56 protein-coding genes and 3 pseudogenes are annotated in these 51,737 nt (G+C 65.8%); 32 read left to right on the top strand and 27 right to left on the bottom strand.

Annotated elements, in window-relative coordinates:
• Together ON44_RS51955 and ON44_RS15520 are read left to right on the top strand one after the other, a co-directional pair.
• Positions 1-199 (top strand): hypothetical protein (locus ON44_RS51955; protein WP_218007575.1); only part of this gene is annotated, 199 nt, incomplete at its 5' end.
• Positions 200-249: 50 nt separating this feature from the next.
• Entirely contained in the window at positions 250-849 is a 600-nt protein-coding gene (locus tag ON44_RS15520; RefSeq protein ID WP_040690545.1) for an HAD family hydrolase, read from the top strand.
• Here ON44_RS15520 and ON44_RS15515 read toward each other — a convergent pair.
• Positions 846-1,493, bottom strand: coding sequence for a TetR/AcrR family transcriptional regulator (locus ON44_RS15515; protein WP_040690570.1), 648 nt, complete (start codon positions 1,491-1,493; stop codon positions 846-848). The two genes, ON44_RS15520 and ON44_RS15515, sit on opposite strands and share 4 nt — an antisense overlap.
• Before the next feature lie 129 nt (positions 1,494-1,622).
• On the opposite strand from ON44_RS15515, the gene ON44_RS15510 reads away from it, so the two are divergent.
• Both ON44_RS15510 and fabG read left to right on the top strand, forming a co-directional pair.
• Positions 1,623-2,771: an acyl-CoA dehydrogenase family protein gene (locus tag ON44_RS15510; protein ID WP_040690541.1), complete on the top strand. Its 1,149-nt coding sequence runs from the start codon at positions 1,623-1,625 to the stop codon at positions 2,769-2,771.
• Positions 2,772-2,806: 35 nt separating this feature from the next.
• The gene (gene fabG, locus ON44_RS15505; protein ID WP_040690540.1) at positions 2,807-3,559 is read left to right on the top strand and encodes a 3-oxoacyl-ACP reductase FabG; all 753 of its coding nucleotides are present in this window, start codon (positions 2,807-2,809) and stop codon (positions 3,557-3,559) included.
• Positions 3,560-3,610: 51 nt separating this feature from the next.
• Here the strand turns inward: fabG and ON44_RS15500 are convergent, their stop codons facing one another.
• Entirely contained in the window at positions 3,611-4,330 is a 720-nt protein-coding gene (locus ON44_RS15500; protein WP_040690539.1) for an SDR family oxidoreductase, read from the bottom strand.
• Positions 4,331-4,431: 101 nt separating this feature from the next.
• Between ON44_RS15500 and ON44_RS15495 the strand changes: the two genes are divergently transcribed.
• Complete coding sequence (locus ON44_RS15495; protein WP_040690538.1) at positions 4,432-5,280, top strand: helix-turn-helix transcriptional regulator; 849 nt, start codon at positions 4,432-4,434, stop codon at positions 5,278-5,280.
• Between the two features lie 502 nt (positions 5,281-5,782).
• Here ON44_RS15495 and ON44_RS15490 read toward each other — a convergent pair.
• Complete coding sequence (locus tag ON44_RS15490) at positions 5,783-6,673, bottom strand: class I SAM-dependent methyltransferase (protein WP_040690537.1); 891 nt, start codon at positions 6,671-6,673, stop codon at positions 5,783-5,785.
• Positions 6,674-6,765: 92 nt separating this feature from the next.
• Here ON44_RS15490 and ON44_RS15485 point away from each other — a divergent pair, with 92 nt between their 5' ends.
• Together ON44_RS15485 and ON44_RS15480 are read left to right on the top strand one after the other, a co-directional pair.
• Positions 6,766-7,026, top strand: coding sequence for a tyrosine-type recombinase/integrase (locus ON44_RS15485; protein WP_218007574.1), 261 nt, complete (start codon positions 6,766-6,768; stop codon positions 7,024-7,026).
• 176 nt (positions 7,027-7,202) lie between these two features.
• Positions 7,203-8,366: a hypothetical protein gene (locus tag ON44_RS15480; protein ID WP_040690534.1), complete on the top strand. Its 1,164-nt coding sequence runs from the start codon at positions 7,203-7,205 to the stop codon at positions 8,364-8,366.
• 232 nt (positions 8,367-8,598) lie between these two features.
• On the opposite strand, the gene ON44_RS15475 is transcribed toward ON44_RS15480, so the two are convergent.
• Positions 8,599-9,522 carry an NADP-dependent oxidoreductase gene (locus tag ON44_RS15475; protein WP_040690533.1) on the bottom strand — a complete coding sequence of 308 codons (924 nt, stop codon included), beginning with the start codon at positions 9,520-9,522 and terminating at the stop codon, positions 8,599-8,601.
• A gap of 73 nt (positions 9,523-9,595) precedes the next feature.
• Positions 9,596-10,330 (bottom strand): SDR family NAD(P)-dependent oxidoreductase, encoded by a 735-nt coding sequence (locus tag ON44_RS15470; protein WP_040690567.1) that lies wholly within the window; start codon positions 10,328-10,330, stop codon positions 9,596-9,598.
• A 48-nt stretch (positions 10,331-10,378) separates the two neighbouring features.
• On the opposite strand from ON44_RS15470, the gene ON44_RS15465 reads away from it, so the two are divergent.
• A complete protein-coding gene (locus ON44_RS15465) occupies positions 10,379-11,275 on the top strand; it encodes a LysR family transcriptional regulator (protein ID WP_281005175.1) in 897 nt (298 codons plus the stop codon).
• Between the two features lie 107 nt (positions 11,276-11,382).
• Here ON44_RS15465 and ON44_RS15460 read toward each other — a convergent pair whose 3' ends face one another.
• Positions 11,383-11,595, bottom strand: coding sequence for a hypothetical protein (locus ON44_RS15460; protein WP_040690531.1), 213 nt, complete (start codon positions 11,593-11,595; stop codon positions 11,383-11,385).
• 556 nt (positions 11,596-12,151) lie between these two features.
• On the opposite strand from ON44_RS15460, the gene ON44_RS15455 reads away from it, so the two are divergent.
• Positions 12,152-12,577 carry a DUF4870 domain-containing protein gene (locus tag ON44_RS15455; protein ID WP_245567166.1) on the top strand — a complete coding sequence of 142 codons (426 nt, stop codon included), beginning with the start codon at positions 12,152-12,154 and terminating at the stop codon, positions 12,575-12,577.
• Between the two features lie 31 nt (positions 12,578-12,608).
• On the opposite strand, the gene ON44_RS15450 is transcribed toward ON44_RS15455, so the two are convergent.
• The 3 genes from ON44_RS15450 to ON44_RS15440 form a co-directional block, all read right to left on the bottom strand.
• On the bottom strand, positions 12,609-12,818 hold the full coding sequence (locus ON44_RS15450) for a hypothetical protein (protein ID WP_157187166.1): 210 nt from the start codon (positions 12,816-12,818) through the stop codon (positions 12,609-12,611).
• 18 nt (positions 12,819-12,836) lie between these two features.
• Positions 12,837-13,493, bottom strand: a complete 657-nt coding sequence (locus ON44_RS15445; protein ID WP_040690528.1) for a hypothetical protein — start codon at positions 13,491-13,493, stop codon at positions 12,837-12,839.
• Between the two features lie 61 nt (positions 13,494-13,554).
• A complete protein-coding gene (locus ON44_RS15440) occupies positions 13,555-13,965 on the bottom strand; it encodes a winged helix-turn-helix transcriptional regulator (protein WP_040690526.1) in 411 nt (136 codons plus the stop codon).
• A gap of 81 nt (positions 13,966-14,046) precedes the next feature.
• Between ON44_RS15440 and ON44_RS15435 the strand changes: the two genes are divergently transcribed.
• Both ON44_RS15435 and ON44_RS15430 read left to right on the top strand, forming a co-directional pair.
• Entirely contained in the window at positions 14,047-14,955 is a 909-nt protein-coding gene (locus tag ON44_RS15435) for a Rossmann-fold NAD(P)-binding domain-containing protein (RefSeq protein WP_040690525.1), read from the top strand.
• A gap of 59 nt (positions 14,956-15,014) precedes the next feature.
• Positions 15,015-15,746, top strand: a complete 732-nt coding sequence (locus ON44_RS15430; RefSeq protein ID WP_051182057.1) for an arginase family protein — start codon at positions 15,015-15,017, stop codon at positions 15,744-15,746.
• A gap of 3 nt (positions 15,747-15,749) precedes the next feature.
• Here ON44_RS15430 and ON44_RS15425 read toward each other — a convergent pair whose 3' ends face one another.
• The 3 genes from ON44_RS15425 to ON44_RS50220 form a co-directional block, all read right to left on the bottom strand.
• On the bottom strand, positions 15,750-18,035 hold the full coding sequence (locus ON44_RS15425) for an ATP-binding cassette domain-containing protein (protein ID WP_040690561.1): 2,286 nt from the start codon (positions 18,033-18,035) through the stop codon (positions 15,750-15,752).
• 187 nt (positions 18,036-18,222) lie between these two features.
• Positions 18,223-18,459, bottom strand: a complete 237-nt coding sequence (locus ON44_RS15420; protein WP_040690524.1) for a hypothetical protein — start codon at positions 18,457-18,459, stop codon at positions 18,223-18,225.
• Positions 18,456-18,665, bottom strand: a complete 210-nt coding sequence (locus ON44_RS50220) for a hypothetical protein (protein WP_157187165.1) — start codon at positions 18,663-18,665, stop codon at positions 18,456-18,458. The genes ON44_RS15420 and ON44_RS50220 overlap by 4 nt, the downstream gene beginning before the upstream one ends.
• Before the next feature lie 291 nt (positions 18,666-18,956).
• Here ON44_RS50220 and ON44_RS15410 point away from each other — a divergent pair, with 291 nt between their 5' ends.
• Both ON44_RS15410 and ON44_RS48290 read left to right on the top strand, forming a co-directional pair.
• Positions 18,957-19,856 carry a helix-turn-helix domain-containing protein gene (locus ON44_RS15410; protein ID WP_040690560.1) on the top strand — a complete coding sequence of 300 codons (900 nt, stop codon included), beginning with the start codon at positions 18,957-18,959 and terminating at the stop codon, positions 19,854-19,856.
• Positions 19,853-20,059: a DUF397 domain-containing protein gene (locus ON44_RS48290; protein WP_083897897.1), complete on the top strand. Its 207-nt coding sequence runs from the start codon at positions 19,853-19,855 to the stop codon at positions 20,057-20,059. The genes ON44_RS15410 and ON44_RS48290 overlap by 4 nt, the downstream gene beginning before the upstream one ends.
• A gap of 77 nt (positions 20,060-20,136) precedes the next feature.
• Here the strand turns inward: ON44_RS48290 and ON44_RS15405 are convergent, their stop codons facing one another.
• From ON44_RS15405 to ON44_RS15390, 4 genes are all read right to left on the bottom strand, one after another.
• Complete coding sequence (locus ON44_RS15405) at positions 20,137-20,451, bottom strand: hypothetical protein (RefSeq protein ID WP_040690520.1); 315 nt, start codon at positions 20,449-20,451, stop codon at positions 20,137-20,139.
• A gap of 72 nt (positions 20,452-20,523) precedes the next feature.
• Entirely contained in the window at positions 20,524-21,666 is a 1,143-nt protein-coding gene (locus ON44_RS15400) for an alkaline phosphatase family protein (protein WP_051182056.1), read from the bottom strand.
• A 14-nt stretch (positions 21,667-21,680) separates the two neighbouring features.
• Positions 21,681-21,992 (bottom strand): nuclear transport factor 2-like protein, encoded by a 312-nt coding sequence (locus tag ON44_RS15395; RefSeq protein WP_040690557.1) that lies wholly within the window; start codon positions 21,990-21,992, stop codon positions 21,681-21,683.
• 84 nt (positions 21,993-22,076) lie between these two features.
• Positions 22,077-22,691, bottom strand: a complete 615-nt coding sequence (locus ON44_RS15390) for a TetR/AcrR family transcriptional regulator (RefSeq protein WP_040690519.1) — start codon at positions 22,689-22,691, stop codon at positions 22,077-22,079.
• A gap of 111 nt (positions 22,692-22,802) precedes the next feature.
• Here ON44_RS15390 and ON44_RS15385 point away from each other — a divergent pair, with 111 nt between their 5' ends.
• From ON44_RS15385 to ON44_RS15375, 3 genes are read left to right on the top strand one after another with little or no spacing between them, the layout of a single operon-like run.
• Complete coding sequence (locus ON44_RS15385; RefSeq protein WP_040690518.1) at positions 22,803-23,852, top strand: SDR family oxidoreductase; 1,050 nt, start codon at positions 22,803-22,805, stop codon at positions 23,850-23,852.
• Between the two features lie 10 nt (positions 23,853-23,862).
• Complete coding sequence (locus ON44_RS15380; protein WP_040690517.1) at positions 23,863-24,078, top strand: hypothetical protein; 216 nt, start codon at positions 23,863-23,865, stop codon at positions 24,076-24,078.
• Between the two features lie 26 nt (positions 24,079-24,104).
• Positions 24,105-24,992, top strand: a complete 888-nt coding sequence (locus tag ON44_RS15375) for a TIGR03621 family F420-dependent LLM class oxidoreductase (protein ID WP_040690516.1) — start codon at positions 24,105-24,107, stop codon at positions 24,990-24,992.
• Between the two features lie 23 nt (positions 24,993-25,015).
• On the opposite strand, the gene ON44_RS15370 is transcribed toward ON44_RS15375, so the two are convergent.
• On the bottom strand, positions 25,016-25,441 hold the full coding sequence (locus ON44_RS15370; RefSeq protein ID WP_040690515.1) for an MmcQ/YjbR family DNA-binding protein: 426 nt from the start codon (positions 25,439-25,441) through the stop codon (positions 25,016-25,018).
• Between the two features lie 147 nt (positions 25,442-25,588).
• Here ON44_RS15370 and ON44_RS15365 point away from each other — a divergent pair, with 147 nt between their 5' ends.
• The 3 genes from ON44_RS15365 to ON44_RS15355 all read left to right on the top strand — a co-directional run bounded on the left by ON44_RS15365 (position 25,589) and on the right by ON44_RS15355 (position 28,819).
• Positions 25,589-26,809: a sigma-54-dependent transcriptional regulator family protein gene (locus ON44_RS15365; RefSeq protein WP_040690514.1), complete on the top strand. Its 1,221-nt coding sequence runs from the start codon at positions 25,589-25,591 to the stop codon at positions 26,807-26,809.
• Positions 26,810-26,897: 88 nt separating this feature from the next.
• A complete protein-coding gene (exaC, locus tag ON44_RS15360) occupies positions 26,898-28,415 on the top strand; it encodes an acetaldehyde dehydrogenase ExaC (RefSeq protein WP_040690512.1) in 1,518 nt (505 codons plus the stop codon).
• Positions 28,415-28,819 carry a DUF779 domain-containing protein gene (locus ON44_RS15355; protein WP_040690510.1) on the top strand — a complete coding sequence of 135 codons (405 nt, stop codon included), beginning with the start codon at positions 28,415-28,417 and terminating at the stop codon, positions 28,817-28,819. Before exaC ends, ON44_RS15355 begins: the two co-directional genes overlap by 1 nt.
• A gap of 152 nt (positions 28,820-28,971) precedes the next feature.
• Here the strand turns inward: ON44_RS15355 and ON44_RS15350 are convergent, their stop codons facing one another.
• Positions 28,972-30,525 carry a succinic semialdehyde dehydrogenase gene (locus ON44_RS15350; RefSeq protein ID WP_040690508.1) on the bottom strand — a complete coding sequence of 518 codons (1,554 nt, stop codon included), beginning with the start codon at positions 30,523-30,525 and terminating at the stop codon, positions 28,972-28,974.
• Between the two features lie 174 nt (positions 30,526-30,699).
• On the opposite strand from ON44_RS15350, the gene ON44_RS15345 reads away from it, so the two are divergent.
• From ON44_RS15345 to ON44_RS15315, 7 genes are all read left to right on the top strand, one after another.
• Positions 30,700-31,068 (top strand): DoxX family protein, encoded by a 369-nt coding sequence (locus tag ON44_RS15345; RefSeq protein ID WP_040690507.1) that lies wholly within the window; start codon positions 30,700-30,702, stop codon positions 31,066-31,068.
• Positions 31,069-31,175: 107 nt separating this feature from the next.
• Positions 31,176-33,269, top strand: coding sequence for a sensor histidine kinase (locus tag ON44_RS15340; RefSeq protein WP_245567165.1), 2,094 nt, complete (start codon positions 31,176-31,178; stop codon positions 33,267-33,269).
• A 65-nt stretch (positions 33,270-33,334) separates the two neighbouring features.
• Entirely contained in the window at positions 33,335-33,562 is a 228-nt protein-coding gene (locus tag ON44_RS52555; RefSeq protein ID WP_040690505.1) for a hypothetical protein, read from the top strand.
• 116 nt (positions 33,563-33,678) lie between these two features.
• Complete coding sequence (locus tag ON44_RS15330; RefSeq protein WP_040690555.1) at positions 33,679-36,135, top strand: sensor histidine kinase; 2,457 nt, start codon at positions 33,679-33,681, stop codon at positions 36,133-36,135.
• Positions 36,113-36,508, top strand: a complete 396-nt coding sequence (locus tag ON44_RS15325; RefSeq protein ID WP_040690503.1) for a roadblock/LC7 domain-containing protein — start codon at positions 36,113-36,115, stop codon at positions 36,506-36,508. The genes ON44_RS15330 and ON44_RS15325 overlap by 23 nt, the downstream gene beginning before the upstream one ends.
• Entirely contained in the window at positions 36,505-36,879 is a 375-nt protein-coding gene (locus tag ON44_RS15320; protein WP_040690502.1) for a DUF742 domain-containing protein, read from the top strand. The genes ON44_RS15325 and ON44_RS15320 overlap by 4 nt, the downstream gene beginning before the upstream one ends.
• On the top strand, positions 36,860-37,471 hold the full coding sequence (locus ON44_RS15315) for a GTP-binding protein (protein ID WP_040690501.1): 612 nt from the start codon (positions 36,860-36,862) through the stop codon (positions 37,469-37,471). Before ON44_RS15320 ends, ON44_RS15315 begins: the two co-directional genes overlap by 20 nt.
• 143 nt (positions 37,472-37,614) lie before the next feature.
• On the opposite strand, the gene ON44_RS15310 is transcribed toward ON44_RS15315, so the two are convergent.
• Entirely contained in the window at positions 37,615-38,514 is a 900-nt protein-coding gene (locus ON44_RS15310; RefSeq protein WP_051182055.1) for a formylglycine-generating enzyme family protein, read from the bottom strand.
• 578 nt (positions 38,515-39,092) lie between these two features.
• Between ON44_RS15310 and ON44_RS15300 the strand changes: the two genes are divergently transcribed.
• The 4 genes and pseudogenes from ON44_RS15300 (at position 39,093) to ON44_RS15290 (ending at position 44,334) form a co-directional block, all read left to right on the top strand.
• A complete protein-coding gene (locus ON44_RS15300) occupies positions 39,093-41,450 on the top strand; it encodes an arylsulfatase (RefSeq protein ID WP_040690498.1) in 2,358 nt (785 codons plus the stop codon).
• Between the two features lie 260 nt (positions 41,451-41,710).
• A pseudogene (locus ON44_RS15295) lies at positions 41,711-42,435 on the top strand (haloacid dehalogenase-like hydrolase).
• Between the two features lie 50 nt (positions 42,436-42,485).
• The gene (locus ON44_RS53435) at positions 42,486-42,617 is read left to right on the top strand and encodes a hypothetical protein (RefSeq protein WP_281005171.1); all 132 of its coding nucleotides are present in this window, start codon (positions 42,486-42,488) and stop codon (positions 42,615-42,617) included.
• Positions 42,618-42,885: 268 nt separating this feature from the next.
• Complete coding sequence (locus tag ON44_RS15290; RefSeq protein ID WP_040690497.1) at positions 42,886-44,334, top strand: amidase; 1,449 nt, start codon at positions 42,886-42,888, stop codon at positions 44,332-44,334.
• Between the two features lie 469 nt (positions 44,335-44,803).
• Here the strand turns inward: ON44_RS15290 and ON44_RS15280 are convergent, their stop codons facing one another.
• Genes ON44_RS15280 through ON44_RS15270 form a run of 3 tightly spaced genes read right to left on the bottom strand, consistent with a single transcriptional unit; the run spans position 44,804 to position 46,274 of the window.
• The gene (locus ON44_RS15280; protein ID WP_040690492.1) at positions 44,804-45,301 is read right to left on the bottom strand and encodes a hypothetical protein; all 498 of its coding nucleotides are present in this window, start codon (positions 45,299-45,301) and stop codon (positions 44,804-44,806) included.
• Between the two features lie 39 nt (positions 45,302-45,340).
• A complete protein-coding gene (locus ON44_RS15275; RefSeq protein WP_083897896.1) occupies positions 45,341-45,757 on the bottom strand; it encodes an NUDIX hydrolase in 417 nt (138 codons plus the stop codon).
• 25 nt (positions 45,758-45,782) lie between these two features.
• Positions 45,783-46,274, bottom strand: a complete 492-nt coding sequence (locus ON44_RS15270) for a winged helix-turn-helix transcriptional regulator (RefSeq protein ID WP_040690490.1) — start codon at positions 46,272-46,274, stop codon at positions 45,783-45,785.
• Between the two features lie 54 nt (positions 46,275-46,328).
• Between ON44_RS15270 and ON44_RS15265 the strand changes: the two genes are divergently transcribed.
• Positions 46,329-47,132 carry an acyl-CoA thioesterase gene (locus ON44_RS15265; RefSeq protein WP_040690548.1) on the top strand — a complete coding sequence of 268 codons (804 nt, stop codon included), beginning with the start codon at positions 46,329-46,331 and terminating at the stop codon, positions 47,130-47,132.
• Between the two features lie 74 nt (positions 47,133-47,206).
• Here the strand turns inward: ON44_RS15265 and ON44_RS15260 are convergent, their stop codons facing one another.
• From ON44_RS15260 to ON44_RS53430, 4 genes and pseudogenes are all read right to left on the bottom strand, one after another.
• On the bottom strand, positions 47,207-48,319 hold the full coding sequence (locus ON44_RS15260) for a winged helix DNA-binding domain-containing protein (RefSeq protein WP_040690489.1): 1,113 nt from the start codon (positions 48,317-48,319) through the stop codon (positions 47,207-47,209).
• Between the two features lie 69 nt (positions 48,320-48,388).
• Positions 48,389-49,336 (bottom strand): M56 family metallopeptidase, encoded by a 948-nt coding sequence (locus tag ON44_RS15255; protein WP_040690486.1) that lies wholly within the window; start codon positions 49,334-49,336, stop codon positions 48,389-48,391.
• Positions 49,333-49,713 (bottom strand): BlaI/MecI/CopY family transcriptional regulator, encoded by a 381-nt coding sequence (locus ON44_RS15250; RefSeq protein WP_040690485.1) that lies wholly within the window; start codon positions 49,711-49,713, stop codon positions 49,333-49,335. Before ON44_RS15250 ends, ON44_RS15255 begins: the two co-directional genes overlap by 4 nt.
• Before the next feature lie 74 nt (positions 49,714-49,787).
• Positions 49,788-49,901 (bottom strand): annotated as a pseudogene (locus ON44_RS53430) (BBE domain-containing protein); the annotation flags it as partial.
• Between the two features lie 222 nt (positions 49,902-50,123).
• Here ON44_RS53430 and ON44_RS15245 point away from each other — a divergent pair.
• The gene (locus ON44_RS15245; RefSeq protein WP_306306485.1) at positions 50,124-51,314 is read left to right on the top strand and encodes a metallophosphoesterase; all 1,191 of its coding nucleotides are present in this window, start codon (positions 50,124-50,126) and stop codon (positions 51,312-51,314) included.
• A 73-nt stretch (positions 51,315-51,387) separates the two neighbouring features.
• Here the strand turns inward: ON44_RS15245 and ON44_RS15240 are convergent.
• Positions 51,388-51,737: pseudogene (locus ON44_RS15240) on the bottom strand (catalase/peroxidase HPI); the annotation flags it as partial.

Below are 51,737 nucleotides of genomic sequence, written 5' to 3'. Positions count from 1 at the left end.
GCCCGAGCAGCCGATCCAACCGGTAGTGCCCGAATATCGAGCCCACGGTCGGTGGCTGGCGCTGGCTCGTCATCTCGTCCTCCGCGATGCAGACCGGAGCCCTTCGCTGTCGGTCAACTGTAAGGTCGGCGACCTGCTTTTCGCGCCGCCTGCGGAAATGTTCCCCCTGATTGATCTTCGCCGCGCCCTGTTCGGTTAACCACAGGTGCTGTCGCGCGGCCGATCGAGTGCCGACGATAGAGTCATGGGATGACCTGGACCGTCGGTTTCGACCTCGATATGACGCTGATCGATTCCCGACCGGGTGTGTGCAAAGCGATCGAGCAGTTGGCCACCGAGTTCGACCTGCCGTTGCGTAGTGCCGAACTGGCCGACCGGCTCGGCCCGCCGCTGGCGATGCTGCTGGCAGACGCCGGTGCGCCCGAGGAGCTCATTCCGGCACTCGTGACCCGCTACCGCGAGATCTATCCGTCGATCGTGCCCTACATTCCGGCCATGCCCGGTGCCGATGCCGCATTGGATGCCGTCCGTGCGCGTGGCGGGCGGGTGCTCATCGTGACCGGTAAACACGAACCGCTGGCCCGGCTGCACGTCGCCGAACTCGGGTGGCGGATCGATGAGGTGGTCGGTGATCTGTGGTCCGACGGTAAGGCGGCGGCACTGCGCGAGCATGGCGCGGATCTGTTCGTCGGCGATCACGAGGGCGATATGCGCGGGGCGCGGGCGGCGGACGTCTTTGCGCTCGGGGTCGCGACCGGCCCCTGCGATGCCGACGAATTGCGCACGGCGGGAGCGGATTTCGTCCTGGGTGGGCTGACCGAATTCCCGGACTGGCTGGCCGCGCGCTAGCGCCCGCCCGCCGCACCCTCCAGCGTCTCGAACCGCAACGACAAGCCGTCCAGCAACGCGTGCAGCCCGGTCTCGAAGGCGGCGTCATCGATATCGCGCTGCCGTCCCGACAGCAGATGCGCCTCGTCCAGATGCGGATAATTTCCGCGATAGACCGCCGCGTCCTCCGGGAACCCGCCCGCGAACGACCCCAGCGTCGACCCGATGACGAAGAACCGCATGAGCGCACCCACCTGGGTGGCCTCGCGGCGCGGCCAGCCCGCCGCCACCAGACCACCGAAGACCGCATCGGCCTGCCGCAACGCATTCGGCCGTCGACCCATGCCCTGATTCAAGGCGGGCACCACCTTCGGATGCGCGGCCAGGGCCGCCCGATACGACCTGGCCCAATCACGCAGTGCCACACGCCAATCCGAGATATCGGTGAACATGGACAGATCGATCTTGCCGAGTACGGCATCGACCATCGCGTCCAGCAGATCGTCCTTGGTGGCCACATGGTTGTAGAGCGATGGGCCCTGCACCCCGAGTTCGGTGGCGAGTCGACGGATCGAAACCGCCTCCAGACCTTCGGCATCCACCAGATCCAGCGCGGCCGCCACGATACGGTCGCGACTGAGCAAGGGGCGGCGGGGCCTTCCCACGAAAACCTCCTGGTCGATCAATCCAGTATCGCACGGCGGACACCCGCAACATCAAACTTGCATCGTAAGTTTATCGATGGTTAGCATACGAGAAACTTCCGCTGTTAGTTTTCCTGCCCCGGAGTCGTGATGAACCTGGAACTGTCCGACGAACAGTCCGCCGCCAAGCGCTTGGCCGCCGAATTCGTCGACCGCGAGATCGCGCCGCATGCGACGGAATGGGACCGGACCGAATCCGTCGATACCGCGATCGTGTCCAAACTGGGCGAGGTCGGCTTCCTCGGCCTGACCATTCCCGAGGAGTACGGCGGCAGCGGTGGCGACCATCTCACCTACTGTCTGGTGCTCGAGGAACTCGGCCGCGGCGACTCCGCGGTGCGCGGAATCGTCTCGGTCTCTTTGGGTTTGGTCACCAAGTCGATCAACCACTACGGCACCGAGGAGCAGAAGCGCACCTGGCTGCCGCGCCTGACCTCGGGCGCCGCGCTCGGCTGCTTCGGCCTCACCGAACCCGGAACCGGTTCCGATGCGGCGCAATTGCGCACCCGCGCGGTCCGTGACGGTGACGACTGGGTGTTGTCCGGGACCAAGATGTTCATCACCAACGGCACTTGGGCGGACGTAGCCCTGGTCTTCGCACGCACCGGCGGCGAAGGACATCGTGGCATCACCGCATTCCTGGTGCCGACCGACTCCCCCGGCTTCACCGCCCGCACCATCCACGGCAAGCTGGGACTGCGCGGGCAGGCCACCGCCGAACTCGTATTCGACGGCGTCCGAGTCCCCGACAGCGCCCGATTGCACGACGAGGGTAAGGGTTTCACCGTCGCTATGGCCGCGCTGGCCAAGGGGCGGATGTCGGTGGCCGCCGGTTGTGTCGGTATCGCGCAGGCCTGCCTGGACGCCGCCGTCGGATATGCCACCGAGCGCGAACAATTCGGCAAGCCGATCGCCGGGCACCAGCTGGTGCAGGAGCTGCTCGCCGACATCGCCCTCGATGTGGATGCGGCCCGGCTGCTGGTGTGGCGGGTAGCCGATCTGATCGACCGCGGCGCCGAATTCGCCGTCGAGTCGTCGAAGGCCAAATTGTTCGCGAGCGAGGCCGCGGTGCGCGCCGCCGATCGGGCGCTGCAGGTCTTCGGCGGTTATGGCTATATCGACGAATTCCCGGTCGGTAAATATCTGCGTGACGCCAAGGTGATGACCTTGTACGAGGGCACGAGCCAGATCCAGAAGCTGCTGATCGGTCGTGCGCTGACCGGAGTCAGCGCATTCTGACGACCGCCGTATCAAACTCCCGAGGAGGACGTTCGATGACCAGATTCACCGACCGGGTCGCCGTTGTCACCGGCGCGGCACAGGGTATCGGCGCGGCCACCGCGCAGCTGCTCGCCGCCCAGGGCGCACAGGTCGCCGTACTCGACCGCACTGCACCCACGGACACCGCCGAGCAGATCGTCGCGGCGGGCGGCGCGGCCCACAGTTATGTCTGCGATGTCACCGACCGAGCCTCGGTGGAATCCGTATTCGCCGATATCGCAACGGATCTCGGCGGTCCGCACATTCTGGTCAACAATGCGGGCATCACCCGCGACGATCTGTTCTTCCGGCTCTCCGAGGACGACTGGAATGCGGTGCTCGCGGTCAATCTGACCGGCGTTTTCCACTGCACCCAGGCGGCCCAGGAGTACATGGTCGCCCAGCGCTACGGCAAGATCGTCTCGCTGTCCAGCCGCTCGGCGCTGGGCAACCGCGGTCAGGCGAATTATGCCGCCACGAAGGCCGGCATCCAGGGCCTGACCGCGACGCTGGCCATCGAACTCGGGCCGTACAACATCAATGTCAATGCCGTCGCGCCCGGCTACATCGCCACCGCGATGACGGCCGCGACCGCGAACCGAGTCGGGCTCACGGCCGAGGACCACCAGAAGGCTGTGGCCGAGCGGACTCCCCTGGGCCGCGTTGGACAACCCGAGGAGGTTGCCGCGGTGATCGCATTTCTGGCCAGTGATGAGGCGTCCTACGTCAGCGGCCAGACGTTGTACGTCAACGGCGGAGCACGCTGAATGCGCTGGTAGCGCCGTCCGGGACCGGCACAGGACTGCCAGGTCGGGTGCTCACCAGGGCACCCGGCCGAGGCGGTTGAAGAAGCCGCCGGTGGGGCCGTCGGCACCGATGGTCGCGAGATGCACGATGGCGTCGGTGCCCTCGGTGACCGTTTGATGCCCTGAGTTCCCGTTCAAATCCGTTGCGGTGTAACCGGGATCGGCGGCATTGACCCGCATCTGCGGCAATTCGCGGGAGTACTGCGTGGTGATCATGTTCAGCGCGGTCTTCGAGGAGGGGTAGACCAGCCCGAGGATCTGCGATTCGATCCGGCTCGGATCGGAGGTGATGGTAATCGAACCGATGCCGCTGGACACCATCACGATGCGCGGGTTGGTGGCCGCGCGCAGTAGCGGGAGAAAGGCGTGGGTCACCTGCACGGGGCCGAAAACGTTGGTCTCGAAGACATTTCGGAAATCGGCGGCCACGGTGTCGGCGGGAGTGGCGCGCGTACCGCCGATACCCGCATTGTTGATCAGAACATCCAGGTGGGGCGTCCGGCCCGCGATAGTCTCGGCGGCGGCCGCGATCGATTCGACGGACGTCACATCCAACTGGACGAACTCGACGTGCAAACCCTGTTCGGCGAGTTCGAACGCGGCTGCCTTACCTCGCTCCGCATCGCGGGCACCGAGGAATACCTGCCAGCCGAGCTCGGCCAGCCTGCGGACCGTTTCGCGGCCGATTCCCTTGTTCGCCCCGGTCACCAGGGCTGTTGTCGTGTTGCTCACGACTCGACCTTGGCCCGCCACCCGAATCTCGCTCCAGGGCCGATAACTCCTGGGACCGGCAGTACCACCCCGGCGCCCGCGCGCTGCGGCATCATCGAGGCATGGATCGCGCCGAACTCGCCACGCTGCTGCGGCAGGCCCGTGCCCGGGTGCGGCCGCGCGATGTCGGGCTGCCGAGCGGTTCGCGGCGCCAGGTGCCGGGGCTGCGGCGCGAGGAGGTCGCGCAACTGGCCGGTGTCAGTGTCGACTATGTGGTTCGGCTCGAACAGGGGCGTGGACCGCGACCGTCGGTGGCGGTGCTCGGCGCGCTCGCCCGCGCCCTCCGGCTCGCGGATCCCGAACGCGATCTGCTGTTCCGGCTCGCCGGTTCCGCGCCACCGCAGGAGGGTCGCATCAACATGGTGGTGCGACCGAGCGTGCTGCGACTGCTGGACCGGATGGCAGATCTGCCCGCACTGGTGATCTCCGCGAAAGCCGATGTGCTGGCCTGGAATTCGATGGCCGCCGCATTGCTCGGGGACTTCTCCGCGTGGTCGCCCGCCCGGCGCAACATCATCTGGCAGTCCTTCCTCGGGACCGAACCTTCCCGCGTGGTCTTCACGCCCACTGAGGCCGAGGCGGCCGCCGAATCCTGGGTCAGCTCGCTGCGCAGCGCGAAGGCGGCCTATCCCGACGATCCGGACCTGGCTCGTCTCGTCGCCGAACTACGTTCGCGCAGTACGCGATTCGACCGACTGTGGCGCGAAGGGAGCACCGGCAACTGGCGCAGCGCCACCAAGACCATCGATCATCCCGAGGTCGGGCGGTTGGTCCTGGATTGCGACGCCCTGTTCGTTCCCGACAGCGACCAGGCCGTGGTCGTGTACTCCGCGGCACCCGATACCCCCGCTGCCTCAGCGCTCGAACTGCTCCGGATCACCGGAACCCAGCAGCTGAGCGAACAGCGCTAGCACCGGAAACCCGATCGCGCGGTGTCGCACTGTGCGGTCGAGAAGCCTTAGCTCGCACAGCTTTTGAGCACCTCACCCAAGGTGTACTCTGCGCAGTAGCCATTGGATATGGGGTTCCGGTAGTAATCGCCGAAAAACAACGGATATGGCGTAGTCCCTGGTCAGGGATGGGTGCGGCGTTGAGGGTTCCGGCTGGCTACTGGTTGTCTGGACGCTGGAGGACTTGGGTCTGGAGGCCGTTTCCTCGGGTGTCAGTGGGTCGTCGGGGTGGCGGCTACTCGGTGCTGGACGCCGACCTCGAGCGCTTGTCGGCGTTCGTGCGCGCCCATATCGGCATCGACGGCACTACACCACCTGCCCGACCTCGGCGGGGTCCATAGACCGCTGCGCGACCCGGACACCGCCGACGACGAATAGCATGCGCGAACGACTCAGGGTCTCCGGAATCACCGGAGACCGGCCGCGGCTGGGCCTGCGCTGGCAAGGAACTTGCGGGGAATCCTCAGCGGCGCGCCCGTAGTATGCGGACAGGGCGCAGTGCCTGGGGTGGTTCGCCCTCGAATTCCGCGGATCCGTCGAGGTACCCAGCGATGACGTCCGTGGCGGAGTGGTCTTCGACGTCGGTGAAGCCGAGCGCGCGCAACTGTGCGGCGATGTCGTCAGGAGTGAAGTAGCTGAACCAGGGTTCGCCGACAGCTGCCGCTCGATTCGCGCGCACCTGCATCTGCGCACGATCCTCGTCGGTGTCTGCCGACTGCAGGTAGTCGAAGATCACCTCGACCCGCTCGGATTGACGAGCAATGTATTCGAGGGTAGCGCGGGCGGCGTCCGGGGTCAGATAGAAGACGACACCGAGCCACACGAATACGGCCGGATCGGTACGGCTGAATCCGGCGGCCTCCAATCGTGTTGCCAGTGTGTCGGTTTCGAAGTCGACCGGCACGAAAGTCAACCGCTCGGGCTGGTCGATACCGGATGCGGCGAGGCGTTGGTGTTTCCACGCTTGGGTAGCGGGATGGTCGACCTCGAATACACGCAGGCCAGGATGAGGGTTGCGGTAGGCGAAGGTATCCAGGCCCGCGCCGAGGATCACGACCTGTCGCACGCCGGCAGCGACGGCCTCGGCCACACGATCCTCGGCGAAACGGGCACGAGCAGCAAAGAACAGGCGGCGCGGCCGATCACTGACACCCAGCCGCAGGATTCCCGGACCGACATCGCTACCGGGACGATCCTCTGCGGGCCTGCCCAATTCGGTCAGCTCATCCACAGTGACACCCAGCAGACGTGCCGCCAGTGGATCGGTAAGAATCCTTGGCCGGTCAACAATTTGATGATAGGCACGGGCGTAAGCAGTCACGAGCGCTGTCCGGCTGGGTCCCTCATTGTCCATACTCGAGACGCTACTCACGAACACGACGCGAGCACCGTGAACTCAGCCACACAAGCTACTTCCCTGGCTGAGTCGGGCGTGGCATGCCCCCAGTGACCAGCGCGTGGATCGGCATTGCGCGACACGACGACTGCGCCGCCTGGCCCAGGACTCGGCTACCCCGGATGCACCCGCACATGTTGCGCTATCCATTCGTCACCACCATGCTCGATGCCGGAGTCGACCTACGAGACGTCCAGATCGCTGCCCGCCACGCCGACCCACGCACCACCATGCGCTACGACCGCGCCCGCACCAACCTCGATCGCCACCCGAATTACATCCTCGCCGCCGACATGGCCTCGGGCACATAACAACTCAACACGCGCACATGCCATGACCGCGCACGCCGAAGGGCCGCCGTCTCGGGATCGGTGTAGCGCGTCCGGCGCCGTGACAGGGCGCTAAAACCTCAGAGATCTCTCACATGTCATGGGAGCGAGGCCCGACCCGGCCAAGTAGCGTCCAGGGCGAACGAAGGAGATCGAACATGACTGGTGGGCGCAACGGATTCCTGCTGCTCGGTGGTGCGGCGTCGGTCGGGGCGGGTGCATTGCACCTGTTCGCCGCGGGACTGCATACCGAGCACGCCACCCTCGCCCGGCTGATGGTCGTGCTCGCGGCAGCACAATGCGTGGCCGGGCTGCTGGCGTCGGTGAGCACGCGAAAGGCCGTGCCGGTCACGGTGATCGGGGTGAACCTCGTCGCGGTGGTGATCTGGGGGTACACCCGGTTCGCGGGACTGCCGTGGCCCGACGGCCTCGACACAGCGGAGGCGCCGCAGTTCCTCGACAGCACGTGCGCGGCGCTGGGGCTGCTCGCGATCGCCGGTGCAACCCTCACCCTGGCGCGCCCTGGCGCGTCATTGCCCACGGCACCGACCGCGACCGCCGCCGGTCTGGCCGGCGCCCTCGCCGTCGCGGCGATGCTCGGCGGCGCCGGACACGTGCACAGCCACGACGCCGGCGACCATACCCATGCCACCGGCGGCGACCACACCGACCACGACCACGGGACCGGCACCGCATGGCCGCGGCCGTGGGATCCGGCGACCCCGATCGATGTGTCCGGCGTGCCGGGCGTGACCGCCGCGCAGGAGCAGCGCGCGACCGCCCTGATTCGCAGTACCCTCGACCGGCTGCCCGCGTTCGCCGACGTCAGTTCCATCGGCGCACTGGGCTTTCGCTCCATCGGCGACTCGGCCACCGGTTACGAGCACTACATCAACACCGGCTACATCCGCGACGACCGATTCCTCGACGCCACCCACCCGGAGTCCCTGGTTTACCGGGTCGACGGCGCCGATCGGACCCTGGTCTCGGCGATGTACATCGCCAAGGGCAAGAAGATCGACGACACCGAGCTGGTGGACTACGGCGGGCCCCTGATGCAGTGGCACGTCCACGACAACCTCTGCTGGAAGAACAGCGCCGACGGTCCTCAGGTCGCCGGTGTCACCGACGCCCAGGGCACCTGCCCGCCCAACTCGATCAACCCCGGCGCGGGTAATCCGATGATCCATGTCTGGATCACCGCCAACCAGTGCGGACCGTTCGCGGCCCTGGAAGGCCACGGCGCAGGGCAGGCGGCCACCACTGTGGACGGCCGCCGCACCGACATCTGCTCCCACTTTCACACCGGCGGGCACCGCTGAGCGGGCCTCGCCCTGGCGTGAACGCGTATGCAGCCCGTTCCTCCCGAAAAGGCCAGCGCTGCTGCGGAACTCACTAGATCAACGAGTGACAAGCTGTCGGCGTCACCTGCAGCGGGAGCACCACGGAACTCGCCAGAGGTTGGACTGCGACGCGACACCAGGCACCTGCACTCCCCACGCTGACGCCGAACGCACCAGTCCCCTGAAAGCGCGCCGCACTGTGTGGTGCCAGCTAGGGCCTCAGCACGATTTTGCCGTGGGTGTGTCTGCGTTCGAGTTCGGTGTAGGCCTGACGAACCTGAGTCAACGGGTAGACGTTCGCGATAGGAACTTCGAGGTGTCCGTCGGCAATCAGGTCGGCCAATTCGGCGAGCACCTCGGCGCCCGCCCTGCCGTTGGGCCCGGGTTCGGTCTTGACCCCATACTTCGCGGCTGCTGCGAAATCGATGATGGTGTCGATCCGTTCGATTGCGACGCCGAGAGCGAGGGCCAGTTCGACGTACCCGCCGCCGTGGGTGTCGATGAAGGCATGGACGCCGCCCGGTGCGGCGGCCTTGATCCGGTCCATGACGCCGTCACCGTATGCGACGGGGATCACGCCGTGGCTGTGCAGCCACTCGTGGTTGCCCTCGCTCGCCAGGCCGATGACCATGGCTCCGGCACGGCGCGCGAGCTGAACGGCGAACGAGCCGACTCCTCCGGCTGCTCCGGAGACGACGACGCTCTCGCCCTTCTCTAGCTGTACGGAATGCACTGCCCCCCATGCAGTCACACCGGCGATGTATAGGCCGCCCGCCACCTCCCATGAGACGTTCCTCGGTTTGGGGGTGAGGTTGTCGACGTCGACCAGGACCAGCTCGGCCTGAGCGGCTCGCTTCTCGGAGAATCCGATCACCTCGTCGCCGGGCGAGAATCGGTCGGCTCCGGCGCCGATCTCGACGACGACTCCGGCGAGATCGCTGCCCTGCCCGGAGGGAAAGGTCGAGGGAAAGATGTCCGTCATCGCGCCGGTGCGTAATGCCGCCTCACCGGGGTTGATGCCTGCCGCTCTCACCTGCACGAGGACCTGCCCTTCCCCGGGCACGGGGCGGTCGACCTCGTCGATCCACAGGACGTCGATTCCGCCGAATTCGTCGTACCTGACTGCCTTTGTCATTGTCTTGCTTCTCCTCCGGCGCGCCAGGCGCGGCCGACTTCGGGAACGGGAATGGTTCGCACGGGTGTGCCCGTCACCAGGGCACCGCTCCGGCGTCGTTCAGGAATTCGCCGGTCGGGCCGTCGTCGGGCAGGGTCGCGAGGCGAATCGCGATGGCCGCACCCTGTTGCGGTGTACGGTCGCCGCTAAAACCGGTGAAGTCGGTGGCGGTCAAACCGGGACAGCCCGAGTTGATCAGGATGTTGGTATCACCCAGTTCCTTGACGTACTGGATGGTGACGGCGTTGAGGAAGGTCTTCGACGCCAAATAGGCAGCAGGAACTGGGCCCATGTCGATGCCGGGTGTGGTTTGCAGGGCGAGCGAACCGACACTGCTGGACATGTTGACGATTCGCGGTGAAGCCGAAGCGCGCAGCATCGGCAGCATCGCGTTGGTCACCCGAATGACCCCGATCACGTTGGTTTCCACGATAGCTCGCACGGTCGCGGGATCGACCGTGGTCGGTGTCTGCGGCATATCGCCGGTGACGCCGTTGATCGCGGCATTGTTCACCAGGACGTCGAGCCCGCCGGCATGGTCGGCAATCAACTCGGCCGCCGCAGCCACACTCGCGTCGTCGGTCACGTCGAGCGGCACACCGAACGCATCGGCCCCGGCCGCGCGCAGCTTCTCCACGGCGGTGTCGCGGCGTTGTTGATCCCTCGCGCCCACACCGATTCGCCAGCCAAGGGCGCCCAGGCCCGCCGCGATCTCGTATCCGATTCCCTTGTTCGCGCCGGTCACCAGCGCGATCGTCCGTTCACTCATGCCGTTGATCATGTTGCGGACTCGGGTGGGGCGTCCAAGACCGACTAGGTGGGCGACGATACCGCACGGGTATTCGTCGTGGTGAGCGCCGGATACGATGCCATGGTGGAGACACGGGAGTTGCGATACTTCGTCGCCGTCGCCGAGGAGTTGCACTTCGGGCGGGCGGCACAACGGCTCGCGATGGCGCAACCACCGCTGTCGCGGGCGATCCAGCAGCTGGAACGGCGGCTCGGAGTCGTTCTGCTGCACCGCAGTTCGCGCGCAATCACGTTGACCGAGGCCGGGTCGGTGCTTCTGCGGGAGGCCCGGCTCGCTCTCGAAGCGGTCGAAGCCGCCGAGCGCCGCACCCGCCGCGCCGCTGCCGACCGGCCCGGTCTGGTGCTGGCCACCAAGGCAGGAGCGTCCAGCGAACTGTTGTCGAAGCTGCTGGACGCCTACGCCGCCGACCACTCCGCTGTCGCAGTCGAGGTGATGCTCTGCGGGCCCGGCGAACCGGAAAGCCTGCTACGCAACGGGCGTGCCGACGTTGCTCTGCTCCACCGGCCCTACGACACGACTACCGGATTCGACACCGAGGACCTGCACACCGAACAGCAGGTCGTGGTCCTGCCCGCAGGGCACCCCCTCGCCAACCGACCCCACATGTCGATGGCCGAGGTCAACGCCCTGACCGACCTGCCCCTGCCGCGCTGGCCTCGACCGGATGGAAGTTACCCGGACGGCCCCGGCCCGCAGGTTCGCGACCATACCCAGTTGACCCAGCTGATCACGCTCGGACGGGCCTGCGCGGTCGTGCCCGAGTCGCTCCGAGCCCAGCTACGTGACGATCACGCCACCGTGCCGGTGCCGGACGCACCGGCCGTCACCACCGTCATCGCCTGGCCACCACACAGCAGATCCAAAGCCATCGCCGACCTCGTCCGTACGGCGATACGCCTCTAGCCGATAACGTCCGCACATGCCGAATAGTGCGTTCCCCAGGAGAAATGCGGCAGGTCGAAATCCCGCCCGATGTGGTCGGCATGGCGATCCAACACGAGTGACAATGTCTACTCGATGAGGCGGGCCACCCCTGGAAGAGTGACGCTGAACCCCTCTATGGCCACGTGCGCGACGTTGCCGGACTGTCCTGTCCGGGCATCCTCGGCGAATTCCTGCCAAGTGGTCGGCACAGCGGAGTCGATGACGGGTTCCTCCAGGTTGACGTCGTAGTCGTCTTCGTCCGCCGTCGGGTCCACCTGTTCATCAGCCAATTCGGCCACTTCTTTCGCTCATCAGCCGTCGACGGAACCGATGATAGAACGCATTTTCGAATCCTGCCAGGGTGTCGGTGACAGAATCGGAGCCCGGAAGCATTGTGCCGCAGGCACTCTGACCTGCACTATTTTCGCTCGAATAGCCGTTCGCCCCGTAGCCATTACGCGAAGATTGTCGTGACAGGCACCACCGGAAAAGTCTGTCTCATGGTTGTAGACATCTGTGCGCGCTCATGCCGCCGAGGGCGCGCACGCGAACGCCCGCAACTGCCGAATGCATCGCTGATCGAACCTGCCGGCGCGGGGCAGGCGGCCTGCAGGTGGCTGTATCGATTCGAGGCCGACCGAACGCACCGCGCCATGACGATGACCGTGCAGCGGCCCTTTCTCGGAGACCGACTCGGCTACTCTGCGGATTTTTCGGTGCTCGATTGTGTAATGAGCCATCGTCCAGGCGTTTCGAGCTTGTTGGCAGTCGTCTCGTCGAGAGAACCACGTCCGGGTTCCCAGTCGTCGGCTGGCCCGCGACCTGTGGGTTCGGGCTGAAACCTGGGATCGGTAGGTGGCGCGCGCGGCATCTACTTGCCCCATGACATCTTCTCAATCTCCCATGAACCAACCGCAGTCCGCCGGTTTGGACAAAAAGACCAGCGCGATCCTGTCGTACGCGCTGGGGTGGCTCACCGGAATCATCTTCCTGTTCGTGGGAAAGAAAGATCCCGATGTGAAATTCCATGCCTCGCAATCGATCGTCTTCTTCGGGGCGGTCTCGGTGGTCAATATTGTTCTGAGCATCGTCGGCTCGCTCCTGGGAGTCCTGGGGATCATCTTCAGCCTCGCCGGACTCGCAGTCGCGGTCTTCGCGGTCGTCGTCTGGATCATGGCCATGGTCCAGGCGAACAACACCGGCGGTGTCCGCGCGGCGCTTCCCATCGTCGGAAAACTTACTGCCCCCTATGCCGATCAGTTGGCCAACTCGGTCAAGTAGCGGCATATTCGAAGTCCCCAGCTGAATTTCGTCATCGATGATGCTGTCGGCACCCCTGCACGGCGGCCAGATACGACAGTCCGAAGATCAACGGCCCGAGGCTATCTCGGGCCGTTGGCGTCCGTGGACCGCCTGAACCCGCACCGATTACAGGATGTTCGATCAGACGATCGGCGCCCAGGTTGCGCAGGAACCCGAGCTTGTCGACCTCGGCCTTCACCGCCGCTGCGGACGCTTCCACCGGCACGCGGTGGCGGTGTTATCCCGCGAACTCGTCGGCAAGGGTGTTCCAGAACATGAGTTCGTAGTTCTGGAAGAGTCTGGCGTACAAGTGCGCGTCGTTCGGATTCAATCGTCCGCTGTCGATTCCGGACTGGATTGCGGCGAGGGCACGCTGTTCGACTTCGGGTGCATCGGCGGCGAAGAGGTCGAAGAATGCGCAGGCCGGGGCGTCGAACTCGTAGTGCGCGCGCATGCCTTCGGCGACGGCCCGGCAGTAGCGGCCGAATGCGGCGACATTCGCGTAGATTCCCGCCGCGGCGGCGGAAGGCTCGGCGTTCAGCGCCAACCAGGCGACATAGGCCGGGTAGGCCTGGCACCCCGCTCTGGGTAGCTCCATGCCCTGGTCGGGTCCGGCCGCCGCCACGAGCGCGTCCAACAGCGCGAGTGCCTGCCGCTCGCCTGGTGGGAGGCCATCGAGGAACGCTCTGACGTGCGGTTCGTCCGCCCGCGTCGCCAAGGCGTGGAAGCTGCGCCAGTCACTGCTGGTGATGCGCTGTTCCTCGGCGGCGATCGCCGCGAAGACCGCGCGTGGCGCTTTGCCCACCGAGATGAGCGGAACCATGCGGTTGTCGTCGTCGTGCGGGGCCAGCTCGGCCTGGATCCCGTAGAGCAGGTCACGAGCGGTAAGGGTCATCGGAAACCTCCCTGTGGGGATGGTTCCATTCAAGCGCTGTTCGCCCTCGCGCGACAGATGTTCAGTCGGTGTGCTCGGTGTCCCAGCGTCGGCGGGCGTCGGCGATGCGGTCCTTATGGTCGCGCGACCAGTCGGCGAGTGCGCCGATGGCCTCGGCCAGGCTCTGGCCGGTGTCGGTGAGCCGGTATTCGACCTGCGGTGGAATCGTCGGATACGCGATGCGCTCCACCATGCCGTCGCGGCACAGCCGCTTGGTGGTCAGTGTCAGCATCCGCTGTGAGATTCCGGGAATCGCCCGCTCCAACTCACGGAAACGCCGCACCCCTTTGCTCAATTCGACGATCACCAATACCGTCCACCGATCCCCCAGCCGGTCGAGCACATCGCGGATGCCGCAGTCGTCATCGCCACAGGGCCCATCGGGAATAGTGCCCGCGACCTGCGCGGTGATCGCTGTGTTCGTGACCGACATGAAAGTGCCTCCTTATGCCGCGCGTCGCGGCCACCGATGCTGGGGACGAATTCAGCAACTACAACAATCGGGAGCGTTGCGATGATCCTGGTAACCGGTATCTCCGGATCCCTCGGCGGCCGCGTCCACCGCGGCCTGTCCGCCCTCGACGGACTGACAGTAGCGGCGGGCAGCCGCTCCGGTGACGACACCATCACGCGCCGAATCGATTTCGACGATTCGGCAACATTGTCCGCGGGACTGCGGGATGTCGATGTCCTGGTACTGATTTCGGCCGGATATGCCGAAGACGATGTGGTCTTGGCCCGCCACGGTGCTGTGATCGATGCCGCCGCGGCCGCCGGGGTCCGGCACCTGATCTACACCAGTCTCGCGGGTTCCGGCGATCTGATGACCATTGCCCTGCCGCATCGGTGGACCGAGAAGCAGCTGGCCGCAGCACCATTCGACGTGACCGTCCTGCGCAACGGCCTATACGCGGAGGTGCCGGTCGGGCTCGCCGTCGCTGGTGCCGCCTCCTCGGCCGAATCCGGGGTATTCGCCGCGGCATTCGGCACCGGCCGGATATCGGTGGTGGCGCGCGAGGATCTGGCCGAGGTGGCCGTGCGGGTGGCCGCCGAGACCGAGCGCGATCTGGCTGCGGGGCGACGGAGCAGGCATGCGGGCAAGGTGTACGAACTGGAGGGTGTGACCGCGGTCGGCGGTGCCGATATCGCCGAGATCCTGAGCGAATCCCTCGGTCGCCCGGTGCGATACGCACCCATCTCACTCGGCGAAATGCGGGATATGTTGCAGGGCAGCGGATTGGAGCCGTATCAGATCACGCACACGCTCTCGTTGTTCGCGAACCTCGGTGCCGGACTGCTCGAAGCGTCGAACACCGACCTGCTCGACCTGCTGCCGAGTGCACCACGTGACGTTCGCGCACTCATCACCGGCGCGGTGCAGGCGGGTGGGTACCTGTCTGTGTCGGTGAACGCGGCGCAATGAGCCGGGCACGTCGTCCTAATTCGGTGGCCGTGTGCTTCGGCCCCGAATAGGCTCGGTAGATGCGCATGCTCGTGCCGTACCACCTCGATGAATACCGGCCGGAGATCGATGCTCCGATCACCCCGGATGCGGTGGTCACGGCCGAGCTGCCGGATGTCGATGATCCGTGGGCGCGGATGGCCGTGCTGTACGACGCGGTGGCGGATCGCGTTGCGGAGTCCGCGATTCGCGGTGAACGCGCGATCGTCGCCTCCGGAGATTGCACGACCGCGCTCGGCACGGTCGCCGGATTGCAAAGGGCCGGACTGGATCCCGCGCTCGTCTGGTTCGACGCACACGGCGACGTACAAACCCTCGAGACCTCCGCGTCCGGCTACCTCGGTGGCTTTCCGCTGCGCATGCTCATCGGCTACGGCCGTCACCTCATAGCCGACCGAATCGGCTTGCGCGACATCCCCGAAGACCGTGCCGTCCTGGTCGGCGGCCGCGATCTCGACCCACCGGAGGTCGAATACCTGCGCACCGCGCAGATCCGGCACCGTCCGGTCGACGACATCGGCGACCTCCCGGACGGCCCGCTCTACCTTCACATCGACTTCGACGTGGTCACCCCGGATGACCTCCCGGGCCTGCTCTTCCCCGCGCCTGACGGCCCCGCCCTGGCCGAAGTTTCAACCGCCGTCCGAGCGGTTCTCGCCACCGGCCGAGTCGCCGCCTTCGGCCTGGCCTGCACGTGGCGCGACGACGCCACCGCCGCCGCGCACGTCCGCTCCCTGGTCGACTCCGCCTGATCCCTACCCGGCGGCCTTGTACTTGCGCAGATACTCCCCGGTGAGTGAGGTGGGGTGGGTCAGCAATTCGGCGGGGGTTCCGGTGAAGACGATTTCGCCGCCGTCCTTGCCACCATCGGGGCCGAGATCGATCACCCAGTCGGAGTGGGCCACCACGTCGAGGTTGTGTTCGATCACCACCACCGTATTTCCGCGGTCGACCAAACCGTCCATCAAGGCGAGCAGAGTGTCCACATCCGACATGTGCAGACCGGTGGTCGGTTCGTCGAGGACATAGACGGTGCCGGTGTTCTGGAGTTGGGTCGCCAGTTTGATCCGTTGGCGTTCGCCGCCGGACAGGGTGCTCATGGCCTGGCCCAGGCTGAGATAGTCGAGGCCTACCTCGTTCATCGTGCGCAGCTTGGTGGACAGTGCCTTTTCGGTGAAGAAACCGAGGGCTTCTTCGGCCGACATCGCCAGCACATCGGCAATCGACTTGTCGCGCAAGGTCAGTGCCAGCACCTCGTCGGAGAACCGTCGTCCGTCGCAGGCGTCGCAGTGGGTGGTCACCGGGTCCATATAGGCGATCTCGGTAATGATCACGCCGCGACCCTCGCACTGTTTGCAGGCTCCGGTCGAGTTGAAACTGAACAGGCCGGGCGACTCCCCCGTCGCCTTGGCGAACAGCTTCCTGATCGGGTCCATCAGGCCCAGATACGTTGCGGGCGTGGACCGCGACGATGCCCCGATCGCCGACTGGTCGACGAAGATCGCATCCGGATACTGCCGGACGAACACATCGCGGATGAGACTGCTCTTACCGGAGCCGGCGACGCCGGTGATCGAGGTGAGAATGCCGGTCGGCACCGCGACTGTCACATCTTTCAGGTTGTGCACATTCGCATGCTCGATCAGCAACGCGCCGTTCGACTTACGGAAGGTTTCCTTCACCGTGAACGGCCTGCGCAATCCGGCACCCGTCGGCGTATCCGCGGTCCGCAGTTCGGTGAAGGTGCCCTCGAAGACCACCTGCCCGCCGTGCAGACCGGCACGCGGCCCGACATCGACGATATGGTCGGCGATCTGGATGACATCCGGATCGTGCTCGACCACCAGCACCGTATTGCCCTTGTCCCGCAATGCCTTCAGCAGGTTGTTCAGCCGGCCGACATCACGCGGATGCAATCCGACGCTCGGTTCGTCGAAGACATAGGTCATCCCGATCAGCGTGCTCGACAGATGTTTGATCATCTTGAGCCGCTGCCCCTCGCCGCCGGACAGGGTCGAGGTCGGCCGATCCAGGCTCAGATAACCGAGTCCGATATCGGTCACCCGCTGCAGCGCGGTCCGGATCGCGGCGGCCAGTCCGAGTGCGGCCGGATCGGTGATCTCATCGAGTACCGCCATCAGATCGGTGATCTGTAGTTCGGACCAGTCGGCGATATTGCGGCCACCGATCTTCGTGGCCAATGCCGCTTCGTTGAGCCGCGCACCACGACAGGTAGCGCAGACACCCTCGGTGAGGAATTTCTGCATCTGTTCGCGCGTCTTCTCGCTGAGCGTGGAGGTGTCGCGCTGCAACCGGGTGCGCGTGAATTTGGCCGCCAGCCCTTCGTAATTCGCCTTCCAGGTGCCCTTGGCGAAGGTCAGCTCCACCTTGCCGCCGGTGCCGTAGAGCAGGTCGGTGAACTCGTCCTCGGTGTAGTCGGCCAGTTTCTTGTCCGGATCGAAGCGCCCGGATTTGCCGTACATCTGCCACTCGCCACTGTCCACCGCATAACCGGGCAGCAGAATCGCGCCCTCGTTCAGCGATTTGCTCCGGTCGACCAAGCGATCCGGATCGGCCCGGACCGTGACCCCGAGTCCATCGCAGTCCGGGCACATGCCCTGCGGCACATTGAACGAGTAGTTGTAGACGAATCCGGCTGAAGGCGAACCGAATCGGGCGAACATCGCCCGCACCATCGAGTAGATGTCGGTCATCGTCCCGACGGTCGAGCGCGGCCCGCCGCCGACGGGCTGCTGGTCGATGATGACCGGAGCCGTCAGGTTCTCGATCGCCTCGGCGTGCGGCCGCTCATAGCGCGGCAGGAAGTTGAGAATGAATGCGGGAAATGTCGCGTACAGCTGACGCTGCGACTCCACGGCAATGGTGTCGAAGACGATCGACGATTTGCCCGACCCGGAGACGCCGGTAAAGACGGTGATCTTGTTCTTGGGGATCTCCAACGACACATTGCGCAGATTGTGCTCACTGGCACCGAGCACGCGGATGACATCCGTGGCGACGACGGAATCGGCAAAAGGCATGTCGCCCACCATGCCATGCACGACCGACAAAATGCCCGGCGGAGTGTGATTCAGATCACATTAATGCAAAATACGCATGACCTGGCTGCTGAGCCTTGACCAGCGCTTTCTGCCGCCCGAGAGGTCGAACGGCTCGACGGAATCCATTGACGCTCTTGGGCTTCGCCATCCGCGGGTCACTGTCGCCTCATGAGCCGAGGAAGAGGCGTTCGCACGGAAGGCGCGGATAGCGACTGGTGTCACCGAGGTCGATGGTGACCGCGTCGGCGTAGTGCCGCCTCTGGTGCTCACGCGTGAATATCAGCGCGGCGGTAAGGCAGGCGGCGTAGTCGAGGCGCACGCCGTGCAGGAACACCCTGACGTGTATGTCCGGTTCGTCGGGACGAGGCGAAACACCGTTGGGTTCATGGTATTTCGGACTCACGACTCCTCGATGTCGCGAACATCTGTGGGCTCAATGGTGATTGCGTCGGCATGGTCGAGATCGGCGTCCGAATCGGAAATCCATCCGTCCTCGTCGACCGGCAACACCGAGCCGTCCGCCCCATGAAACATCGGACGGCTGTCGATGGGAGCGCGGTCGAGTTTCTGCTGGGTGTCTTCGTGAAAGTCCGCGAGCAGACGACGCACGGATGGAGCTATCGGCGGGCCTGCCCACTCACGGACGGCGGCCGCGACTTGCTCGACCAGCTCGGGCGGTGCGCCGCTGTACGCAACTGGCCGCCCGGTGAACGGATCTCGTTGCGGAAGCTCTCGTTTCGGCGTGGACATGCCGCAAGGGTGTGTCAAGTGCCGATGCCGAGCAGGGCACAATCACGAGCTGCCGAAATCTCCGCGAATCTGCTGAATCCTTCTCGTGAAACGCATAGTGTGCCTCTCGAAACGAGAGGAACAGTTTGGCCGAATGAGAGGGTGGGGCAGATGGCGGAAGACGAACTCGAGGACACAGGAACCACTTTGCCGCGCAGGCAGCTTGGTCGTTTGCTGCGAGATGCGCGCACAGCAACGGGAATGAGCCTGGAGGAGGCGGCGGCGCTCGTACAGTGGAGCAGACCGACGCTGAGTCGCCTCGAACGGGGCGAGACCGAGAAGGTAAGGGTCAGTGACGTTCTGTCGCTCTGCGAGGTATACGGACTGCCCGAGGAGAGAACGGGCGTCGCGCAGGGGCTCGCCGAGCTGGCACCAGTGAAGTCATGGTGGCACGCCTACAGCGATCTAATCCCCGCGTGGGCCAACCTGTATGTCGGATTAGAGTCCAGCGCAAAGGTTTTGACGATATTCCAGCCTCTTATGGTGCACGGCTTGCTGCAAACCGCGGACTATGCGCGAGCCGTTGACAGGCTCTACTTCCCAGACGATACCGACGATGAAATCGAACGGCGCGTGCAGGTGCGTGTGCAGCGACAACGCATTCTGACCCGTTCACGCGAACCCGCAGCGGTGTCAGTCATCTTGCATGAAAACGTGCTGCGGACAGTGGTCGGCGACCATGCGCTGATGGCCGCGCAAGCGCGACACATCGCCGACATGAGCACACGCGACAACATCGAGATCCGCGTGATGCCCTTCCGCGTCGGTATCCCGCTCGGGGCGGCGCCGCCACCGTTCACCATCATGGACTTCGGTCGTGACACGCGCGGCAAACAGGTCGTGGAACCGTCTCAGGTCTACTGCGAGGGTTACGCGGGCAGCGCCTATCTTGAGAGGAGGGCGGATGTGCTGACGTTTCGCAAGGCGTTCCGGCAGCTCCACCAGGCGAGCATGGACCCTCGTTCGAGCCGCGACATGTTGAGAGAGATAGCAGCAAGGAGACGAGAATGAACGTTGACCTGACCGGCGCTCGGTGGTTCAAGTCGAGCCGCAGTCAGGGGGGATCCGACTGTGTAGAAGTTGCTTTCCTCGCAGAAGGACATGTCGGACTCCGAGACTCCAAAAACCCGACCGGCCCCGCGCTGGTCTTCACGCCCGGCGAGTGGGCCGCCTTCACCGCTGGCGTGAATGATGGCGAGTTCGACCGCACGTAGTCGCGAAATAGCAAAGCGGCCCTCAGTTTTCGATCTGCTGGGGGCCGCTTTACGTGTCCGCTTGTCGCGTATTCGGACTACTTGTTGAGGAAAATGCCTGCGATATCAGCCTTTTTGATCGGGGTGTCCTGATTGACCTGGGCGCCGCACAGCAGGTCCACCTGGATCATCGTGGCATCGACCGCGGTGCCTGCGGGCTCGTGATCATCCTTGGTCTGCTGCTTGATGAATTTCGTGATCGTCGTGCGCTTGGTGTCCTGATCCTGTTTGACGTAATCGCGGCAGGTGGTGTCGCCACCCTGGTTGAGCGCCCGCTCGATATCGCTGCAGCCGGCCAGCAGTGCCGCGACCGCCGCGACCCCGAGTCCGGTGCGTAAGAGCGTGGCGTTCATAGAGATCCTCCTGGCGGTTCGGCGGGCGACCATGCCCGCGACAACGCGGTACAGCCTAGGGCAACGGCACGATTACGGTCGGAACGTGCACAGCGGCACATTCATCTCCGCCGATGTGAGCGAACCATGATGGCCGATCAGCATGGACTCGAGCGGTTCGGCACCGGTGCGCACGACGCCGCGCAGACCACTTGCCGCGACCACGAGATCGCCGATGCGCTGGGCGATATGCGGTGCCACGGTGGGGCCGAACCACCCGCGATCGATCGCCTCGGCGCGGGGGATGACATCGAAGTCGGCGCCGAGGTATTCCCGCCAGGTCGCCGCCACCTCGGCGGTCGCGCCGTCGACGGTGAAGACATGGCGGGCGCGCGGCTCGCCGCCGAGTAGCCGTACGCCCTCGCGCAGTACCTCGGTCTTGTCGTAGTCGACGCGGTCGGCGAGTTCCACCATGCCGTGGTCGGCGGTCACGATGAGCGCGGCATCGGGTGGCAGATGTTCGGCGATGGTGGCGGCCAGTCGGTCGACGTGCGCGAGCTCCAAAAGCCAAGCGTCCGAGGATGGTCCGCGCACGTGACCGGTCGTGTCGAGGTTGCCGTGGTAGGCGTAGACCAGCGAGCGCGGGCCCGCGCGCAGTGCGGTGGCGACGCCGTCGACGAAATCGCCGACAGAAACATAGGGCCGGAATTCGCAGCCGCGCAGCACCGCCCTGGTCAGCCCGGACCCCGCCTGTAGACGCGGCGCGACCTGGGCCACCGCGATACCGTCGGCCGCGGCGCGCTCGAAAACCGTGGCAGTGGGCTGGAATTGCTCCGGCACCAGATCGTGCAGCAGGTCGATCTTCGGTCCCACGCCGTGTAGCCGCCAGGTCAGCGCATTCACCAGCCGGTCGTAGCCGGGCACGTGTATCAGGTATCCGGTGAACCCGTGTTCGCCGGGGGGCACGCCGACGCCGAGTGAGCTCAGACTGACCGTCGTCGTACTCGGGAAGCCGGCCGTCAGCGTGCGCTGCGCCAGTGCCGACAGGAATGGCGCCACATCGGAATTCGCGGCGAGTGCATCCGCGCCGAGACCGTCGATCAGCAGCACGCAGACCCGGTCGGCAGCGAGCGCGAGGCCGAGCCGGTCGACCTCGCCGGGCACGCCGAGCCCGGCGAGGAGGGAGGGGAACAGATCAGCCAGGGAGCCCGTGCCGTAACGGGGCGTGGTGAACACGAACTCGAGGGTACTCAGGCTTGGCCGGTCTCGAATCGACTGATCTTGCTGTCGCGGACGATGAAGCGCCACGTGGTGCGCATCGAACCCCAGCGGGAATTCGTGTAGTCGGCAACCAGTTCGGTGCCGTTGTCGCCGATCGATTCGACATTCATGCGCCCATTGCTGCCGAAGATCTCGGAGTCGGTCCACTGGACGAGGTTGCGCTCCACACCGTCGTCGGACATGGTCGCGTCGTCGGTGAGGATGGCATAGAAGCGGTCCTGATCGTTGTCGTTGAGCGCGCTGACGAATTCCTGGACCGTGGGATCGAGCTGCTGTGTCATCGGAACATCCCTCTCGAAGAGTGCGGGTGCATCGGACAGCAATCGTTCGGCTTCACTCTAGTGGCGGGTGCGCTCGCGCGGGTGTCACGCGCCGGGGCCGACCAGCGCGGTGAAGGTGCGCATGATGTCCTCGACCAGCGTGGGCGCGGTGGTGCCGAGTTGGATGCTGCGCTTTTCGAGTTGACCGTCCAGCCACAGTGAGGCCATGCCGTGCGCCAGGCTCCACCACATGACGGCCAGGGTGTCGGCTTTATCGGCGGGCAGCAATCCGGCGGCGACGGCTTCGGCGATGGTGTCGGCGAGGACATCGAAGGCCGCGTCGCCCGCCGCCCCCGCATCCGGATGCTTCTCGGGTTGGGAGAGTTCCGGGCGGAACATGAGACCGAAGTAGCCAGGATTTTCCTGGGAGAACCGCACATAGGTTTCGGCCAGCGCGGTCAACGCTTGCAGCGGTGTTTCTGCGGCGGCGCGCGCGTCGGCCAAGTCGCTGCCGAGCCGTCGGAAACCCTCGGTCGACAGGGCGGCGAGCAGGGCCGAGCGATCAGCGAAATGGTGGTACGGCGCGCCGGTGCTCACGCCCGCCTCGCGGGCCACCCGCCGCAGGCTCACCGCGCCGAGGCCCTCGGTCTCGATCAGCCGCAGGCAGGCGGCGAGGAGCGTGTCGCGCAGCGCGCCGTGGTGGTAACTGGTCCGCGTCACCAATCGAGCGTATTCGACGCCTGCTGGACAGCCTAACTATGCAGTGCTTAGATTATCTGAGCGGCGCTCAGATGGGGCTGACCGCATCCCTCCTCCGAAGCGGGTAAGCATATGAGCACACAGGTACTCGTAACCGGCGCAACAGGATTCGTCGCCGGACATGTCATCGCCGAACTGCTCGAGCACGGATATGCCGTGCGTGGCACGGTTCGCGACCTCGGAAAAGCGGATAAACGCGCACATCTGGTGGCACTCGCGGATCGGCTCGGCGGCGAGTTGGAGTTCGTCGCGGTGGATCTCAACGACGACGCGGGCTGGGCGGCGGCCGTTTCGGGCTGCGCGTTCGTCCTGCACGTGGCATCACCGTTTCCGGCGACGCCACCGGACGACGAACGGGAACTGATCGATACCGCGGTCGACGGGACATTACGGGTATTGCGGGCGTGCGCGGACAGCGGTGTTCAGCGGGTCGTGCTCACCTCATCGATCGCTGCGATCACCTATGGTCACGAGACGGACGCGGTGCGCACCGAGGCCGATTGGTCGGTGGTCGAACGCAGTGCGGCCTATCAGAAGAGCAAGACGCTGGCCGAACGGGCGGCATGGGATTTCGCCGCGAATTCGGATCTCGATCTGGTGGTGGTGAATCCCGGAATGGTGTTGGGGCCGTTGCAATCCACGGCGACGAGCACCTCGCACGAACCGGTGCGCCGACTGCTCGCCCGCGATGCGCCGGGTTCACCACGGGTGGGATGGGCAGTGGTGGATGTGCGGGATCTCGCGGTGGCGCATCGGCTGGCGCTGGAGGCTCCCGGAGCGGTCGGGAATCGGTACATCTGCGCGGGCGAACATGTCTGGATGGCGGATATGGGGCGGACGTTGGCCGAGGAGTTCGGGCCGCGTGGATACCGGGTACCTACTCGGGTGATCCCCGATGTTCTCGTGCGCGCGATTGCATTGTTCGACAAGGGGATTCGATTGACAGTGCCGACATTGGGTCGTACCGAACAGCTCAGCTCCGAGAAAGCGCGGCGGGAACTCGGATGGTCGATGCGGCCGGTGCGGGAGACGGTGCTGGACACCGCGGAGAGTTTGATCGAGTTCGGCGTCGTGCCACGGCCTGCCGGCGCGTCGGCGCGTCGGACAGCCGTGAATGCGTAGGGGCGGGGCCATGCTGATCGCGACACTCGTCATCGGCACCATCGGGTTGGTGCGACGCTGGTTGGGGCGGCGGACATCGGAGACGAAATCCGGTGCGCCGCAAAGGCGAAATGCGGTGCGGCAGATCATCGGGTCGGCCAGGTTGCGGCGACCGGGTCCGGCATTGGCGGCGGTGGTGGCATCGGCCGGGATGATTTGGGTGGGACTGGCGCTCGCGACGTGCTGATCGGTTCGGCCTGGTAGACAGGAAGGGTGACGGCTGCGCGACGCAAGTTCCGGTTCGGTGTCACTCTGCTCGCTCCCGCTTCGCGGGCGGAGTGGATACGAAAGTGTCGCAGGGCCGAGGAACTCGGGTACGACGTGGTCGGTGTGGCCGACCATCTGGGGTTGCCCGCACCGTTTCCGGCGATGATTCTCGCGGCCGAGGCGACCGAGCGGGTCCGGTTGACGACCTTCGTATTGAATACGCCGTTCTACAACGCGGCGCTCTTGGCGCGCGAGGCCGCGACGGCCGATCAACTCACCGATGGACGGGTCGAGTTGGGACTCGGAGCCGGGTACGTCCGGGAGGAATTCGAAACGGCCGGAATCACCTTCGAGAGCGCGGGTAAGCGGGTCGAGCAGTTGGCGACGACCGCCGCGACACTGCGGCGGTTGTTCGCCGATCCCGAGTATCAGCCCCGGCCCGCGCAGCCCTCGGGTCCGCCACTGGTCATCGCGGGTTGGGGCGATCGGCTGCTGCGGATCGCGGCCGAGTATGCCGATATCGTCGCGCTGCCAGGTGCCGCGCCGGCGTACAACGGTGGACCACTGCAGTTCGTCGGACCCGCCGCCACCGATGCGCGGATGGCGTACCTGCGGGAGTTGCTCGGGTCACGGGCCGAGGAGGTCGAGCTGAATATCCTACTGCAGCGTGTAATTCCACCGGAGGAACGGTCGGCCGCACTGGAACTGTACGGGCCGCACCTGCCCACCGATGTCGCCGACCGGCCGGAGGAGTTGCCCGCATTGCTGATCGGCACGCCGAAGGAAATGGCGCGGCAGTTGGAAGAGCGCCGGGAACAGTTCGGATTCAGCTACGTCTCGGTGCTCGAGAGCAGTATGGAGCCGATGGGCGCGGTAGTCGAACTGCTGCGCTGAATGCGGGGACACGCCACGGCAGGTCAGTCCGCGACACTGTGCGCGGCCAGCCAGTCGGCCGCCCGCTTACGGGAGGCCCGACTGAGCCAGGCGTCCTGGATGACCTCCGCCAACTCCTGCTTGCTGAGTTCACCGATGCGGCTGCTGCGCACCAGGACCGACAGATGTCCGTCGAAATGCGGGGTGGTGAAGAACGGTGAATCCGGATCCTGTACCAGCGCGAGTTTGTCCGACTCCGAGGGCACCCAGATCACGATCACGTCGGCATAGCGCTCACCGGTGTCCGGGTCGAAAGCGTCGGGGCGCGGATTGCGGAAGAAGACGAAGGATTTGCCGCCGACCTGGTACACCGCATTGCCGTGCGGTCCGTCCACCCGGTTGACGAACGGCATGCCGGTGGCCAGTTCGTGCACGTCGGCCACCTTGGCTCGTCGCGAAACCTTCGCCATATCAGCAGCGTAGACCGCAATCGCAGATCGGAGTCGAATCGTCAATGGAGGACGGTCGGTTTGCCGCCGAACTCTCGACTCGACCTATATGCGTACGCCATCATGAGATAGCGAATGTGAGCTCACACTAACGATGGGGTTTACGAGGTGGCACAATTCCGCACCCTCACCCAACAACGGGCCGCACTGGAAAAAGAATGGGCGCGTTGGGCGACGGCTCCGAGTAGCACTCTCGGCATACCCGCGGGTTCGACCGCGCTGCGCGATGAGGTCATCCAGTCCTGGCAGCGCTCGCTGACGACGGTCGATCCGAGCTGCACCGAGGCGCCCGGCCTGGACGATGTCCGCGATCGCTGGACCGAATCGCCACTGCGCCAACCGATTACCGAATTGGCCGGTGATCTGCGCGGCATCTCCGAGGACTCGGGCTATCTCGCGGTCGTCAGCGATGCCGCGGGCACCATCCTCTGGTCCTGCGGCGATCGCGCCCTGCGTCGCCAGGCCGAGGCGGTGAACTTCGCGCCCGGCGGCTGCTGGGACGAAAGCCATATGGGCACCAACGGTTTGTCGCTCGCCCTGCACGGCGACCACCCGTCCACCGTGTTCTCCGCCGAACATCTGGTCGCCGCGCTGCACGGCTGGGTGTGCTATTCCGCGCCGATCCACGCACCCGACGGCCGCCAGGTCGGTGTGCTCGATCTGTCCAGTTCCTGGGAGCGTTCGCATCCGATGGTGATGACCTCGGTCCGCGCGCTGGTCACCGCGGTCGAGACAATGTTGCGGGCGGCCGCACCGACACCGGCGCGCGGTGTACGGCTCGAATGTCTGGGCGGCGCACGGCTGGTCCGCGACGGCAGGCCGGTGCCATTGCCGCCGCGCCACCTGGAAATCCTGGCGCTGCTCGCGCTGGAGCCCGACGGGTTCACTCCCGAACAACTGCAGACCGCGGTCTACGGCGACCGTCCGGTGTCCTCGAGCACGCTCAAGGCCGATGTCTCACACCTGCGGCGCACGACCGGCGGTGAGATCAGCAACCGCCGCTACATGCTCACCGGTCCGGTCTCCTGCGATGCGGTCGATCTGCTCGCCGCCATCCAGGCGGGCGACACCAGCTCGGCGGTCTGGCTCTACCGCGGACCGCTGCTGCCCGGTTCGGACACTCCCGGTGTGCTGCAGTGGCGCAACCATCTCGATGTCGGGGTGCGCACCGCGGTACTGGCCAGTGACCGCGCCGATCACGCCGTCGCCTTCGGCGAGCACTCCCCCGGCGATATCGAGGTGCATGAGCACGCGCTGCGGTTGCTACCCGCCGACGATGTGCGCCGGGCCGTGGTCGTCGCCCGGTTGTACACCGCGCTGCGCTCCTGAGTCACCCCTGCAACAACGGCACCAACCTCGCACCAACCTTCTCGGGACATAGTGGCCCGGCAGGCAGATTCGCGAGGAGCGCCCACACATGATCTACGCCAAACCGGGGTCCGCCACCGGCATCGTCACCTACGCCAGTCGCTACGACAACTTCATCGGTGGCGACTGGGCAGCTCCGATCGAGGGCAGGTACTTCGAGAACCCGTCCCCGGTGGACGGCGAAACCTTCTGCTCGGTGGCACGCTCCTCCGCGGCCGATATCGATATGGCCCTCGAAGCCGCGCACCTCGCCGCCGGGAAATGGGCCGCCACCTCGCCCGCCGAGCGCGCGAATATCCTCAACAAGATCGCCGACCGGATCGAGCACAGCCTCGAACCCCTCGCCATCGCCGAAACCTGGGACAACGGCAAACCCGTTCGCGAAACCCTCGCCGCCGACCTGCCTTTGGCGGTCGATCACTTCCGCTACTTCGCCGGCGCCATCCGCGCCCAGGAGGGCAGCATCGCCGAAATCGATGTCGACACCATCGCCTACCACTTCCACGAACCACTCGGCGTGGTCGGTCAGATCATCCCGTGGAACTTCCCGATTCTGATGGCCGCGTGGAAGCTGGCCCCGGCCCTGGCGGCGGGCAACTGCGTGGTGCTCAAACCCGCCGAGCAGACCCCGGCATCGATTCTGCTGGTGATCGAGCTCATCGCCGATCTACTGCCGCCCGGAGTTCTCAACGTGGTCAACGGTTTCGGTATCGAGGCGGGTAAGCCACTGGCGGCGAGTCCGCGGGTGGCCAAGGTCGCCTTCACCGGTGAGACCACCACCGGACGGCTCATCATGCAGTACGCGAGCGAGAACATCATTCCGGTCAGTCTGGAGTTGGGTGGTAAGAGCCCCAATATCTTCCTGCCCGATGTCATGGCCGCCGATGACGAGTTCCTGGACAAGGCCGTCGAGGGTTTCGTGATGTTCGCCCTCAACCAGGGCGAGGTGTGCACCTGTCCCTCGCGCGCGCTGATCCATTCGTCGATCTACGACGAATTCCTGGCCCGCTGCATCGAGCGGACCAGAGCCATCAGGGGCGGTAATCCGCTCGACGACACCACCATGATCGGAGCCCAAGCCAGCAACGACCAATTCGAAAAGATCCTGTCCTACATAGATATCGGCAGGCGGGAAGGCGCCCGCGTGCTCACCGGAGGCGAAGCACGCAAGGTGGACGGACTGCCGGGTGGCTACTACATCCAGCCGACGATTTTCGAGGGCACCAATACGATGCGGATCTTCCAGGAGGAGATCTTCGGCCCGGTGGTGGCGGTGACCAGGTTCGACACTGTCGAAGAGGCGACCATGATCGCCAACGACACCCTCTACGGCCTCGGCGCCGGGGTGTGGACCAGGGATATCACCACGGCCTACCGGATGGGCCGAGCAATCAAGGCAGGGCGAGTATGGACCAACTGTTACCACGCGTACCCCGCACACGCCGCCTTCGGCGGGTACAAGAAGTCCGGCATCGGCCGGGAAAACCACAAAATGATGCTCGAGCACTACCAGCAGACCAAGAATCTGCTGGTCAGTTATTCACCGACAAAACTCGGATTCTTCTGATGCATGGCAGAGTAGCCCGCGTCGCGATCACCGAGCGGGCACGAGAAGTGTTGCGCCGGTTGATAGAACAACACGGACCGGTGCTGTTCCACCAATCCGGCGGCTGCTGCGACGGCAGTTCACCGATGTGCTTCGGGGTGCGCGAATTCCGGGTCGGCGGCGCGGATGTGCTGCTGGGTCGGCTGCCGTGGCATACCGAATTCTGGATCAGCGGCGATCAATTCGAACTGTGGAAACACACCCATCTCACCGTGGACGTGGTCACCGGGCGCGGCAGCGGATTCTCGCTGGAGGCGCCCGAGGGTGTGCGGTTCATCATCAGATCGCGACTACTGACCGATGAGGAGACAGCGGTGTTGGCGGCCGGACCGCCACCGCGGACGGGAGCCGATCGGATGAGTTGACTGCCGAAGAGGCAGCCGCCGGTACCTGATTCACGCCCGCGGGTGCGTCCGCGGGCGGCCAACGGGTGATCGACCAGGGGGTCCGCAGCCCCGGGTCGACACCACGAAGCCCCGTCGTCCCGCTGCAGACCGGGACGGCGGGGTCCGGTGTCCTACCGACCGGGCAGGAAACGGAAGCTGCGAGTGAGCGTCATCAGCAGCCGCTGCCATTTGTCCTGCGAAATCACCGGCGGCGCATCGAGATTCATGAACCGCGTGACCACCACGGTCTGTGGTTCGGTGAACTTCAGCAGCCCGTCCGGGCCGTGCCTGCGCCCGACACCGGAGATACCCATACCGCCCATCGGGGCTGCGGTGGTGCCCCAGGCCGGGGCATAACCCTCGTCGACGCAGACGGTGCCCGCGTGCAGCCGCTCGGCGATCCGCTCTCCCGCGTCCTTGCTCTGCGCCCAGACGCTCGCGTTCAAGCCGTATTCGGTGTCATTGGCCAGCCCGATCGCCTCCTCGACGCTATCGACCGGGTAGATCGAGACCAGCGGGCCGAAGGTTTCGTTGCGGCCGCATTCCATCTCGTCGGTGACATCGGCGAGCACCGTGGGTTCGAAGAACAGCGGTCCCAGATCCGGGCGTGCCTTGCCGCCCGCGAGTACCTGAGCGCCCTTGGAAGTCGCGTCGGCGACGTGCTTCGAGACGGTCTCCAATTGTGCCTCGGAGATCAGGCTGCCGATATCGGCCGAATAGTCATAGGCCGCACCGAGTTTCGCGGCCTCAACGGCGGCGACGAACTTCTCGGTGAACTCCGCGGCGACCGCCTTCTCCACATACAGCCGTTCGATAGAAATACACAGCTGACCCGCGTTGGAGAAGCACGCGCGCACCGCGGCCTTGGCGGCCTTATCGAGCTTCGCGCCGCGGGTGACGATCATCGGGTTCTTGCCGCCGAGTTCGGCGGAGAACCCGATGAGCCTGCGTCCGCACTGTTCGGCCAGGGTGCGCCCGGTCGCGGAGGAGCCGGTGAACATCAGGTAGTCGCAGTTGTCCACGATGGCGGTGCCGACCACGGTGCCCGGTCCGGTGACAACGGCGAGCAGGTCGCGGGGCAGTCCGGCCTGGTACAGCAATTCGGCGCCGGCCAGTGCCGAGAACGGGGTCTGGCTATCGGGTTTGACGATCACCGCATTGCCCGCGAGCAGCGCCGGGATCGAATCGCCGATGGACAGCAGCATCGGATAGTTCCACGGCGCGACCACACCGACGACGCCCTTGGGCTGGTGACGCACGGTCGCCCGGTTGAGCACCGGGAAGGCGCCGGGCACACGGTGCGCGTCGAGCAGATCGGGCGCGACCCTGGCGAAGTAGCGGGCCGCGAACATCAGGCCCATGATCTCTTCCTGGGCGGCCCAGCGCGCCTTACCGGTTTCGGCCTGGATCACGTCCATCAGGAATTCGCGCTGTTCGACGACCAATTCGCGGTATCGCTCGAGTACCGCGGCACGATCCTTGGCCGAGCGCACGGCCCATCGGGACTGCGCGGCCTTGGCCTTGTCGAATGCGGCGGCTACGTCATCGGCGGAGCCCACGGGTACGCTGCCGAGTGCGGTGCCGGTGAAGGTTTCGGCGATGGTTTTGCGCGCACGGGCGTCCGGATCAGCGATCGCGGCGAGCGCACTCAGGCGGTCGAAGACTTCGGCATTCGGCGCGGGCATCGGTGCCTCCTACTTGTGAGTAACCCCGGGATACACACAACATACGCCGCCTGCGGTAGCCATAGCAGCCACTATCCGGGTTTGGCAGGTGACAACGCCTAGTCGGCCGAAACTGTCACGTTCGCGAGAGCTGATTTGTCTCATGAGCACCTGAACCCCATCGAGGGAGGAACCATGAATATCGCACTCTGGATCGGACAGATCGTGCTGGCCGTTGTGTTCACCGCATCCGGGATCGCGAAATCCACGCAATCCAAGGAGAAGCTGGTCGAGATGGGCCAGACGGGTGTCGCGGTGTACCCGAAGTCGGTGGTGCGCTTGACCGCCTACGCCGAATTGCTCGGTGTCATCGGCATTATCGTGCCGTGGTGGACCGGGATCGCGCCGGTGCTCACCCCATTGGCGGCGGTCGGTTTCGCCGTGGTGATGATCGGTGCGATCAGCTCGCACATACGTCTGCGCGAGCCCCGCAATATCGCGATCACCACCACGATCCTGATCATTGCCGTACTGGTCGCCATCGGCCGATTCGCGGGCCTGTGACCGCGGTAATTGAGCCCGCACCGGGCTCATGACCCCCGGACCACCGTGTCCAGTCCGGTATACCGAAGGCTTTACAAGAAAATCACAGTATGTATTACTGTGATCCGATGTTCAGAGCGAGGCTCGGGGTCCGGATGCGGATTCTGGCGATCGCGCTCGTCCCGAGCCTGACGCTGCTCGTGGTCGGCGTGAGCGCTGCGGGGTATCTGGTGGCCGACGAAAACAGGGCCGAGAATTGGGCCGCGCAGAATCAGCAGGCGATTCCGATGGCTCGGGAGGTGCTCGAGTCCGTCCAATCCGAACGCCAGCTGACACTGGCCGTGCTGGCCGGTGACGAATCCGCCGTGCCCGGACTCGGCTCCGCCCGCACGCGGGTCGACAAAGCGCTCAAAGGCCTGGTCACCGGCACTGCCGAGTTGGTCGAAATGGATACCTCGAGCAATCCGGAGAACTTCCTGAGGCTGACCGAACATATGAAGCAGGTCCGTACCGCGTCCGACGCGGGCCAGCTGCCCGCCCCGGACGCGTACGCGTTCTACAACCAACTGCTCGACCTCATCACCAGTGGTACGGCCCATACCGAGCGAACGGCCCCGGATACCGAAATCGGTATAGGCATCGCCGACGGTCTGCGGTTGTTCCTGGTGGTGGAAGCGATGTCACGCAGTGTCGCCCTGGCGAATATGCTCGCGGTCGCGAATGGCCCGACCTCGATTCCGTTCGAGGAGTTCGCGCACCAGGTCGGCTACTACCGGACCGAAACCGCCAATTTGACGGCGGCACTCGGCCCTACGGTGCAGGAGCGTCTGCGGTCCCTGCAGGCGAGCACGGCGTGGCAGCAGGTGGCGGCCATGGAAAGTGCTCTGTCCCAACGCAATACGGCGTCAGCGAGCGGCAACGGCAAGTCGGCCCCGGCGCCGCTCCCGCTGAGCACACAGGAATGGCACAACGCCGCCGCCGAGGTGAGCAGAGGGCTGACCGACATCTGGCTCGCACAGAGCAAGGATGTCCAGCAACTGGCCGAGGACCGGGCCGCCGCCGCGACCGCACGTACGCTGTGGGCCGGGGGCGGTGTCACCGCGGTCAGTCTGGTGGCATTTCTGATCGCTCTGGTCTTGGCCAACCGGGTCATCCGCCGCCTGAAGCGACTGCGCCGGGAAACCCTCACTATCGCCGATGAGCGGCTACCGGATATGATGCGGCGGCTCGGCGCGGGCGAAATCATCGACCCCGCCGATGAATTGCCGGACCTCGACTACGGCCACGACGAGATCGGTCAGGTGGCAAAGGCATTCGAACACGCGCATGCCGCGGCCGTGGCGGGCGCGGTGAACGAGGCGCGCACCCGTGAGGGTGTGAAGGCGGTCTTTTTGAATATCGCGCACCGCAGCCAGGTCGTGGTGCACCGGCAGTTGGAGATCCTCGACCAAGCCGAGGACCGCCAGGAGGATCCGGTACTGCTGGATACCCTGTTCAAGCTCGACCACCTCGCCACCCGCCAACGTCGCAATGCCGAGAACCTCATCATTCTCGGCGGCGGCCGACCGGGTCGGCAGTGGCGCAATCCGGTGCCGCTGATCGACATCATGCGCAGCGCCATCGGCGAAACCCTCGACTACGCACGGGTTCGTGTGGCCCGGCTGCCCGAGACCTATGTGGTCGGCGCGGTCGTGGCCGACCTGATCCACCTGCTCGCCGAGCTGGTGGACAACGCGACCTCCTTCTCGCCGCCGCAGTCGCGGGTGGAGGTGAGCGGCAATGTGGTCGGCAAGGGCGTGGTCGCCGAGATCAGCGATCAGGGCATGGGCATGCCGCCGGATGAGGTCGACAGAGTCAACGAGATGCTGTCCAATCCACCGGATTTCGGTGTCGCGGCGCTGTCCGCGAATTCCCGGCTCGGTTTGTTCGTGGTCGCCCAGCTGGCCGCCAGGCACGGCATATCGGTCCGGCTGTCGGAGTCCGACTACGGCGGCATCCGCGCCATCGCGCTCATCCCGTCGGCCCTGCTCGCCACCGACACCCCCTCGTTGACAACGGCTTCCGAGCACATCGAATCTGCGCGACGACGCCGGCCGGTGACTTTCATCGACTCCGTCTCCAACGGCGAGTCCGAGTCCGCGGTACTCACCACACTGCCGCGGCTCGCGCCGGATCCGCGGCCCCGGACAATCGAGCAGCCGCCCACTTCCGAATCCCAGTAACTCCCCGGCCCGGATACCGGACCACCCCTGCCGCGAGGCAGCGGCAGGCCGGCATCGCACCGGAATTGGCGCGGCCCAGCACCGCCGCACCCACCGCCGAACAGGAGCCGGAGCGGGAGCGTTCGGCCGAGCAGGCCCGAAATCTGATGGCGGCCATCGAAAACGGGACCCGGCAGGGACCTCGCGCGATGCCCGGCGAACCGCCCACCGAGCACTTCAACACCTCGACGACCACATTCCGGTACTGCTCGGCGACGCCCGAAACCGCCAGTCCTGCAAGAACACCCTGCTGACGCTGGTCCAGCAGCTTATCGAACGGGCGAGCGCAAGTGGGATAGGTATGTCAACTCGAGTCCCGCTCAGCGGGACTTGAGCAACGAAATGGTCACAACTGGTTTAGATTATGGCGATGTTCAGAGCGAGGCTCGGGGTCCGAACGCGGATTCTGGCGATCGCGCTCGTGCCGAGCCTGACTCTGCTCGTGGTCGGCGTGGGCGCGGCGGGATATCTGGTTACCGAGGGAAATAAAGCCAAGGACTGGGCGTCGCAGAATCAGCAGGCGATACCCTCGACCCGCGAATTGCTGGAGGCGGTCCAGGGCGAACGCCAACTGACGGTGGCCGCGCTGACCGGCGATGATACGGCCACCCCCGCGCTCGGTGTGGCCCGGATGCGCCTCGACGGCGCGCTGAAGGGCCTGATCGATGCCTCCGCCGGACTGCGGGCGGTGGATGATTCGAAGATCGGCGACAACGCCGCGAACTTCATGACACTGTCGACGTCGATGAGCCAGGTCCGCACGCTCACCGATGCCGGGACGCTGCCCGTCGCCGACGCCTACAACTTCTACAACCGGCTGCTCGACATCATCTCCTTCGGCACCGAGCTCGCCGAGCAGTCCGCGCCGGATGCCGAGATCGGCGTGCATATCGCCGACGGTATGCGGATCTTCCTGGTGGCCGAGGCGATGTCGCGCAGCACCGCGCTCGCGGGGATGATCGTCAACGCGAACGGGCCGACCCCCATTCCGATGGAGGAATTCCTGCGCCAGATCGGCTTCTATCACGCCGAGGCCGCCAATCTGGCCGGCGAATTGGACCCGAATCAGCAGGAGAGCCTGCACACGCTGATGGCGAGCCAGGCCTGGCAGCAGCTGAGCGCCATGGAAAACGCACTGGCCCAACGCACTACGACAGCGACGAGCACTACCTCCGGTTCGTCGAGTTCAGCCAGTTCGTCGAGCAGCGGCACCAAACAGGCGACGCCGCCCGCCCTGCCGTTGAGCACCCAGGAGTGGCACAGCGCGGCCGCGGAAGTGAACCGCGGGCTGATCGATGTGTGGATTACCCAGAACAAGTACTCACAGAAGTTGGCCGAGGACAAGGCCGCCGATGCCACCGCGCGATCCGCGTGGGCGGGTGGCGGCGTTGTCGTGGTCAGCCTGCTGGCGTTCTTGATCGCGATCGTGCTGGCCAACCGAGTCATCAACCGGCTCAAGCGGCTTCGCGGTGAGACCCTAGCCCTGGCCGATGAGCGGCTGCCCGAGCTGATGCGTCGGCTCGGCGAGGGTGAGCTCATTGATCCGGAGGCCGAATCCGCGGAACTGAATTACGGTGACGATGAAATCGGTCAGGTCGCAAAGGCATTCCAGCACGCGCATGCCGCGGCCGTGGCGGGCGCGGTGAACGAAGCGCGCACCCGCGAGGGTGTGAAGGCGGTCTTCCTGAATATCGCGCACCGCAGCCAGATCGTGGTGCACCGGCAGCTGGAAATTCTCGACAAGGCCGAGGACCGCCAAGAGGATCCAGCCCTGCTGGACACCCTGTTCCGGCTCGATCACCTCGCCACCCGCGAACGTCGCAATGCCGAGAATCTGATCATTCTCGGCGGTGGTCAGCCGGGTCGGCAGTGGCGCAATCCGGTGCCGCTGATCGATCTGGTGCGCAGCGCGGTCGGCGAAACCCTGGACTATGCCAGGGTGCGCGTGTCGCGACTGCCCGAGACCCATGTGCTCGGCGCGGTCGTGGCCGACCTGATCCACCTGCTCGCCGAGCTGGTGGACAACGCGACCTCCTTCTCGCCGCCGCAGTCGCGGGTGGAGGTGAGCGGCAATGTGGTCGGCAAGGGCGTGGTCGCCGAGATCAGCGACCAGGGCATGGGCATGACCGAGTCCGAGATCGCCCGGGTCAACGAGATGCTGCGCAAACCACCGGATTTCGGTGTCGCGGCATTGTCCTCGGACTCCCGGCTCGGACTGTTCGTGGTCGCGCAGCTCGCCGCACGGCACGGGGTTTCGATTCGGCTCTCGGAGTCCGATTACGGCGGCATCCGCGCCATCGTGCTCATCCCGTCGGCCCTGCTCGCCAATGAAGCACCCGCTCTGACAACGGATTCCGAACCGCTGGAGTCGGCGCGCAGGCGACGGCATCCGGTCCCCTTCGTCGACTCCTCCCCCTACGGTGGCGCGGAAACCGAGTCCGCGGTGCTCACCGCGCCGCCGGTGGCACCCCCCGCCATCGAGGCATCGGTGCCGCCACCATCGTTCGAGGCGCCGCAGCCGACCGCCGCGGACACCAGGCCCGCGCTGCCGCGCCGGAACCGGCAGGCCAGCATCGCACCGCAATTGGCGCAGCCCGCCGCAGTCGAGCCCGAAGCGGAGCAGCCGCCGGAGCGGGAGCGTTCCGCGGAGCAGGCGCGAGATCTGATGTCCGCCATCGAAAACGGGACCAGGCAGGGCCGCCGCGCCGCCCCCGATACCGTGCTGCCCGAAGTGGCGGCCGCCGAGCAATTCGGCACCTATCAGGGACCGAGCGGTAAACACTCCGATGAACAGGAAGGCAACGGTGACTTCTTCCAGCCCCGGTGATCTCAACTGGCTCCTCGACGACCTCGTCGACCGACTGGCCGGCGTGCGCTATGCGGTGGTGCTGTCCACCGACGGCCTACTCCTCGGCCGCTCCACCACAATGACCCGCGAAGACGCCGAACACTTCGCCGCCATGTCCTCCACCCTCTACGGCCTGGCCCGCAGCGCGGGCAGCCGCTTCGACGGCGGCGGCGTCCGCCAAGCCGTCATCGAACTCGATCGTGCGGTGCTGTTCGTGACCTCCGCAGGCGACAACGCCTGCCTGGCACTACAAGCCGCCGAATCAGCCAACCTCGGGATGGTGGCTTACGAAATGAACGTCACCGTCCAACGTGTCGGCACCTATCTATCCACCCCAGCGCGTTTGCCATGACGCACGGCGGTGGGCAATGGTTCGACGACGAGGCCGGTCCGCTGGTCCGGCCTTATGCGGTCACCCGCGGGCGGGTGATGGGGGCAGGCCATGACCTGGACATGCTCACCGTGGTCGTCACGGCCGATCCGCCGCCCACCCTGCGGCGGACCGATCCGGAATACGCGGATATCGTACGACTGTGCCGCGCACCGCAGTCGGTCGCTGAGGTGGCGGCGTATCTGAAACTTCCCTTGGCGGTGACCAAGATTCTCGTCGGCGATCTGATCGGCGAGGGACACTTGATCTTCCGGGCGCCGGTGCAGCCGGACGCAGGACCCGGCGATCTCAACATATTGCGAGCGGTACTCGATGGCATCCGAAAACTTTGACCCCACCCGGCCAACCACTGCGACACCGCAACTGGCGGCCTCGGTCAAAATTCTCATCGCCGGCGGATTCGGCGTCGGCAAAACAACCATGGTGTCATCGATCAGCGAAGTCGCACCCCTACGCACCGAGGAACTGATCACCGAAGTCAGCACCGGGGTCGACGACCTATCCGGCGTCGAACACAAAACCACCACCACAGTCGCACTCGACTTCGGCCGTATCACCATCGACCGCGACCTCGTGCTCTACCTGTTCGGCACACCCGGCCAGGACCGATTCTGGTTCCTCTGGGACGAACTCTCACGCGGCGCACTCGGCGCAATCGTCATCGCCGACACCCGACGCCTCGACAACTCCTTCGCCGCCGTCGACTTCTTCGAACGCCGCGGACTGGCATTCCTCGTCGCAGTCAACTGCTTCGACAACGCCCCCGTCTACACCATCGACGAAGTCCGCGACGCACTCGACCTAGACGATCACATCCCGGTCATGCTCTGCGACGCCCGCGACCGCGCCTCGTCCAAGGAGGTGCTGCTGAACCTGGTACAGCACCTCATCGAACGAGCCGGGCGGGCTCCGGTCGCCACCTGATCGCGGCCACGCGATCTTCGAAGCCGTTGTCGGCCAGGAAGACCCGGACCGCGGCGAGGTTGTCGTGCGGGTTCCAGCTATGGTGTCGGTGCTCATTTCTGGTGCCCTTGAACGCGGAACACGGTTCGTCGATCCGGATCGATTCACGGTCGAACGATCAACCGGAAGCCCAGATGTGAGGTCGAGGTCTCGACAGCCTGGGCCATTCGGGCCGCGGGCCGGTACCGCCGGCAATAGTTCAGGGCGCACAGGTGTGAGCCGCCCTTGATGACGCGGCGGCCGATGCGCGGCTGCGCTCGGTCGCGACTGTCTTCTTCCGTGCCGCCCTGCGGATCGACGGCGAGACAGCAGGCATGCGCTTGGCCCTGGTGAGCGGTGTACCAGTCCTGGGTCCACTCCCACACGTTGCCGACCATATCCACCAGGCCGTAGCCGTTCGCAGGGAAGGAACCCACCGGCGAGGTTCCTTCGAATCCATCCACTTGTGTGTTGCGGTACGGGAATTCGCCGTGCCAGGTGTTGGCCATCACCGTATTCCCCGGCTCGAATTCGTCACCCCACGCGAACTCGGCGCCCTCCAAACCCCCTCGGCAGGCGTACTCCCATTCGGCCTCTGTCGGTACGTCCTTACCCGCCCAGTCGGCGTATGCCGCGACGTCGTCCCACGCGATGTGCACCACCGGATGGTCGGGCCGCTTCCGGATCGAGGTACCCGGTCCCTGCGGATGCCGCCAATTCGCACCGGGAACCCAATGCCACCACTGATACGGGCGGTCCAAGCGCACAGGACGATCCGGCTTGACGAACACCGACGAGCCCGCGACCAGTTGATCAGGATCGGCATCGGGGTAGTCAGCAGCCATCGGCGTCCGCTCGGCGACGGTGACGTAGCGGGTGCGGGAGACGAATCTGGCGAATTCGGTATTCGTCACCGGACGCGGGTCGATCCAGAATCCGCCGACCGACACCCGGTGTGCCGGCGCCTCCTCGGGATAGTGGCTGTCCGAGCCCATGGTGAACGTGCCGCCCTCGATCCACACCATCCGCTCGTGCCCGCCCGGTGCCGGTGACCGGGTAGGGGTGGTCGGCGAATTCCTGGCACCGCTGTCGGAGGCGCGGCTCGAATCCGGACGATGATCACTGTGCTGTAGCCCCTTCGCTGCTCCACTCATACCGTCCAACTATTCACCGCCGACGAAAGTCCCGGTATGTGATTCGATTTCATTACCGCGGCGGTCTTGTTCCTCATCTGGCATCCCAGTGGTTATCGCGGCATCGGCCGGGCCTGCGGTGTATCGTCAAGCCTGTCGCAGGGTCGGCCGTCGTTGCCGATACTGGTGCTCGATCGCGACCCCGACCGCGAGTTCGACTACGTAGCGGCGCCGAGCAGGCGGTCGACTATCCGACGCGCACGGCTGGACGTTGGTCGGCATCAGGAACGACTGGGCGACGGTATTTGAAGCGCCGCAGGGCAACTCGCCTTGATTCCTTTCGAGGCGAGAGCCGCAGCTCGACGCCCGACCTCGTTCTCACCCGTCGTGGGTGAGGGAGCGTAGCGCCGGCTGCCCGGATTTCGCTCGGGGGGCTACCCATCGGGGGTCTATCTGTGAGGAGAACGCCCATGGCAATCCCATTCCGCGGTGTGGTCAACCTCGATATCCGCGATTCGGTCCCGGACTGGGGCCCTTACGAACAGCCCAAGGCGCCACCGGGATCGCCCAATGTCGTGTACATCGTGCTCGATGACGTCGGGTTCGGTGCCATGAGTTGCTACGGCGGTCCGATCGAGACGCCGAATATCGATCGGATCGCCGCGAAAGGCCTGCGCTACAGCCAGTGGCACACCACCGCGCTGTGCTCCCCGACCCGCTCCTGTCTGCTCACCGGCCGCAACCACACCACCAACGGCATGGCCTGCATCAGCGAGTGCGCGGTCGGATTCCCGGGAGCCAACGGCCACATCCCGCCGGAGTGCGCCACCCTCGCCGAGGTTCTGGTCGAGCAGGGCTTCAGCACGGCGATGGTCGGCAAATGGCATCTGTGCGCCGAGGACGAGATGAATCTGGCGTCCACCAAGCGCAATTGGCCCATCGGCCGTGGGTTCGAGCGCTTCTACGGATTCCTCGGGGCCGAGACCAACCAGTGGTATCCGGATCTGGTGCACGACAACCATCCCGTCGAGCAGCCGTCGACACCGGAGGAGGGCTATCACCTCAGCGTCGACATCACCGACCGAGCCATCGAATACATCGACGACGTCAAGGCCATCGCCCCCGATCGCCCGGTCTTCCTCTACTACGCCCCGGGCTGCGCGCACGCTCCGCACCACGCACCGCGCGAATGGATCGAACGCTACCGCGGCCGGTTCGACGCGGGATACGAGGCAATGCGCGCGGAAAACCTCGAGCGGCAGAAGCAGATGGGCCTGGTCCCACAGAACACCGAACTGCCGCCACTCAACCCGATCGGCACCCCCGAGACCCGCAGCGGACCCGACGGCGAGCCGTTCCCGCCGCTGGACTACACCCGCCCGTGGGACACCCTCGCCGATGACGAGAAGCGACTGTTCTCCCGCATGGCCGAGGTGTACGCGGGGTTCCTCTCCCACTGCGACGACCAGATCGGCCGCCTGCTCGACTACCTGGAGCGCATCGAGCAACTCGACAACACCATCATCGTGGTGGTCTCCGACAACGGGGCCAGCGGCGAGGGCGGACCGGATGGCTCGGTCAACGAGAACAAGATCGCCAACAGCGTCCCCGACGACCTCGCCGAGAACCTGGCCAAACTGGACGAGTTGGGCAGCCCCAAGACCTACAACCATTACCCGAACGGGTGGGCGGTGGCGTTCAACGCCCCGTTCAAGATGTGGAAGCGGTACTCGTTCAACGGTGGTACCTGCGATCCGTGCCTGATCTCCTGGCCCGCCGGGATCAACGCCCACGGCGAGATCCGCGACCAGTACCACCACGCCGTCGACTTGGTGCCAACTCTGCTGGACTGCCTCGGAATCGAACTTCCCGACATGGTGAAAGGACACGCTCAGGTGCCGCTGCAGGGGGTGAGCATGCGCTACAGCTTCGACGCGGCCAACATTCCGACCGCCAAGCACTCGCAGTTCTACTCCATGCTCGGTGGACGCGGAATATGGCACGACGGCTGGAAAGCCGTCACCACCCACCCCACCCTCAGCGGCTGGAGCCACTTCCCCGACGACACCTGGGAGCTCTACCACACCGAGGTGGACCGTTCCGAGATGCATGACCTGGCCGCCGAGGAACCGGGCAAGCTCGCCGAACTCATCGGCCTGTGGTTCTACGAAGCGGGGATCAACCAGGCATTCCCGCTCGATGACCGCTCGGCCGTCGAAATTCTCACCACCTCCCGCCCCCAGCTCACACCGCCGCGCAACCGCTACGTATACCGGCCGGGTGGCGCGGAAGTTCCGGAGTCGGTCGCGGTCAACATCCGAAACCGCTCCTACTCGATCGGAGCGCTCGTCGACCTGCCCGGCCCGGACGCCTCGGGTGTGCTGTTCTCCCACGGCGGCCGGTTCGGCGGGCACGCCCTCTATATCAAGGACAACCGGCTGCACTACGTCTACAACTTCCTGGGCAGCGAGGAGCAGCGGATCATCGCGACCGAAGATTTACCGACCGGCCAGAACCTGATCCTGGCCGCCTCCTTCGACAAGGACAGCGAAGATCCGCCCGGCACCGCTCGCGGACTCCTGAGCCTCTACTACGGTGAGCGCAAAGTCGGCGAAGGCCGAATCCGCACCCAGCCCGGCAAATTCAGCATCGCCGGGGAGGGCCTCCACGCCGGCCGCGACAACGCCGAAGCCGTCACCGACGACTACCCCGGAACACGACCCTGGTCCTTCACCGGCGGCACCCTGCACCGGGTCGCTGTCGATGTCAGCGGCGAACCGTTCGTCGACCTGGAACGCGAAGCCGTCGCCATGCTCTCGCGCGAGTAACGGCACGGACCTGTCCGGAAGTCGGGGCTCTGCCGTGGTGATGCCCGGCACGCACTGCGACGTCGAGACTTCCGCCGATGCGGTGGACACCGCGATCCAGGGTCCCACGTCGAACCGAGGAGATGGGCATGACTGTCGGGGAACGTCCGCCACCGATTGATCGGGATCGTGGCGGTGGGCCCACGCGGCGGTCATTGCCGGGCAATTCACCAGCCGGGGATCCGCTTCCGAGCTGGAGGGACTCCGTCAGCAAACAGGCAGTGGTGGACTTCGTCGATCGGGTCACCACCGAAGGTGGCAGCAGGCCGCCTACACCAGGGACTACGGGTGGCTGAACGACGTGATCACCAAGCACTACCACGGCGACGACAGTGAGCTGAAAGTGCTGGCCGCCGGTGTCCTGGCGGCGTTCGCGGAAACCAGTGTGGACGAGTTCGAGGCCCACGCCGGCACGTTCCTACGCACCGCCCGACATCCCACCCTCGACCGCGACTACCTGGCGTGCAGTTACGCACCGATGGTCGAGCTACTGAAATACCTGGACGCCCACGGGTTCCGCAACTACATCGTCTCCGGCGGCGGCCGCGACTTCATGCGGCCGATCAGCCAGGACGTGTATGGAATCCCGCGGCAACGGGTCATCGGCAGCGGGGTGTCGCTGGCTTGGAAGGACAACGGATGCGGCGGCACCCTCGTCCGCAAGCCCGAGGCCGATGTCTTCGACGACGGTCCCGAGAAGCCGGTGCAGATCTGGAACCGTGTCGGTAGGAGGCCTCTGCTGGCGGCGGGAAACAGCAATGGCGACATCCCGATGCTGCAGTTCTCCGAACAGCCGAACCGCCCCGCGTTGCGGTTGCTGCTGCTGCACGATGACCCCGACCGCGAGTTCGACTACGTCGCGGGCGCCGAGCAGGCTCTCGAGCTGGCCGGTAACAACGGGTGGACGGTAGTCGGCATCAAGGACGACTGGACCACCGTCTTCTGACCGATCCGCCCCTCCAGCATCCCGGCCCGATACCCGCCGTGGACATGTGAGTGGCGAACGGATGCATCAATACCCGTTCACCACAAGATGATTCACGGATGAGTGCGGATACCGCGGGACCGCTGCTGACGCACAAGCTGAATCTGGATCTGATCGCCGAGCACTACGCCGATGGCTGCTGAAGTTCGGGCACGCCACCGCATCACTGGCGAATAGTCTGTGGGCGGGGGGAACATGATGAGTATTGAGACATCTATCCCGTTGTGCTAAACGGCATTTCATGTCCTGTGCTTATGGAGTTGGCCCGCTGCCGACGCTGTGACCTGGGGTGGGCCGTCCTCGATGGCAGAACGAGCGTGTGACTTCACCGGTGCAGGTGGTCCGTTCGACTTTCCCGTTGTGCGAAGCGGCATTTTATGTCCTCTCCGGCGGGCCAATAGCGTCGGATTCATGGATTGGAATTTTCAGTCGGCGGAAGAACTCACGACCGCCTTGCATGCTGGTGAAGTGACCTCGGTGGAACTGACCGATGAGGCGATCGCGCGTATCGAGCGCGACGACAAGGCGATCAACGCGATCTGTGTACCGGATTTCGACCGTGCGCGGGCCGCCGCGCGCCGCGCCGACCAGGCGCGCGCCCGTGGCGAGGATCGGCCGCTGCTCGGCATTCCGGTGACGGTCAAGGAGTCCTACAACATCGCCGGGCTGCCCACGACCTGGGGCATGCCGCAGCAGGCGAACTACGTGCCGACCGAGGACGCGGTACAGGTGTCGCGGCTGAAGGCGGCCGGCGCGGTGCTGCTCGGCAAGACCAATGTGCCGTTGATGCTGCGAGATATCCAGAGCTTCAACGAGATCTACGGCACCACCAACAATCCGTGGGATCACGGGCGCACGTCGGGTGGGTCGTCCGGCGGTTCGGCGGCGGCCCTGGCGGCCGGATTCGGCGCGCTGTCCATCGGCTCCGACCTCGCCGGTTCGCTACGCACCCCCGCGCATTTCTGTGGTGTATACGCGCACAAGCCGACACTCGGACTGGCGCCGACCCGCGGCATGGTCGCGCCGCCCGCACCGGCCTTGCCGATCGACCTCGACCTCGCCGTCGTCGGCCCGATGGCGCGCACCGCCCGCGACCTCGCGCTCCTGCTCGACGTGATGGCCGGACCGGACCCGCTGACCCACGGCGTCGCCTACGACGTCGCACTGCCACCCGCGCGCCACGAGCGGCTGTCGGACTTCCGTGTCCTGATCATCGAGGACCATCCGCTCATTCCGACCGGATCGGCGGTGCGGGCGGGCGTGAACCGGGTCGCCGAGGCGCTCGTCGACGAGGGCGCCCGCGTCGAACGGCACAGTCCGCTGCTGCCGGATCTAACCGAGGCCGCGACCCTCTACATGCAGCTGATGCTGTCGAACGCCGCCGCAGGTCTTCCCGTCGACGTGTACGAACAGCTGCGGACCCACGCCACCGCCCTGAGCGCGGACGAGAGTCTCGATGCGGCGCGGCTGCGCGGCATGGTGCTCAGCCACCGCGACTGGGTCGAGGCGAACAACCGTCGCGAACTCCATCGCCACGGCTGGCGGCAACTCTTCGCCGAGTTCGATGCCGTGGTGTGCCCCATCACGCCCACTCCCGCCTTCCCGCACGACCACAACGGAGGTCTGGAGAACCGGCACATCGACATCGACGGCATCGACTACCCGTACTTCGACCAGTTGGTCTGGGCCGGTGTGGCGACCATGCCCGGCCTGCCAGCCACCGCCATACCTGCGGGCCGGTCCCCCGAGGGCCTGCCGGTGGGAGTGCAGCTCATCGGTCCGATGTTCGAGGACCGCACCCCGCTGCGGCTGGCCGAACTGCTCGAGCAGCAGCTCGGCGGCTTCCAGGCACCGAAGTAGGGCGTACTACCCGGGTGTCCGACCGCCCACCGGCACCTCGCCCAAGCCGGAGGCAGCTGGAACCGCTACGCCCCTGGCGATCACAGCCGATGAAAGCCGACTATCACTGGACCGAGTCCCGTCCGCACTAGCGTTTCGATGTGATCGAAGTCCATTCCCGCGGGGTATCAGCGTCAGCACGACCGGTAGTTCCTTGATCATCGGATCCGCCGAAATATCCTGGGCGCGTGCGCAAGACATGGCCGTGGGTGCCATGGACGCGGCGGTCGGGGCGGATTCACCGCGCTCGGCCGGCATTCCGGCCAATGCCTTATAGCCGTGCAGGGCGGTCAGCGCGGTCCGGGCATTGTCGAGAATAGCCAGCATGGCATCCTCGCTGAGTTCCACGAGTTCGGGGACTTCGGCGAGCGGTGCCGGCCACAGGTCTTCTGCCAGCGGCCGCAGCGGATCCGGGAAGGTCTCCGCGCATTCAGGCTTGATGCAACCAGGAGATGAAGAGCAGCACGCCACCGACGGCCAGCAGCAGTGATACCGGAATCGGCCACCACGGGCCGTGCCGACCGAGCAGCCGGCGGGTCAGACGCACCTGCACCGCACCGAGTCCGGCCAGCGCCAGTCCCCATACGGGCAGTAGCCCAACCCCGAGCAGTGCGTGTACCGCCCACGCGCCCGCCAGCGTTGGACCACCCCACGAATGCTCGAGATCGTTGTCCGCGATGAGCGGATAGCAGATTCCGCGCACCGCCGCGATTATTGCCAGGAAGGCAAGAAACCAGGTCAGCAGGCCGATCGCACCGGCCAGCACCGAATGCATGACCGCACGCACTGCCAGGGAATCTCGCGGCGCGATGAAAATGCCCAGCAACCGGCGCGGGACCCGAAACCTGCTCGCTATGGGACCGAGACCGATCACCGGCGCAACCAACGCATATGCGGCCCAACGCAACAGTGAGCGAACCGTGGTCATGCCATCGACCGTATCCCGCGCAGCGGATGCGCGGGCACCTCAGGCCAATCGGCCCGCATCGACGAGGTCGTCGAACAGCAACTGATCGACCGGCGGCACCAGCGCGCGATCCGCATAGGAGAACCAGGCGACCTCTTCGATTTCACTGCTGGCCGCGAGGGTGCCGCGGTAGTCGGCGGTGTAACAGCTCATCCGGACGACCACATCGCTGGCCGGTCCATGCAGTGCGGCCTCGTAGGTGCCGACGTGGGCGACGGTGTCCGGGAGCAGCGCGACGGTCAGTTCTTCTTCGATCTCACGCAGCAGCGTCTGCAGATCGGACTCCGTGCCCTCGCGTTTGCCGCCCGGAATGTAGAAGATGTCCTTGCCCTTCGGGCGCGCGCACAGGATGCGGCCGTCTTCGATGCGTACCCACGCGACCGTGTCGATCAGCTTCCGCACTCGCCCATCCGCCACCGCCGCAGCCTAATGGACGTATCGATCAATGGGCGTGCTGGAGGTCGGCGGGCAGGATGGAGCGCCCGCCCGCCGCGCCGGGACCATCGACGGGGCGCAGGTCCTGCCCGCGTACCCGCTCACCGCATTCGGCGCAGACCGGTTCGATCACCGTGGTCTTACCGCAGGATTCGTGCACGACCTGCACCGGCGGGCCGTCAGGTGCGGACCACTGGTCGCCCCATTGCCGCATGGCATTGACGACGAGCCAGAGTGAGCGACCCTTGGGGGTCAGCCGATAGTCGTAGCGGACCGGATTCTCCTGGTAGGGCACCTTGACCATGATGTCGTGCGCGACGAGGTGTTCCAGGCGCTGGGTGAGCACATTGCGCGCGATGCCGAGACGTGCGCGGAAGTCGTCGAAGCGGGTCACGCCGAAGAGTGCGTCGCGCACGATCAGCAGCGTCCACCATTCGCCGACCACCTCCAGACACTGGGCGACCGAGCAGTTCATCTCGTCGAAGCTGGTCCTGCGCATGAGCCTCAGCATAGTCGGTTGCTTCAAAGAACTCACTAGCCTATGGTTCGTTTCATGATGCAACTGACTAGCCGGCTGGGCGATGAGTTCGCACTGGCCGAGACCGACTACCGCATCTGGCAGGCCCAGATCGACAAGTCCTGGCGCGGCTGGACGGGGCCACACGGTGGCGTGATCGCCGGACTGCTGGTCGAGGTCGCACGACGCGCAGGCGGCGCCGATCTGCCGGTGCGCGCGGTGGATCTGCGGTTCCTCGGCCGCCCGACCGACGGAGTCCTCACCTTCCGGGCAATCGCGCACCCAATGGGGCGCAGCACCGCGGTTGTCGAGGTGACGGCCGATCAGGAGGGCAAGTCCGTCGCGTCCGCCGCGGTCACCTTCGGCCGGACCACGCCGACCCGGGTACCCGACCTCCCGCCGACCACCGCGCCGGAAGTGCCCGCGCCGTACGACTGCGTCCAGTTCCGGCTGCCACCCGAAATCGTGCCCGTGGGAGCGCATTTCGAAATCCGTCCGGCCGCCGGGCCGCTACCGCTGACCGGCGCGGACGAGGCCTGGATGTGCGCGTGGATCTCTCTGGTCCCCGAACTGCCGATCGACGCGGCGACGCTCGCGGTGCTGGCCGACGCACTGCCGCCCGGCTTCTTCCCCACCCTGACCATGCCGGTCGCGGTGCCGACGGTGGCGTTCTCGATGCATCTGCACACCGATCTGGCCCGGCTTACCCAACAGCCGGTCCTCGTCCGCGCGACCAATGTCAGTACCGGTGGCGGTTGGGCGGTGGACGACATCGATATCTGGGATCGCGGCGGGGCACTGATCGCCTCTGCCCGGCAAACCCGCCGAGTCCTCGGCTGAATCGGGAGACTGTTGTCGCATCGCAGGAGATAGGGACGCCACCCACGCATGGTGATCATGACCAGGTGTGGTTACTACGCCACGTGCACGGTGAATCCGGTGTGGCCCATGGCTGCGGCGACGTGGTCGGCGGCGGCTTTGAGGTCGCGGGTCGGGGGTAGCGAGCCGTCGAAGGTGGTGACCGACAGATCGTCGGCGGTGGTCTCCCAAGTACCCGCGATACGGCCAGCGATGACCAGGATGGGAGAGATCCAACCCGCTGCCCGACTCACCCGGGCGCGATGTTCGGTGCGGAGTAGTTCGGTGTCGCCGGTGCCCGGACCGAGAACGTATTGGTCGAAAGCGCCCAGCAGGTGCACCGAGGTGCCGGTCGGATTCGTGGCGGCCAGTTCGTCGGCGTGTTCGGTGAGTATGTAGGCGCGCCGTCCCGCGATATCGACCTCGGTGAGTGCCTCCCCGAGTTCCGAGAACCACCGGCGCACCGTCGTTTTCTTCAGACTGTTGCGGCTGAGCCAAGCGTCGAAGGTTTCCGGGGTCGCCGGACCGTACGCGCCGAGGTAACCGGTAATAGCCAAGGGTGCGGCGGCATCGGGTTCGGGTAGACCGCGCCAACCGTTGATCAGATGGGCCGGGCTGGTGAAGGTGATCCGATTGCCTTGCGCGGGACCATGACACAGTGCCCCCTGCCAGGCCAGCGGCTTGAGCAGCGCACCCCAGCCGGAGCGCAATTCCTCGCCGAGCCGATGGAATGCGGGTTTGGCGACCAGCGCTTCGACCAGCTCGTCGCGGGTGAGCACCTCGCCATCGAGCACCTGCGCCACCGCATCGCCCAGCGCCGCGACCTCCGCAGGCGATGCCCCGAAGGTGCGCTGCCAAGCGGGCTTTTCCCAGGTGCGGGCGGACCCGATCAAGGAGAGGATCGCGGCCGCCATGTCGGGGGCGAGCGCGTGCAGAGTTCCGCGCATGGCCCAGGTCTTCATCAGGGTGCCCGCCGCCAATTCCGGTGGTAGCGCACCTGGATCGGGTTTACTGCGCCGCAGCGCCACCGCGAGATCCGCGGCCGCAGTCACCTGGGCCTGCACACCGCACAGCCGCTCGACGATCTGGGCGACCCCGACATCGTTGGGTGACGCGACGAATTGCCTGCGCAGCCGCCAAGCGAAAACCTGATCCCAGGTGACGTGCACCTATGCCCCTCCTCTTTTCTGCCGACCGACCGGACCCAACCCCTTACCGGCTCCGGTGCAGTACCGGATTCATCCCAGCACTGTGCTGCAGAACAGTACTCCGACCGCAATCTCGAGAAGACCCACTACGGTCGCCGCCATCACGGCGAGCAATGCGGTCCGGTTCGTCGCGCGACGCACCGCACCGACCGGCGCGACCAAGCGCTCGGCCCGATCCAGTACGGCAGTTGCCGCCGCGCTCAACGCGCCCGCCGGGAGCGGTTCGGTCGCGCCGACGATCGCGAGCAGGCCTCCGAGCAACGGCTCCCGGCCATGCGTGCGCGCCGCCGTATCGTCGGCGCACATCTCGAGCAGTCGGCCGATTTCGTGCACCCCGTCGGTCACCAGACGCATCCCGGGCAAGGTGATCGCGATGCCGCGCAGGAATCGGAGCAGTCCGGCATGCCGCTCGCTCAGATGTGCATGCTCGTGGGCGAGCACCGCGGCGAGCTGTTTGTCGGTCAGTGCGTCGACGGCCGCGCTGGTGACGACGATGGTGTCGGGCCGTCCCGGCACGCAATAGGCTTGGCGCTCCGGCGAATCCAGCACTACCGCACCGACGCCGGGCACGTGACGACCGACCATGCGAACGGCGCGTCCGTGTGCGATGGTTTTGCGTCGCATGTACAGCATCGCCTGTGCGGCGTGCGCCAGGATGCCGAGGAGCGCGACGGCGACCAGCGCCGCGCAGGTCAGGGTGCCCAATTGGACCAGCAGGCCACCGTGCAGGCGCATCGGCGTGGCCAGCGCGTCGAAGCAGTCGCGCAGCGTATCGATGGGATGCCAGTAGGTGGCGAATTCGACGATCAGCATGGCGCCTGCGATCGCCCACGCACCCAGTGCGCCCGCGATCGCGACCACCCACGCGAGCACCCCGAGGCGGGGCGCGACGCCGCGCCGGGTCAGTCTGCGCAGCACGGTCGGGCCGAAAGTGGCCACCAGGCTGCCGTAGATCATCAGGCTGACGGCTACGTTCACGGCGCCTCTGGGGTTTTGCGTGAGGTCAGCCGGCGCAGCGCGGCACGCAGTCCGGCCGACTCCTCCTCACTGATCCGATCGACGAAATGGCTGAGCACCAGATCCGAGCGCCCGCCCGAGCCCAGCGCCTCGAGCATGAGCCGCGCGCTGTGTTCCTCGCGGGTCAGCGTCGGCCAATATCGATATGCCTTGCCCGCGCGTTCGCGCGCCAACCAGCCCTTGCGGTGCAGATTGTCCATGGTCGACATGACCGTTGTGTAGGCAATACCGCGTTCGGCGGCCAGTTCGTCGAAGATTTCGCGGACCGTTGTGGTCTCCGCGTCCCGATCCCAAATGCGGTCCATGATCACCGCCTCCAAATCCCCGAATCCACGCACGATGCCGACTCCCTCATCAACTACTGGACATCTCTGACGTCCCAGAGTAGCTGGCTCGGCCTATTGCTACGTAGTCATACCGTAGATTCGCTCGATAGCGGTACGCTCTGCTCAGAGCTGAACACGTTCTCGGGATCGTATCGGGCCTTCACCTGACGTAGCCGCTCGCAGTTGGCGCCGTAGTACTCGCACCCGATCCAACGCTCGTCGTCCAACTCTCGGCGCTCTCACTCAATGCTCGAAGACGCTTACGTCTCAGGGCTCGGTCTCGAGTGCGTCGCGGTCGATCAGCACGCCGAGGAAGAACAGCCCCTACCGCGCCGCCGCGGTCCCTGCTCCACGCACCTCACCGGCACCCGCACCTTGTCCTCGACTGGACATAGAGTGCTCCCGTGGATGTGGTGGTCGCTGTGGGAATCGTCATTGGTGCGGTAATCGTCGTGCTGGGAGTAGTTGGCGTGCACTGGTTTCTGTGGCGGCGGCTCGTCTGGGATACGACCGAGCGCGGGTCGATCGCTCGCCGGGTGGGGACCGGGGTGATCGTCGGGGGGACAGCACTTTTGATCGGTGCATTTGCGTCCGAATCGGCCGGGGTTCCATTTCTGATCACCCAGATCATCGCCTGGCCCGGCTATCTGTGGGGCGCGCTTTTCGTCTATCTCGTGCTGTGGCTGTTGGTGGGTGAGCTGGTGCGGCCGCTTTTCCGGCGTTGGATTGCACATTCGAGGACGCCCGAGGACGCTGCGGCAACCGGGGCCGGAGATCATCCCGCGCCGGTTTCACGGCGACTCTTCGTCTCTCGAGCGGTGGGCGCCGCGGCGACACTGGCGGCGGTGACCACGGTCGGCTACGGCACCCACAGCACGCTGACCGGCCCGCGAGTAAAGCAGTTGACGGTGCCGCTGGCCAATCTGCCGCGCGCCGCGCACGGCTTTCGGATCGCGGTGGTCAGCGATATTCATCTCGGTCCGATTCTGGGCCGCGGATTCGCCGAGCGGGTGGTCGAGACGATCAACGGCACCCAGCCGGATCTCATTGCCGTGGTGGGAGATCTGGTCGACGGTAGCGTCGAACACCTGCGCTCGGCCGTCGAACCACTGGCGCGGTTGCGCGCACGACACGGTGCCTATTTCGTCACCGGCAACCACGAATACTTCTCCGGTGCCGAGCAGTGGATCGAGCATGTGCAGGAACTCGGACTGAAGCTGCTGGCGAACAGTCGCACTGAGCTGCCGTATTTCGACCTGGCCGGGGTCAACGATATTCAGGGCGAACGTATCGGGCAGGGGCCGGACTTCGCCGCCGCGCTCGGCGACCGTGATCTCGCGCGTACCGCGGTGCTGCTGGCGCATCAGCCGGTGCAGATCCATGATGCGGTCGAGTTCGGCGTCGACCTGCAACTGTCCGGCCACACCCACGGCGGCCAGTTATGGCCCGGGAATTACCTTGCGGGCCTGGCCAATCCGACCGTCGCAGGCCTGGAGCGCTACGGTGACACCCAGCTCTATGTCACGCGCGGAGCGGGCGCATGGGGACCTCCGGTCCGGGTCGGCGCCCCCTCCGATATCACCGTTGTCGAGCTGGCGTCAAAACAGGCGTAACGCGCTACGGTGCTGCCACACCTCCCACGACCGACTGGGCCCCATCGAATCTCCGGATGGGGCCCGGTCGAGATCAGGCGAGGTCGAATCGGTCGTTGTCGACCACCTTGACCCACGCGGCGACGAAGTCGTTCACGAACCTCTCCGCGCCGTCTTGCTGCGCATAAACCTCGGCCACCGAGCGCAGCACCGAGTGTGAGCCGAAGATGAGGTCGTTGGCGGTGGCCGACCACTTGGGCCGGCCGGAGGACCGGTCGAAACCTTCGTAGACGTTTTCCACCGACTCGGACGCCTTCCACTCCGTGCGCATGTCGAGCAGGTTGACGAAGAAGTCGTTTGTCAGCAGGCCTGGACGCTCGGTGAGCACACCGTGCTTGCTGCCGCCGTAGTTGGCGCCCAAGGCGCGCAGGCCGCCGACCAGTA

This window comes from Nocardia vinacea NBRC 16497 (genome assembly GCF_000308835.1).
Lineage (GTDB): Bacteria > Actinomycetota > Actinomycetes > Mycobacteriales > Mycobacteriaceae > Nocardia > Nocardia vinacea.
This window is presented reverse-complemented; position numbering and strand designations above follow the sequence as displayed.

Coding starts and splice junctions, on each gene's coding strand:
- ON44_RS15520 (WP_040690545.1), top strand. CDS start 250: ATGACCTGGACCGTCGGTTTCGACCTCGATATGACGCTGATCGATTCC.
- ON44_RS15510 (WP_040690541.1), top strand. CDS start 1,623: ATGAACCTGGAACTGTCCGACGAACAGTCCGCCGCCAAGCGCTTGGCC.
- fabG (WP_040690540.1), top strand. CDS start 2,807: ATGACCAGATTCACCGACCGGGTCGCCGTTGTCACCGGCGCGGCACAG.
- ON44_RS15495 (WP_040690538.1), top strand. CDS start 4,432: ATGGATCGCGCCGAACTCGCCACGCTGCTGCGGCAGGCCCGTGCCCGG.
- ON44_RS15490 (WP_040690537.1), bottom strand. CDS start 6,673: ATGGACAATGAGGGACCCAGCCGGACAGCGCTCGTGACTGCTTACGCC.
- ON44_RS15480 (WP_040690534.1), top strand. CDS start 7,203: ATGACTGGTGGGCGCAACGGATTCCTGCTGCTCGGTGGTGCGGCGTCG.
- ON44_RS15475 (WP_040690533.1), bottom strand. CDS start 9,522: ATGACAAAGGCAGTCAGGTACGACGAATTCGGCGGAATCGACGTCCTG.
- ON44_RS15470 (WP_040690567.1), bottom strand. CDS start 10,330: ATGAGTGAACGGACGATCGCGCTGGTGACCGGCGCGAACAAGGGAATC.
- ON44_RS15445 (WP_040690528.1), bottom strand. CDS start 13,493: ATGACCCTTACCGCTCGTGACCTGCTCTACGGGATCCAGGCCGAGCTG.
- ON44_RS15440 (WP_040690526.1), bottom strand. CDS start 13,965: ATGTCGGTCACGAACACAGCGATCACCGCGCAGGTCGCGGGCACTATT.
- ON44_RS15435 (WP_040690525.1), top strand. CDS start 14,047: ATGATCCTGGTAACCGGTATCTCCGGATCCCTCGGCGGCCGCGTCCAC.
- ON44_RS15430 (WP_051182057.1), top strand. CDS start 15,015: ATGCGCATGCTCGTGCCGTACCACCTCGATGAATACCGGCCGGAGATC.
- ON44_RS15425 (WP_040690561.1), bottom strand. CDS start 18,035: ATGCCTTTTGCCGATTCCGTCGTCGCCACGGATGTCATCCGCGTGCTC.
- ON44_RS15410 (WP_040690560.1), top strand. CDS start 18,957: ATGGCGGAAGACGAACTCGAGGACACAGGAACCACTTTGCCGCGCAGG.
- ON44_RS48290 (WP_083897897.1), top strand. CDS start 19,853: ATGAACGTTGACCTGACCGGCGCTCGGTGGTTCAAGTCGAGCCGCAGT.
- ON44_RS15405 (WP_040690520.1), bottom strand. CDS start 20,451: ATGAACGCCACGCTCTTACGCACCGGACTCGGGGTCGCGGCGGTCGCG.
- ON44_RS15395 (WP_040690557.1), bottom strand. CDS start 21,992: ATGACACAGCAGCTCGATCCCACGGTCCAGGAATTCGTCAGCGCGCTC.
- ON44_RS15385 (WP_040690518.1), top strand. CDS start 22,803: ATGAGCACACAGGTACTCGTAACCGGCGCAACAGGATTCGTCGCCGGA.
- ON44_RS15380 (WP_040690517.1), top strand. CDS start 23,863: ATGCTGATCGCGACACTCGTCATCGGCACCATCGGGTTGGTGCGACGC.
- ON44_RS15370 (WP_040690515.1), bottom strand. CDS start 25,441: ATGGCGAAGGTTTCGCGACGAGCCAAGGTGGCCGACGTGCACGAACTG.
- exaC (WP_040690512.1), top strand. CDS start 26,898: ATGATCTACGCCAAACCGGGGTCCGCCACCGGCATCGTCACCTACGCC.
- ON44_RS15355 (WP_040690510.1), top strand. CDS start 28,415: ATGCATGGCAGAGTAGCCCGCGTCGCGATCACCGAGCGGGCACGAGAA.
- ON44_RS15350 (WP_040690508.1), bottom strand. CDS start 30,525: ATGCCCGCGCCGAATGCCGAAGTCTTCGACCGCCTGAGTGCGCTCGCC.
- ON44_RS15345 (WP_040690507.1), top strand. CDS start 30,700: ATGAATATCGCACTCTGGATCGGACAGATCGTGCTGGCCGTTGTGTTC.
- ON44_RS15340 (WP_245567165.1), top strand. CDS start 31,176: ATGTTCAGAGCGAGGCTCGGGGTCCGGATGCGGATTCTGGCGATCGCG.
- ON44_RS15330 (WP_040690555.1), top strand. CDS start 33,679: ATGTTCAGAGCGAGGCTCGGGGTCCGAACGCGGATTCTGGCGATCGCG.
- ON44_RS15320 (WP_040690502.1), top strand. CDS start 36,505: ATGACGCACGGCGGTGGGCAATGGTTCGACGACGAGGCCGGTCCGCTG.
- ON44_RS15315 (WP_040690501.1), top strand. CDS start 36,860: ATGGCATCCGAAAACTTTGACCCCACCCGGCCAACCACTGCGACACCG.
- ON44_RS15310 (WP_051182055.1), bottom strand. CDS start 38,514: ATGGTGTGGATCGAGGGCGGCACGTTCACCATGGGCTCGGACAGCCAC.
- ON44_RS15300 (WP_040690498.1), top strand. CDS start 39,093: ATGGCAATCCCATTCCGCGGTGTGGTCAACCTCGATATCCGCGATTCG.
- ON44_RS15290 (WP_040690497.1), top strand. CDS start 42,886: ATGGATTGGAATTTTCAGTCGGCGGAAGAACTCACGACCGCCTTGCAT.
- ON44_RS15280 (WP_040690492.1), bottom strand. CDS start 45,301: ATGACCACGGTTCGCTCACTGTTGCGTTGGGCCGCATATGCGTTGGTT.
- ON44_RS15270 (WP_040690490.1), bottom strand. CDS start 46,274: ATGCGCAGGACCAGCTTCGACGAGATGAACTGCTCGGTCGCCCAGTGT.
- ON44_RS15265 (WP_040690548.1), top strand. CDS start 46,329: ATGATGCAACTGACTAGCCGGCTGGGCGATGAGTTCGCACTGGCCGAG.